This window comes from Exiguobacterium sp. s50, from assembly GCF_018618175.1.
GTDB classification, from domain to species: Bacteria; Bacillota; Bacilli; order Exiguobacteriales; family Exiguobacteriaceae; genus Exiguobacterium; species Exiguobacterium chiriqhucha.
The window spans coordinates 1-53584 of record NZ_JACSLP010000012.1; the positions used below are offsets into that span (position 1 = coordinate 1).

At 49.2% G+C, this 53584-nt stretch carries 67 protein-coding genes, 1 pseudogene and 2 other annotated features; all 68 genes and pseudogenes read left to right on the forward strand.

The window, feature by feature from the left end:
* The first annotated feature begins 197 nt into the window (after window positions 1–197).
* The 68 genes and pseudogenes from KNP68_RS13630 (at window position 198) to KNP68_RS13965 (ending at window position 53192) form a co-directional block, all read left to right on the forward strand.
* Complete coding sequence (locus KNP68_RS13630) at window positions 198–665, forward strand: CtsR family transcriptional regulator (RefSeq protein WP_021066575.1); 468 nt, start codon at window positions 198–200, stop codon at window positions 663–665.
* A 19-nt stretch (window positions 666–684) separates the two neighbouring features.
* Window positions 685–1119 carry a UvrB/UvrC motif-containing protein gene (locus KNP68_RS13635; protein WP_029594416.1) on the forward strand — a complete coding sequence of 145 codons (435 nt, stop codon included), beginning with the start codon at window positions 685–687 and terminating at the stop codon, window positions 1117–1119.
* Window positions 1119–2162: a protein arginine kinase gene (locus tag KNP68_RS13640; RefSeq protein ID WP_021066577.1), complete on the forward strand. Its 1044-nt coding sequence runs from the start codon at window positions 1119–1121 to the stop codon at window positions 2160–2162. The genes KNP68_RS13635 and KNP68_RS13640 overlap by 1 nt, the downstream gene beginning before the upstream one ends.
* A 24-nt stretch (window positions 2163–2186) precedes the next feature.
* Window positions 2187–4622 (forward strand): ATP-dependent protease ATP-binding subunit ClpC, encoded by a 2436-nt coding sequence (gene clpC, locus KNP68_RS13645; protein WP_029594418.1) that lies wholly within the window; start codon window positions 2187–2189, stop codon window positions 4620–4622.
* 54 nt (window positions 4623–4676) lie between these two features.
* Window positions 4677–6053 carry a DNA repair protein RadA gene (gene radA, locus KNP68_RS13650; protein WP_021066579.1) on the forward strand — a complete coding sequence of 459 codons (1377 nt, stop codon included), beginning with the start codon at window positions 4677–4679 and terminating at the stop codon, window positions 6051–6053.
* A 115-nt stretch (window positions 6054–6168) separates the two neighbouring features.
* Window positions 6169–7233: a PIN/TRAM domain-containing protein gene (locus KNP68_RS13655; RefSeq protein WP_021066580.1), complete on the forward strand. Its 1065-nt coding sequence runs from the start codon at window positions 6169–6171 to the stop codon at window positions 7231–7233.
* A 58-nt stretch (window positions 7234–7291) separates the two neighbouring features.
* Entirely contained in the window at window positions 7292–7972 is a 681-nt protein-coding gene (ispD, locus tag KNP68_RS13660) for a 2-C-methyl-D-erythritol 4-phosphate cytidylyltransferase (RefSeq protein ID WP_214756835.1), read from the forward strand.
* Window positions 7969–8442, forward strand: coding sequence for a 2-C-methyl-D-erythritol 2,4-cyclodiphosphate synthase (gene ispF, locus KNP68_RS13665; protein WP_021066582.1), 474 nt, complete (start codon window positions 7969–7971; stop codon window positions 8440–8442). The genes ispD and ispF overlap by 4 nt, the downstream gene beginning before the upstream one ends.
* A gap of 45 nt (window positions 8443–8487) precedes the next feature.
* Entirely contained in the window at window positions 8488–9945 is a 1458-nt protein-coding gene (gltX, locus tag KNP68_RS13670; protein ID WP_214799956.1) for a glutamate--tRNA ligase, read from the forward strand.
* Window positions 9942–10145: a binding site (T-box leader), on the forward strand. (Overlaps the previous gene by 4 nt.)
* A 49-nt stretch (window positions 10146–10194) precedes the next feature.
* Window positions 10195–10884 carry a serine O-acetyltransferase gene (gene cysE / locus KNP68_RS13675; protein ID WP_021066584.1) on the forward strand — a complete coding sequence of 230 codons (690 nt, stop codon included), beginning with the start codon at window positions 10195–10197 and terminating at the stop codon, window positions 10882–10884.
* Window positions 10853–12250 (forward strand): cysteine--tRNA ligase, encoded by a 1398-nt coding sequence (gene cysS, locus KNP68_RS13680; protein WP_214799952.1) that lies wholly within the window; start codon window positions 10853–10855, stop codon window positions 12248–12250. The genes cysE and cysS overlap by 32 nt, the downstream gene beginning before the upstream one ends.
* Window positions 12247–12654, forward strand: a complete 408-nt coding sequence (locus KNP68_RS13685; protein WP_021066586.1) for a Mini-ribonuclease 3 — start codon at window positions 12247–12249, stop codon at window positions 12652–12654. Before cysS ends, KNP68_RS13685 begins: the two co-directional genes overlap by 4 nt.
* 127 nt (window positions 12655–12781) lie before the next feature.
* Window positions 12782–13531 (forward strand): 23S rRNA (guanosine(2251)-2'-O)-methyltransferase RlmB, encoded by a 750-nt coding sequence (gene rlmB, locus KNP68_RS13690; protein WP_029594424.1) that lies wholly within the window; start codon window positions 12782–12784, stop codon window positions 13529–13531.
* On the forward strand, window positions 13528–14055 hold the full coding sequence (locus tag KNP68_RS13695) for an NYN domain-containing protein (protein WP_029594425.1): 528 nt from the start codon (window positions 13528–13530) through the stop codon (window positions 14053–14055). Before rlmB ends, KNP68_RS13695 begins: the two co-directional genes overlap by 4 nt.
* Before the next feature lie 220 nt (window positions 14056–14275).
* Window positions 14276–14917: an RNA polymerase sporulation sigma factor SigH gene (sigH, locus tag KNP68_RS13700; RefSeq protein ID WP_021066589.1), complete on the forward strand. Its 642-nt coding sequence runs from the start codon at window positions 14276–14278 to the stop codon at window positions 14915–14917.
* A 128-nt stretch (window positions 14918–15045) separates the two neighbouring features.
* Window positions 15046–15192 carry a 50S ribosomal protein L33 gene (gene rpmG, locus KNP68_RS13705; protein WP_021066590.1) on the forward strand — a complete coding sequence of 49 codons (147 nt, stop codon included), beginning with the start codon at window positions 15046–15048 and terminating at the stop codon, window positions 15190–15192.
* 34 nt (window positions 15193–15226) lie between these two features.
* Window positions 15227–15397, forward strand: a complete 171-nt coding sequence (gene secE, locus KNP68_RS13710; RefSeq protein ID WP_021066591.1) for a preprotein translocase subunit SecE — start codon at window positions 15227–15229, stop codon at window positions 15395–15397.
* 17 nt (window positions 15398–15414) lie between these two features.
* Window positions 15415–15966: a transcription termination/antitermination protein NusG gene (gene nusG, locus KNP68_RS13715; protein ID WP_021066592.1), complete on the forward strand. Its 552-nt coding sequence runs from the start codon at window positions 15415–15417 to the stop codon at window positions 15964–15966.
* 147 nt (window positions 15967–16113) lie between these two features.
* Complete coding sequence (rplK, locus tag KNP68_RS13720; RefSeq protein WP_021066593.1) at window positions 16114–16539, forward strand: 50S ribosomal protein L11; 426 nt, start codon at window positions 16114–16116, stop codon at window positions 16537–16539.
* Between the two features lie 98 nt (window positions 16540–16637).
* The gene (gene rplA / locus KNP68_RS13725; RefSeq protein ID WP_021066594.1) at window positions 16638–17324 is read left to right on the forward strand and encodes a 50S ribosomal protein L1; all 687 of its coding nucleotides are present in this window, start codon (window positions 16638–16640) and stop codon (window positions 17322–17324) included.
* Window positions 17325–17383: 59 nt separating this feature from the next.
* Window positions 17384–17537: a sequence feature (ribosomal protein L10 leader region), on the forward strand.
* 45 nt (window positions 17538–17582) lie between these two features.
* The gene (gene rplJ, locus KNP68_RS13730; protein WP_021066595.1) at window positions 17583–18089 is read left to right on the forward strand and encodes a 50S ribosomal protein L10; all 507 of its coding nucleotides are present in this window, start codon (window positions 17583–17585) and stop codon (window positions 18087–18089) included.
* Between the two features lie 59 nt (window positions 18090–18148).
* Complete coding sequence (rplL, locus tag KNP68_RS13735) at window positions 18149–18514, forward strand: 50S ribosomal protein L7/L12 (RefSeq protein ID WP_021066596.1); 366 nt, start codon at window positions 18149–18151, stop codon at window positions 18512–18514.
* Window positions 18515–18600: 86 nt separating this feature from the next.
* The gene (locus KNP68_RS13740; RefSeq protein ID WP_029594426.1) at window positions 18601–19197 is read left to right on the forward strand and encodes a class I SAM-dependent methyltransferase; all 597 of its coding nucleotides are present in this window, start codon (window positions 18601–18603) and stop codon (window positions 19195–19197) included.
* Window positions 19198–19390: 193 nt separating this feature from the next.
* Complete coding sequence (gene rpoB / locus KNP68_RS13745; RefSeq protein ID WP_029594427.1) at window positions 19391–22939, forward strand: DNA-directed RNA polymerase subunit beta; 3549 nt, start codon at window positions 19391–19393, stop codon at window positions 22937–22939.
* 22 nt (window positions 22940–22961) lie between these two features.
* Entirely contained in the window at window positions 22962–26561 is a 3600-nt protein-coding gene (rpoC, locus tag KNP68_RS13750) for a DNA-directed RNA polymerase subunit beta' (RefSeq protein ID WP_021066599.1), read from the forward strand.
* A 288-nt stretch (window positions 26562–26849) separates the two neighbouring features.
* On the forward strand, window positions 26850–27272 hold the full coding sequence (gene rpsL / locus KNP68_RS13755; RefSeq protein WP_012727683.1) for a 30S ribosomal protein S12: 423 nt from the start codon (window positions 26850–26852) through the stop codon (window positions 27270–27272).
* A gap of 48 nt (window positions 27273–27320) precedes the next feature.
* Window positions 27321–27788: a 30S ribosomal protein S7 gene (rpsG, locus tag KNP68_RS13760; RefSeq protein ID WP_021066600.1), complete on the forward strand. Its 468-nt coding sequence runs from the start codon at window positions 27321–27323 to the stop codon at window positions 27786–27788.
* Window positions 27789–27904: 116 nt separating this feature from the next.
* A complete protein-coding gene (fusA, locus tag KNP68_RS13765) occupies window positions 27905–29983 on the forward strand; it encodes an elongation factor G (protein ID WP_029594429.1) in 2079 nt (692 codons plus the stop codon).
* A gap of 115 nt (window positions 29984–30098) precedes the next feature.
* On the forward strand, window positions 30099–31286 hold the full coding sequence (tuf, locus tag KNP68_RS13770) for an elongation factor Tu (protein ID WP_021066602.1): 1188 nt from the start codon (window positions 30099–30101) through the stop codon (window positions 31284–31286).
* 109 nt (window positions 31287–31395) lie between these two features.
* A complete protein-coding gene (locus KNP68_RS13775; RefSeq protein ID WP_029594430.1) occupies window positions 31396–31905 on the forward strand; it encodes a hypothetical protein in 510 nt (169 codons plus the stop codon).
* Window positions 31906–32283: 378 nt separating this feature from the next.
* Complete coding sequence (gene rpsJ / locus KNP68_RS13780; RefSeq protein ID WP_021066604.1) at window positions 32284–32592, forward strand: 30S ribosomal protein S10; 309 nt, start codon at window positions 32284–32286, stop codon at window positions 32590–32592.
* Window positions 32593–32653: 61 nt separating this feature from the next.
* Entirely contained in the window at window positions 32654–33280 is a 627-nt protein-coding gene (gene rplC, locus KNP68_RS13785) for a 50S ribosomal protein L3 (RefSeq protein WP_021066605.1), read from the forward strand.
* Between the two features lie 28 nt (window positions 33281–33308).
* On the forward strand, window positions 33309–33932 hold the full coding sequence (rplD, locus tag KNP68_RS13790) for a 50S ribosomal protein L4 (protein ID WP_021066606.1): 624 nt from the start codon (window positions 33309–33311) through the stop codon (window positions 33930–33932).
* Window positions 33932–34213: a 50S ribosomal protein L23 gene (rplW, locus tag KNP68_RS13795; protein WP_021066607.1), complete on the forward strand. Its 282-nt coding sequence runs from the start codon at window positions 33932–33934 to the stop codon at window positions 34211–34213. Before rplD ends, rplW begins: the two co-directional genes overlap by 1 nt.
* Before the next feature lie 34 nt (window positions 34214–34247).
* Window positions 34248–35078, forward strand: coding sequence for a 50S ribosomal protein L2 (gene rplB / locus KNP68_RS13800; RefSeq protein ID WP_021066608.1), 831 nt, complete (start codon window positions 34248–34250; stop codon window positions 35076–35078).
* Window positions 35079–35144: 66 nt separating this feature from the next.
* Window positions 35145–35420, forward strand: a complete 276-nt coding sequence (gene rpsS / locus KNP68_RS13805) for a 30S ribosomal protein S19 (RefSeq protein ID WP_012727673.1) — start codon at window positions 35145–35147, stop codon at window positions 35418–35420.
* A gap of 20 nt (window positions 35421–35440) precedes the next feature.
* The gene (rplV, locus tag KNP68_RS13810; protein WP_021066609.1) at window positions 35441–35773 is read left to right on the forward strand and encodes a 50S ribosomal protein L22; all 333 of its coding nucleotides are present in this window, start codon (window positions 35441–35443) and stop codon (window positions 35771–35773) included.
* Between the two features lie 13 nt (window positions 35774–35786).
* Entirely contained in the window at window positions 35787–36446 is a 660-nt protein-coding gene (gene rpsC, locus KNP68_RS13815) for a 30S ribosomal protein S3 (RefSeq protein WP_021066610.1), read from the forward strand.
* A gap of 32 nt (window positions 36447–36478) precedes the next feature.
* Complete coding sequence (rplP, locus tag KNP68_RS13820; RefSeq protein ID WP_016508922.1) at window positions 36479–36916, forward strand: 50S ribosomal protein L16; 438 nt, start codon at window positions 36479–36481, stop codon at window positions 36914–36916.
* On the forward strand, window positions 36903–37106 hold the full coding sequence (gene rpmC, locus KNP68_RS13825; RefSeq protein ID WP_012727669.1) for a 50S ribosomal protein L29: 204 nt from the start codon (window positions 36903–36905) through the stop codon (window positions 37104–37106). The genes rplP and rpmC overlap by 14 nt, the downstream gene beginning before the upstream one ends.
* A 33-nt stretch (window positions 37107–37139) precedes the next feature.
* Window positions 37140–37400 carry a 30S ribosomal protein S17 gene (gene rpsQ, locus KNP68_RS13830; protein WP_021066611.1) on the forward strand — a complete coding sequence of 87 codons (261 nt, stop codon included), beginning with the start codon at window positions 37140–37142 and terminating at the stop codon, window positions 37398–37400.
* 43 nt (window positions 37401–37443) lie between these two features.
* Window positions 37444–37812, forward strand: coding sequence for a 50S ribosomal protein L14 (gene rplN, locus KNP68_RS13835; RefSeq protein ID WP_012727667.1), 369 nt, complete (start codon window positions 37444–37446; stop codon window positions 37810–37812).
* A gap of 37 nt (window positions 37813–37849) precedes the next feature.
* Window positions 37850–38158 (forward strand): 50S ribosomal protein L24, encoded by a 309-nt coding sequence (gene rplX / locus KNP68_RS13840; RefSeq protein ID WP_021066612.1) that lies wholly within the window; start codon window positions 37850–37852, stop codon window positions 38156–38158.
* A gap of 32 nt (window positions 38159–38190) precedes the next feature.
* Entirely contained in the window at window positions 38191–38730 is a 540-nt protein-coding gene (gene rplE / locus KNP68_RS13845) for a 50S ribosomal protein L5 (protein WP_016508927.1), read from the forward strand.
* Between the two features lie 20 nt (window positions 38731–38750).
* Window positions 38751–39020: a 30S ribosomal protein S14 gene (rpsN, locus tag KNP68_RS13850; protein ID WP_021066613.1), complete on the forward strand. Its 270-nt coding sequence runs from the start codon at window positions 38751–38753 to the stop codon at window positions 39018–39020.
* Window positions 39021–39051: 31 nt separating this feature from the next.
* Entirely contained in the window at window positions 39052–39450 is a 399-nt protein-coding gene (gene rpsH, locus KNP68_RS13855) for a 30S ribosomal protein S8 (protein ID WP_021066614.1), read from the forward strand.
* A gap of 33 nt (window positions 39451–39483) precedes the next feature.
* A complete protein-coding gene (gene rplF / locus KNP68_RS13860) occupies window positions 39484–40023 on the forward strand; it encodes a 50S ribosomal protein L6 (RefSeq protein WP_021066615.1) in 540 nt (179 codons plus the stop codon).
* Window positions 40024–40057: 34 nt separating this feature from the next.
* Window positions 40058–40420 (forward strand): 50S ribosomal protein L18, encoded by a 363-nt coding sequence (gene rplR / locus KNP68_RS13865; RefSeq protein WP_012727661.1) that lies wholly within the window; start codon window positions 40058–40060, stop codon window positions 40418–40420.
* Window positions 40421–40440: 20 nt separating this feature from the next.
* Window positions 40441–40941, forward strand: a complete 501-nt coding sequence (gene rpsE / locus KNP68_RS13870) for a 30S ribosomal protein S5 (protein ID WP_021066616.1) — start codon at window positions 40441–40443, stop codon at window positions 40939–40941.
* 15 nt (window positions 40942–40956) lie between these two features.
* Complete coding sequence (rpmD, locus tag KNP68_RS13875) at window positions 40957–41142, forward strand: 50S ribosomal protein L30 (protein WP_021066617.1); 186 nt, start codon at window positions 40957–40959, stop codon at window positions 41140–41142.
* A 31-nt stretch (window positions 41143–41173) separates the two neighbouring features.
* Complete coding sequence (gene rplO / locus KNP68_RS13880) at window positions 41174–41614, forward strand: 50S ribosomal protein L15 (RefSeq protein WP_021066618.1); 441 nt, start codon at window positions 41174–41176, stop codon at window positions 41612–41614.
* Window positions 41614–42903: a preprotein translocase subunit SecY gene (gene secY / locus KNP68_RS13885; RefSeq protein ID WP_021066619.1), complete on the forward strand. Its 1290-nt coding sequence runs from the start codon at window positions 41614–41616 to the stop codon at window positions 42901–42903. The genes rplO and secY overlap by 1 nt, the downstream gene beginning before the upstream one ends.
* Window positions 42904–42981: 78 nt before the next feature.
* Window positions 42982–43632 (forward strand): adenylate kinase, encoded by a 651-nt coding sequence (locus KNP68_RS13890; RefSeq protein ID WP_029594431.1) that lies wholly within the window; start codon window positions 42982–42984, stop codon window positions 43630–43632.
* A complete protein-coding gene (gene map / locus KNP68_RS13895; RefSeq protein ID WP_021066621.1) occupies window positions 43629–44387 on the forward strand; it encodes a type I methionyl aminopeptidase in 759 nt (252 codons plus the stop codon). The genes KNP68_RS13890 and map overlap by 4 nt, the downstream gene beginning before the upstream one ends.
* Window positions 44388–44492: 105 nt before the next feature.
* Window positions 44493–44711, forward strand: a complete 219-nt coding sequence (gene infA / locus KNP68_RS13900) for a translation initiation factor IF-1 (protein ID WP_021066622.1) — start codon at window positions 44493–44495, stop codon at window positions 44709–44711.
* A 30-nt stretch (window positions 44712–44741) separates the two neighbouring features.
* Window positions 44742–44855, forward strand: coding sequence for a 50S ribosomal protein L36 (gene rpmJ, locus KNP68_RS13905; protein WP_003156543.1), 114 nt, complete (start codon window positions 44742–44744; stop codon window positions 44853–44855).
* A gap of 19 nt (window positions 44856–44874) precedes the next feature.
* A complete protein-coding gene (gene rpsM / locus KNP68_RS13910; RefSeq protein ID WP_021066623.1) occupies window positions 44875–45240 on the forward strand; it encodes a 30S ribosomal protein S13 in 366 nt (121 codons plus the stop codon).
* A 16-nt stretch (window positions 45241–45256) separates the two neighbouring features.
* Window positions 45257–45652, forward strand: coding sequence for a 30S ribosomal protein S11 (rpsK, locus tag KNP68_RS13915; RefSeq protein WP_021066624.1), 396 nt, complete (start codon window positions 45257–45259; stop codon window positions 45650–45652).
* Window positions 45653–45744: 92 nt separating this feature from the next.
* On the forward strand, window positions 45745–46689 hold the full coding sequence (locus KNP68_RS13920; protein ID WP_021066625.1) for a DNA-directed RNA polymerase subunit alpha: 945 nt from the start codon (window positions 45745–45747) through the stop codon (window positions 46687–46689).
* Between the two features lie 24 nt (window positions 46690–46713).
* Window positions 46714–47067, forward strand: coding sequence for a 50S ribosomal protein L17 (rplQ, locus tag KNP68_RS13925; RefSeq protein WP_012727650.1), 354 nt, complete (start codon window positions 46714–46716; stop codon window positions 47065–47067).
* Between the two features lie 69 nt (window positions 47068–47136).
* A complete protein-coding gene (locus KNP68_RS13930) occupies window positions 47137–47973 on the forward strand; it encodes an energy-coupling factor transporter ATPase (RefSeq protein WP_021066626.1) in 837 nt (278 codons plus the stop codon).
* Window positions 47949–48818: pseudogene (locus KNP68_RS13935) on the forward strand (energy-coupling factor transporter ATPase); the annotation flags it as partial. The gene KNP68_RS13930 and the pseudogene KNP68_RS13935, both read left to right, overlap by 25 nt.
* A 6-nt stretch (window positions 48819–48824) precedes the next feature.
* Complete coding sequence (locus tag KNP68_RS13940) at window positions 48825–49616, forward strand: energy-coupling factor transporter transmembrane component T family protein (RefSeq protein WP_021066628.1); 792 nt, start codon at window positions 48825–48827, stop codon at window positions 49614–49616.
* Window positions 49613–50353 (forward strand): tRNA pseudouridine(38-40) synthase TruA, encoded by a 741-nt coding sequence (gene truA, locus KNP68_RS13945; protein WP_214799954.1) that lies wholly within the window; start codon window positions 49613–49615, stop codon window positions 50351–50353. The genes KNP68_RS13940 and truA overlap by 4 nt, the downstream gene beginning before the upstream one ends.
* A 154-nt stretch (window positions 50354–50507) precedes the next feature.
* On the forward strand, window positions 50508–50945 hold the full coding sequence (rplM, locus tag KNP68_RS13950; RefSeq protein WP_021066630.1) for a 50S ribosomal protein L13: 438 nt from the start codon (window positions 50508–50510) through the stop codon (window positions 50943–50945).
* A gap of 25 nt (window positions 50946–50970) precedes the next feature.
* Window positions 50971–51363, forward strand: a complete 393-nt coding sequence (rpsI, locus tag KNP68_RS13955) for a 30S ribosomal protein S9 (RefSeq protein ID WP_021066631.1) — start codon at window positions 50971–50973, stop codon at window positions 51361–51363.
* Window positions 51364–51505: 142 nt separating this feature from the next.
* Window positions 51506–52537 carry an Mrp/NBP35 family ATP-binding protein gene (locus KNP68_RS13960; protein WP_021066632.1) on the forward strand — a complete coding sequence of 344 codons (1032 nt, stop codon included), beginning with the start codon at window positions 51506–51508 and terminating at the stop codon, window positions 52535–52537.
* 34 nt (window positions 52538–52571) lie between these two features.
* Complete coding sequence (locus KNP68_RS13965) at window positions 52572–53192, forward strand: KinB-signaling pathway activation protein (RefSeq protein WP_251130882.1); 621 nt, start codon at window positions 52572–52574, stop codon at window positions 53190–53192.
* Window positions 53193–53584: the final 392 nt, after the last annotated feature.

The following is a 53584-nucleotide window of genomic DNA, read 5'->3' on the forward strand; positions in this document are numbered from 1 at the left end:
GCCGAAAGTAGTTGGGGGTCTCCCCCTGTGAGGATAGGACGTTGCCAGGCCAACGCGAAAGACGATCGAGCATCCGCTCGGTCGTCTTTTTTCTGTTTAAAGCGGTGTCGCAGTTGCGACATCGCTTTTCGTTTGCCTTTTTTTGAATCAATGATAGAATATAGTCAAAAGTCAAAGATGGTCAGAGGGTGGTGGAGATGAGAAACATATCGGATGTAATCGAACAGTATTTAAAACAAGTGCTGAAGGAGAGCCAGGCCGAAGCAATCGAGATTAAACGGCAAGATATTGCCAAGCGTTTCGAATGTGTTCCGTCTCAAATCAACTACGTCATCAATACGCGCTTTACGGTCGAGAAGGGCTATCTTGTCGAAAGTAAGCGTGGAGGCGGGGGATATATTCGCATTCGCCGCGTGATTTTACATGAAAAGCAAGACGTGTTGGTCAGCTTGATGGATATTTTACAAGACCATCCTCGTCTTTCCGAACAGCTTGTCGAGAACATCTTGATTCGCTTATTTGAAGAAGGGATGTTGAGTGAGCGGGAAGTGCGCTTGTTGTATCATTTATTGTCTGATGAAGCGCTTGGGTTACACGCTGACGATCGTCACTTGATTCGAAGACAACAGTTACTCGCATTAATGAAGTTACTTAGTTACCATTGACCGACGGAGGCATAAAGAGATGTTATGCGAACGATGCAAACGGCGACCTGCCATCAATGAGATCCAAGTAGTCGAGAACGGGATACCGGTGACGAGACGACTATGTCGTCAATGTACAGTTGAACTGATGGCAGGTTACGTACCAGCTGTGAAACGGTGCCCGGGCTGTCAATTGACACAAACTGAATTAGCTCATCTTCGAAAAGCGGGCTGTACCACTTGTTATACCGTCTTTCGCGAAGAATTGATTAAAATCACACGTCAGTATCAACAAGGCCATGATGAACATGTAGGTTCGATGCCAGATGCGTTACGGACTCCCGACGAGCGAATCGAAGAGCGACTTGCAAAGTTAGCAGGGGAGTTGGAACGAGCCGTCGAACAAGAAGATTATGAACGCGCAGCCAGGCTGAAAAAAGAAATCAATCAATTGAAAGGGCGAGGTGAGGCGTGATGGAGTCTTATCTTAAACATCCACTTGGTCCTAAAATGAGAGAGCGAGCCAAGTTAGATGATTTGGTCATCTCGACTCGCATTCGTCTAGCGCGCAATTTAAAAGACACCGTCTTTTCTCCTGTATTATCGGAGGAAGGACAGCAACAACTTTGTGAACGGATTGAAGCGTCACTTGGAGGATTGCAAGGTTTTGAGTATTTGCATATGGGTGCTTATGATCAGGTGACCCGACAAGCGCTCGTTGAAAAGCATTTGATTAGCCCTACGATTGCCGCGAAAGAACAAAGTGCCGTCTTTTTAAGTGATGATGAGACGATCAGCGTACTCATCAATGAAGAAGACCATTTACGAATTCAAACTCTACTCCCAGGTTATCAAGTAGAAGAGGCTTTCGAACTGGCAAGACGTGTCGATGCTCTCTGTGGGGAGTCCCTTCCTTACGCATTTGATGAACAGCTAGGTTATTTGACAACATGTCCGAGTAATATCGGGACGGGTTTACGAGCCTCGGTGATGCTTCATCTGCCAGGATTGACGTTGACCGGACGGATAACTCCTATTCTAAAAGAACTTCGGAAGCTCGGATATACGATTCGGGGACGTTACGGGGAAGGCAGTGATGCGGCGGGGCGACTGTTCCAATTATCGAACCAACGCACGTTAGGGAGCCATGAAACCCAACTGTTAACCGACTTCATGGAGATTACGGAACAAGTCATTCAGGCAGAGCGACAAGCCCGCGAAGAGTTATTGGCTCGCAACCAGGACGAGTTAGAAGATCAGTTTTATCGCTCGTATGGGATTTTACGCTATGCAAAACTGCTATCGTCAACAGAAGCTGTCGAACGCCTATCCGATCTTCACTTGGCGAGTGACCTGGGTATTTTATCGGATTGGAGTCCACCTCAGTTTCACGAATTGATTGTAAAGCTTCAATCAGGTTTCCTACAAAAGCATTTCGGGAAAACATTATCTACGAAAGAACGAGATCGCGAACGTGCGACGCTCGTTCGTCGAACGTTAGATCATGGGTTAGTTTGATCCAACTTTAAGGAGGTTTTGTCAATGATGTTTGGTCGATTTACAGAACGAGCTCAGCGCGTATTAGCTTTAGCACAAGAGGAAGCAGTACGGCTTGGCCATCATAATATCGGTACGGAGCACATTTTACTCGGACTTGTTCGCGAGGGAGAAGGGATTGCCGCTAAGGCACTGTTCGCTCTCGGACTTACGTCTGAAAAGATTCAGCAAGAAGTGGAGGCACTCATCGGACGAGGTTCAGAAAACGGATCGACGATTCACTATACGCCACGTGCGAAAAAAGTGATTGAGCTATCGATGGATGAAGCACGGAAACTTGGTCACTCTTATGTCGGGACTGAACACATTCTCCTCGGCGTCATTCGCGAAGGAGAAGGGGTAGCAGCTCGAGTCTTGAACAACCTTGGGATCAGCTTGACGAAGGCGCGTCAGCAAGTGCTCCAGCTCTTAGGAAACACTGAGTCGTCAGCTAATGCATCACAACCAGGTACAAGTGCTGCTACACCGACGCTTGACGGCTTAGCTCGTGACTTGACACAGCAAGCGCGAGAATCCCGTCTTGATCCGGTCATCGGTCGCTCAGGCGAAATTCAACGTGTCATCGAAGTGTTATCACGCCGGACGAAAAACAACCCGGTCCTCATCGGGGAACCAGGAGTCGGGAAGACGGCAGTCGTCGAAGGGCTCGCCCAACAGATCATCAACAATGAAGTACCGGAAACACTTCGGAATAAACGCGTCATGGTGCTCGATATGGGTACACTCGTCGCTGGAACGAAGTACCGCGGTGAATTTGAAGATCGTTTGAAAAAAGTGATGGATGAGATTCGCCAAGCTGGGAACGTCATTCTTTTCATTGACGAGTTGCATACGTTAATTGGTGCTGGGGGTGCAGAAGGCGCCATCGATGCATCGAATATCTTGAAACCGTCACTCGCACGTGGCGAACTTCAATGTATCGGTGCGACGACACTCGATGAGTATCGTAAATATATCGAGAAGGATGCCGCGCTCGAACGTCGCTTCCAACCAATTCAAGTCAATGAACCGACGACGGATGAGGCAGAACAAATTCTCTTCGGGTTACGTGACCGTTACGAAGCGCACCATCGCGTCACAATCACAGATGAAGCGATTCATGAGGCCGTTGTTCTCTCGGACCGCTACATCTCGGACCGCTTCCTTCCAGATAAAGCGATCGACCTCGTCGATGAGGCTGCTTCGAAAGTAAGACTTCGCTCATTCACGGCACCGCCGAACTTGAAAGAACTCGAGGCTCGTCTTGAGTCGATTCGCAAAGAAAAAGATTCGGCTGTACAGAGTCAAGAGTTCGAGAAGGCTGCCTCACTACGCGATACCGAACAGAAACTTCGAGATGAACTCGAACAGCTCAAATCGGAATGGCAGAATAAGCAAGGGAACGAAAAACTAGAAGTAACGAAAGAAGACATCGCGCAAGTCGTCGCCAACTGGACAGGAGTACCTGTGACGAAGATTGCTGAAGAAGAGACAGACCGTCTCCTCAAACTCGAATCAATTCTCCACGGCCGAGTCATCGGTCAAGATGAAGCCGTTAAATCGATTTCGCGGGCGATTCGCCGAGCACGTGCTGGATTGAAAGATCCGAAACGTCCGATTGGTTCGTTCGTCTTCCTCGGACCAACTGGTGTCGGGAAAACCGAGCTGGCTCGTGCTGTAGCTGAAGCGTTGTTCGGTGACGAAGACGCCATCATCCGAATCGACATGTCGGAGTACATGGAGAAACACGCGACGAGTCGTCTCGTTGGATCGCCTCCAGGTTACGTCGGTTATGAAGAGGGCGGTCAATTGACAGAGAAAGTTCGCCGCAAGCCATATTCGGTCATCTTGCTTGATGAGATTGAAAAGGCTCACCCTGAAGTGTTCAACATCTTGCTCCAAGTGCTCGATGACGGTCGCTTGACCGACTCGAAAGGGCGTACGGTCGACTTCCGGAACACGGTCATCATCATGACGTCAAACGTCGGTGCGGCAGCGCTCAAACGGAACAAGTACGTCGGGTTCACGGTTGAAGATGACGTGAAGCGTGAATATACGGAAATGAAAGATAAAGTTATGGAAGAGTTGAAGAAGGCGTTTCGTCCTGAGTTCTTGAACCGGATTGACGAAATCACCGTCTTCCACTCGCTCCAAAAAGAACACATCCAAGAAATCGTCAAACTTATGGCCGAGACACTTACAAAACGTCTCGGAGAACAAGGGATTGATTTCAGCTTGACGGAATCGGCGCTCGAGAAAATCGCCGAAGTCGGGTACGATCCGGAATACGGGGCTCGTCCACTCCGCCGTGCGCTCCAGCGTGAGGTTGAGGACCGACTCTCAGAAGCGATGCTCAGTGGCAGCATCACAAAAGGCAGCAAAGTGGCGCTCGATGTACAAGATGGCGAATTCGTCGTCCGTAATGAAGGTGTCGTTCAGTAACTACAAGGCTCCCTCTCTCGTGTGAGGGGGCTTTTTTAGACGGAAAGGAACATCATGGCAAAAATTAAAACGAAGTATGTATGTCAGTCATGCGGATACGAATCCGCAAAATGGATGGGACGTTGCCCAGGTTGTAACGAGTGGAATACGCTCGTCGAAGAATTTGTCGAAGAGAAAAAGGCGAAGCGGGGAGCCGCATTCGTCCATAGCTCCTCGAGACAGTTGAAGCCAGAACGTCTGTCGGACGTCGTGTCGCAAGAAGAGACGCGCGTCCATACGAACAGTCAAGAGTTTGACCGGGTGCTCGGTGGCGGTATTGTCCCAGGCTCGCTCGTCCTCGTCGGTGGGGACCCGGGAATCGGGAAGTCGACGATTCTCCTCCAAGTGAGTGCCCATTTGGCTCATAGTGGACGGAAAGTGCTCTATATTTCCGGGGAAGAATCGCTCAAACAGACGAAACTCCGAGCCGAACGGCTCGGTCTGCCGACTGAAGACTTATATGTCCTCGCAGAGACGGACATGTTGATGATTGAACGAGTCATCGATGAAGAAGAACCGGGGTTCGTCATCATCGACTCGATTCAAACCGTTTATATGGATGAAATCCAATCGGCGCCAGGTAGTGTCGCCCAAGTCCGGGAATGTACGGCAGCGCTCATGAAAATCGCTAAAACGCGAGGAGTGGCCGTCTTTATCGTCGGTCACGTGACGAAACAAGGTTCGATTGCCGGTCCTCGTCTGCTCGAGCACATGGTGGATGCGGTCCTTTACTTCGAAGGGGAGCGTCACCATACATTCCGAATTTTACGGGCCGTCAAAAATCGGTTCGGTTCGACGAACGAGATTGGCATCTTTGAAATGAAAGAAGGCGGGCTCGAAGAAGTGCTCAATCCGTCTGAAATCTTCCTGGAAGAACGAACTGCTGGCGTCTCGGGCTCCACCGTCGTCGCATCGATGGAAGGGACGCGGACCGTGCTCGTCGAGTTACAGGCGCTCATCTCGCCGACCTCGTTCGGGAACCCGCGCCGGATGGCGACCGGGATTGACCAGAACCGGGTCGCCCTTCTCATGGCTGTGCTCGAGAAGCGTTCGGGTCTCTTGCTCCAAACGCAAGACGCTTATTTGAAGGCGGCCGGGGGCGTTAAATTGGACGAACCGGCCATCGACTTGGCCATTTGTATTTCGATCGCATCAAGCTTCCGGGACCGTCCGACCCGTCCGACGGATGTATGTATCGGCGAAGTCGGATTGACCGGTGAGGTACGGCGGGTGTCACGGATTGAGCAACGTGTCGCTGAAGCGGCCAAGCTTGGATTCACCCGGGCCATCATTCCGAAAAACAACCTCGGGGGCTGGACAGCCCCGCCTGGTATCGATGTCGTCGGTGTCAGTACTGTCGATGAAGCGCTCCAACTCGCTATCCCGTTCTGACGGGGCGCTTCCGGCAGTTTTTAACGCTTTGTAACGAACGCTTTCAAAAGAACCGTGTTACAATGAAAGTGTTAATTTCTTGAAATTTTAATTCATAATGAAGGAGGTGGAATGAGTGAAGATTGCTGTACGAATCGGATTTATATTGATCGGACTCGTCGTCGGTTGGTTTGGAATTATCGAAGCGATGTTGCTATTAGGCGACCTTGGTGTGAGTGTACCGGCTTGGTTGACGATTCCTTACGTTGCTAGTTTGATTGGTGGACTTATCTTCTTCATTCTTAGTTTGTTCTTGACCGATGGGGTCGTTAAATTTATCCGTTTTATCGAAGAACGGCTTGTCCGTTTGCCGGTCGGCGATATTTTGTTTGGCTCAATCGGATTGATTATTGGTTTGTTGATCGCCTTTTTGATCAGCGTCTCGTTAGAAGTGACGAATATCTTCTTGCTCAGCAAGATTGTACCGATTTTTGTGACCGCTCTGTTCGGTTACTTCGGCTTTGCCGTCGGTTACCGGAAGCGGAATGAATGGATTAAACTGTTCGTCAAAAGTGAACGAGAGAAGCCGGCCGCGGAACCATTGCGCCGCTCTAACGATAAAATTTTGGATACGAGCGTCATCATCGATGGTCGAATCGCTGATATCTCGAAGACCGGTTTCATCGAAGGGACACTCATCGTGCCGCAGTTCGTCATCGGTGAGCTTCAATATATTGCGGACTCGTCGGATACGCTGAAGCGTAACCGGGGCCGTCGCGGTCTTGATATTTTAAAAGAGTTACAAGACAACGACCGGATCGAAGTGGAAATCTACGATGGGGACTTTGAAGACGTCGCCGAAGTAGATATCAAATTGATCAAGTTGGCCGAATTGAAAAAAGGCATCGTCGTCACGAACGACTACAACTTGAACAAAGTGTGTGAAGTTCGGAACGTCCCAGTATTGAACATTAACGATTTGGCCAACTCGGTCAAACAGATCGTCATTCCAGGAGAAGAGATGGTCGTGACGGTCATTAAAGAAGGAAAAGAACAAAATCAAGGTGTCGCCTATCTCGAAGATGGCACGATGGTCGTCGTTGAAGGTGGGCGCAAGCTGATCTCGAAGACGTTACCTGTTGTCGTCACGAGCGTGCTTCAGACGTCGGCTGGCCGCATGATTTTTGCTCGTCCTGAATAAATAAGTGGAAAAAGAGACGCATCGGCGCTCTCTTTTTTCGCGAAAAGGGGTGAATGGAATGGTACGCTATACGGTTGTCATTCCGGCCGCAGGAAAAGGAAAGCGGATGGGAGCCGATGAGAATAAGTTGATGCTGACGCTGCAAGGAAAACCGATTATCGTGTGGACCGTGGCAGCGTTCGCGAGAGATGCATGGTGCTCGCGCATCGTGCTCGCGGTGCGTCCTGAGGAGCAAGCGTGGTTCGAGCAGCAGTTGCGTCATGTCCAAACCCCGATTACATATGTGACGGGTGGGGAAGAACGACAACAGAGCGTTCGAGCCGGATTGCAAGTCGTCAATCCCGAAGATGTCGTCTTGATTCATGACGGGGCACGGCCATTTGTGCGCCTTGACCAACTTCATGCCATCGCCGAAGCGGCCAAGACGGCAGGGGCGATTCTCGCTGTTCCGGTCAAAGATACGGTGAAACAAGTGATGGACGGACACATCACGCAGACGGTGCCGCGTGAGGCACTATGGTTGGCGCAGACGCCCCAAGCGTTTCCGGCAGGCGCCATTCAAGCCGCCCATGAGCGGGCAGAAGCTGCTCGTTTTATCGGGACGGATGATGCCAGTCTATTCGAATGGACCGGGCAACGGGTGATGATTATCCCGGGGGATTACCACAACATTAAAATGACGACCCCGGAAGATTTATTATTTGGTGAAGCGATTTTAACGAAGGAGGACTATCGATGAGAATCGGACAAGGATTTGATGTACATGCGTTCGCCGAAGGGCGTCCGCTCATTTTAGGGGGAATCGAGATTCCACACGACCGCGGCCTGCTTGGCCACTCGGATGCGGACGTCTTGTTGCATACGATTGCCGATGCAGCGCTCGGAGCGATTGCGGCGGGGGATATCGGCAAGCATTTCCCGGATACGGACCCGGAATTTAAGGACGCGGACTCGAAAGTGTTGTTGCAGCACGTCTGGCAACTCGTCAAAGCGGAAGGCTATGTGCTCGGCAACGTCGATGCGACAGTGATGGCGGAGCGGCCAAAGCTTCGCACGTACATCGACGATATGCGAGCGGTCATCGCCGAGTTGCTCGAGGCAGACATCAGCCAAGTGAACGTCAAAGCGACGACGACTGAAAAGCTAGGCTTCACCGGACGTGAAGAAGGAATTGCCGCCCAGGCGGTCATCCTGCTCAACCGCGCTTGACAAAAGTGGTATACTATTTGGGCAGAAGAGAAGAAAGGTGGAAATATTATGAGTGAAGTGCGCGTACGCTATGCGCCGAGTCCGACGGGTCACCTTCATATTGGGAACGCCCGGACCGCGCTATTTAACTATTTGTATGCTCGCCATGCCGGCGGGAAGATGATTCTCCGAATCGAGGACACGGACCAAAAGCGGAACGTGGAAAACGGTGTCGAGAGTCAGATGAAGTATTTGGAATGGCTCGGAATCGATTGGGATGAAGGTCCAGGTCGCGGCGGCGATCATGGTCCTTACTTCCAAATGGAACGACTCGACCTTTACAATAAATATGTGAACGAGTTGATGGACAACGGACTCGCCTATAAATGCTATATGACGTCTGAAGAACTCGAGGCGGAGCGTGAGGCTCAAATCGCACGCGGCGAGGCACCGCGGTATTCGGGTGCACATCGTAACTTGAGCGACGAAGAGCAAGCTGCGTTCGAAGCCGAAGGACGTAAACCGTCGATTCGGATTCGTGTACCAGAGTCGGTCACATACAAGTGGACCGATGTCGTCAAAGGCGACGTCTCGTTCGAGTCGAAAGACTTCGGCGACTGGGTCATCGTCAAACAGGACGGCATCCCGACGTACAACTTCGCTGTCGTCGTCGACGATCACTTGATGAAAATCAGCCACGTCTTGCGCGGGGATGATCATATCGCCAACACACCGAAACAGATGATGATCTATGACGCACTCGGTTGGGACTATCCGGCGTTTGGTCATATGACATTGATTTATAACGAGAACCATAAGAAGTTATCGAAGCGTGATGAGTCGATCATTCAGTTTATCGAACAATACGCTGATCTCGGATACCTTCCAGGGGCACTCTTTAACTTCATCTCGCTCCTCGGTTGGTCGCCGGTCGGAGAAGAGGAGATCTTCACGAAAGAAGCGTTCATCGAGATGTTTGATGCGAGTCGTTTGTCGAAGAGCCCGGCCGTCTTTGACCAACAGAAGCTTGCTTGGATCAACAGCGTCTATATGAAACAGGCTTCGCTTGACGAAGTGGTGGCACTCAGTTTACCATTCTTACAAGAAGCAGGACGTTTACCGAACGCCTTGTCGATGGAACAAGCCGATTGGGCGACAGCGTTGATCGCCCTCTATAAAGAACAAATGACACACGGTGCTGAAATCGTGACGTTGACGGACCTGTTCTTTAAAGACGAGGTCGAATACGACGAAGAGGCCAATGCGGTCCTCGCTGGAGAAACGGTACCGGCTGTCCTCGCCGAATTCAAGGCTCAACTTGAAGCAATCGAAGACTTCACACCGGAAGCCGTCAAAGCAGCGACGAAAACGACACAAAAGGCGACTGGCCAAAAAGGAAAGAACTTGTTCATGCCGATCCGGGTCGCGACGACCGGGCAGACGCACGGACCAGAGCTTCCGAACGCCATTTCACTAATTGGCAAAGAGCGTGTCTTGGCACGTCTCACAACATTATTAGCTTAAAGGCAACGATGAGGAAAGTAAGCGGTATGACACTTAACAGAGACTAGAACCTAGGCTGGAAGTTCTAGAAGCGTCCCCCGTCGAAGTGCACCTCGGAGCCGTTCCGGCGATACGTAGTCGGGACCGCGACTCGGCGTTAACGAGACATGAGAGGGGAACTTTCCCAAACAGAGTGGAACCGCGCTTACGGCGTCTCTGTGCCTTGGCACAGGGGCGTCTTTGTTTTTGATATGGAAAAGGAGAACAATTATGGGATTTTGGAAAAGTGTGAGCGCCGATATACGAAACGTGCTCGAACTCGACCCGGCCGCAAGATCAAAAATAGAGGTCGTCTTGACCTATCCAGGGTTACACGCCCTGTGGGCACATCGAATCGCGCACGGTCTATGGACGCGCAAAGTCAAGTTAATGGCGAAGTTAATCGCGCAGACGAGCCGTTGGTTGACGGGAATTGAGATTCATCCCGGTGCGGTCATCGGTGAACGTCTCTTTATCGATCACGGGTTTGGCATCGTCATTGGTGAGACGGCGATTATCGGTAACAATGTAACGATTTATCAGGGCGTGACGCTCGGCGGAACGGGAAAAGAGAAAGGGAAACGTCACCCGACGATCGGGAATGATGTCCTCATCTCTGCCGGGGCGAAAGTGCTCGGCAATATCACGATTGGCGATTGCGTCAAAATCGGGGCGAGTTCTGTCGTTTTAAAAGACGTCCCATCCGACTCGACGGTCGTCGGGATTCCAGGCCGGGTCGTCATCCGGAACGGCGAACGGGTTAAGCAGCATGATCTCGATCACCGCTTCCCCGACCCGGACCGCGAGTGCCAAGAGCGGCTGGAACGTGCCGTCGCTCAGCTAGAAGACAAACTTGCTTCATTAGAGAAACGGATGGAGGAGAATACACATGATTCAGTTTTACAACAGCCTCACGAATAAAAAAGAGCCGTTTGTACCAATCGTACCTGGGAAAGTGTCGATGTATGTATGTGGACCGACCGTTTACAATTACATTCACGTCGGCAATGCTCGTCCAGCGATTGCCTTTGATACGGTCCGCCGCTACTTGACGTATCGAGGCTATGACGTCAAATACGTCCTCAACTTTACAGATGTCGACGATAAAATCATTCGGACCGCCAATGAGCTCGGAGAAGACGTCGGTACGTTGACGAATCGGTATATCGACGCGTATTTGGCAGACACGGGTGCCTTGAACGTATTGCCGGCGGACGTCCATCCACGTGTCACGGACACGATGGAAGAGATTATCACATTCATCCGCGAACTCGAGACGCAGGACTTTGCGTATGAAGCAGGCGGGGACGTCTATTTCCGGACGCGTAAGTTTGAGACGTATGGCAAATTGAGCCAGCAGTCGATTGAAGACTTACGCGCGGGATCACGTGTCGACGTCGGGGAAAAGAAAGAAGACCCGCTCGATTTCGTCTTGTGGAAAGCCGCGAAACCAGGTGAGCCGGCATGGGAGAGTCCATGGGGACAAGGTCGTCCAGGCTGGCACATCGAGTGTTCAGCGATGGCGAAAAAACACCTTGGCACGACGATCGACATTCACGCCGGGGGCCATGACTTGAAGTTCCCGCACCACGAGAACGAGATTGCCCAATCGGAGGCGTGCAACCATACGAAGTTCGCCAACTATTGGCTGCATAACGGATTCATCAATATCGAGAACGAGAAGATGTCCAAATCGCTCGGCAACTTCCTACTCGTCCATGAGGCGTTGAAAGAAGTCGATGCGATGGTGCTCCGCTTCTTCATGTTGTCGGTCCATTATCGCCATCCGATCAACTACAGTCGTGAGTTGATTGAACAAGCGGCGAACGGATGGGATCGCATCAAGGAAGCATACCAAAACGTCGCGTACCGCCTGTCGGTCACAGCTGGTCTTGAAGAACCGTGTGAAGCGATGGAACGCAAGCTCGCGACAATTAAAACCACGTTCATCGAAGCGATGGATGATGATATCAATACGGCGAACGCGGTGACGGTCTTATTCGACTTGGCGCGTGAAGCCAATATCTACGCAAAGGCGGACCACGTCTCGAAAACGACGTTGGAACACGTGATCGCCCTGTTCGAAGAGTTGACGGGCGTGCTCGGTTTAACGATTGCGAACGAAGTGGAACTGCTTGACGCGGAAATCGATCAATTGATTCAAGAGCGGAACACGGCCCGGGCGGAGCGAAACTTCGCGCGTGCCGATGAGATTCGTGACCTCCTGAAAGACCAGAACATTCAACTCGAAGATACGGCCCAAGGGGTGCGGTGGAAGCGGTTATGAAGCAACAGGCTCCTCAACTGAACGCTCTCGCCCTCGCCTATATGGGGGACGCCGTCTATGAGATGGCGGTACGCAAACGACTGCTCGGACAAGGGATGACGAAGCCGAACGATCTCCACCGCGGCGCCATTCGCTACGTAAATGCGGCCGCCCAGGCTGGGGTCGTGACCCACTGGCTCGAGACAGGCATCTTGAGCGAAGATGAAACGGCCGTTGTCCGCCGCGGGAAGAACGCGAAATCTGGTTCAATCCCAAAGCGGACAGATGTTCATACGTATCGCTACTCGACCGCATTCGAAGCATTGATTGGTTACACATATCTAATGGAAAGAAGGGATCGTCTTGAAGAACTCATCGAACAAGCGTTCGCATGGCTCGAAACCGAGTCATTCGAAACGACATGACGGAGCAAGGGAGCAACGCTCATTCGATCGTCCACGCGGCGAACGGAATGACCGCCCACGTGGTGAACGGAACGACCGTCCGCAACGTCAGAAACTAGAACGTCCGGACTACCAAGAAGTCGATGTGATGGAAGAAGGAATCGATTTTTTATACGGGCGCAACCCGGTCATGGAAGCACTCCGGAGCGGACGTGACATGAACAAGGTCTTCATCATGGAAGGCCAACAGAAAGGGCCACTCGCCCAAATCATCGGGATGGCTAACGAGGCGTCGGTCCAAATCTCATTCGTCCCGAAGACGAAACTCGAGAAGATGGCCGGCAGTGAACATCACCAAGGCGTTGTCGCCGCGGTCGCCGCTTACGAATATAAGTCGGTTGAAGACATGTTCGCACTCGCTGAGTCGAAAGGGGAAACGCCGCTCTTCATCTTGCTCGATGAGCTCGAAGACCCGCACAACCTCGGTTCGATTCTTCGGACGGCGGATGCGGTCGGAGCCCACGGAATCATCATTCCGAAGCGCCGCTCGGTTGGATTGACGCAGACGGTGGCGAAAGCCTCGACGGGTGCGATTGAGTATATCCCGGTCGCACGCGTCACGAACTTGACGCGGACGCTTGAAGAGTTGAAAGAGAAAGGACTATGGGTCGTCGGGACGGACGCGAGCGAGAGCCAAGATTATCGCCGCCTCGATGGGAACATGCCGCTCGTCGTTGTCATCGGTAGTGAGGGCAAAGGGATGAGCCGCCTCGTGCGGGAGTCGTGTGACTTCCTCGTCCATATGCCGATGGTTGGTCATGTCACATCGCTGAACGCCTCGGTCGCGGCCGCGCTTCTATTGTATGAAGTGCACCGCTCACGTAACCCATTGTCATGAGTATCAAGAAACGGGAACTGCTCCTCGTGGATGGGTATAACATCATTGGCGCTTGGCCACACCTTCGCAAACTGCGCGACATCGATTTTGAGAAGGCACGTACCGACTTGATTGAAGCGATGGCCGAGTATCAGGCGGTCACAGGTCGTGAAGTGACGATTGTCTTCGATGCGCATATGCGTTATGGACGAGAGTCGAAAGCGAAACAGAGTCGGATCGCGGTCATCTACACGAAAGAGAACGAGACCGCGGACGAATGGATTGAGCGGCGGGCCCATGAACTCGTCGATGATCGTCTCGTCACGTTATTCGTCGCGACGAACGATTTCACCGAGCAATGGGTCATCTTCGGTCAAGGCGCCCTCCGCGTGCCCGCGGCCGAACTGCTCAAAGATTGGAAACAAGCGCAGCAGTTAATCGCCCAAGAGCGGTCGGCGCTTGAGCAGGACCGATCCAACCGAAAAACAATCGACCTCACGCCAGATGTGCGGGCCCGATTGGAAGAAATTCGTCGTCGTAAATGAAGCGGTGACGAAACTCACGGACGAGTTCATGAAATGAACTCGTCTTTGTTTTTAATTTGACATTTTTTTGGAAAGAAATGTTGTATACTATTACATGTATGAGTTACACGAATTGTAATTGACGGAATTTTTAGAATTTTATTTGACGGTCGTTTTAAACGGCGCCTATAATGAGAGCACAAACTTACATAAGTTCATCAATCGCCGGGGGGTAGGAAACATGAACGGATGGCCATACGAGCAGTTTGAAAACATGTCCGACGAAGAGCTCGTCTTTCTTGCGCGTAACGAAGGGGATAGCGACGCTCTTGAGTTTTTGATTGAACGTTACCGATATTTCGTTCGGGCGAAGGCACGGTCTTATTTTTTAATCGGTGCCGACCACGAGGATATCGTCCAAGAAGGGATGATCGGTCTGTATAAAGGGGTTCGGGACTATCGGGACGAACGGCTCGCTTCGTTCAAAAGTTTTGCTGAGATGTGCATCACGCGTCAAATGATCACCGCCATTAAAACGGCGACGCGTCAAAAACATATTCCGCTCAACTCTTACGTCTCGCTCGATAAGCCGATTTTTGACGACGAGTCGGACCGGACGCTTCTTGATGTGATTTTGCCGCCGCATCCGACAGACCCGCAAGATTTGCTCGTCACGCGTGAAGAGCAACTGTTCATGGAAGAAAAGATGGAAGAGCTCCTGAGTGACTTGGAACGAAAAGTGTTACGTCTTTATTTGGACGGCCGTTCGTATCAAGAAATCTCAGACGACCTCGACCGTCACGTGAAGTCGATTGATAACGCGTTACAGCGCGTGAAGAAAAAGTTTGAGCGGCATGTCGACGTCAAAACGCTGACGAGCTAACCGATATTGACCGCAAGCCTCCTATGTGATACTTTTAAGGCAGCGCCTTGTCCGTAGACGCCATTTACAGGAGGCGTTTTTTTTTCGCTCTTTTTTAGTGGGAGAGCTGTCGAAAGGGGCGCTTATGAATGGCAAAGAAAGTAAGTCTCGCGTGTTCGGATTGCGGGTCGAACGGTTATTCGACCGTTAAGCAAGACGACGTGACGACGCGGCTCGAACTGAAAAAGTTCTGTCGTCGTTGCAATGCACATACGACACATCGAGAATCAAAGTAACGTAGATTGGCATTCAACGTAGGAGGAAGCTATCATGAACTTTTTGCGCGATGTATGGAAAGAGTTAAAGAAAACGAGTTGGCCGACTCGTAAAGAGCTCACAAAATATACCATCACGGTCATCGCGACGGTCGTCGTGGTCGGCCTGTTCGTGTTCGGCGTAGATACTGGTGTCAGTTATCTCGTCAACCTATTGATTAACTAAGGAAAGAGGTGAAAGCCGTGGAGAAACAATGGTTTGTTGTCCAGACGTATTCTGGATTTGAAAACAACGTCAAAGAAAACCTAGAACGTCGAATCGGTTCGATGAACATGGAAGATAAAATTTTCCGCGTCCTCGTTCCGACTGAAACAACGCAAGAAGAAGTCACTCTCAAGAGTGGCGAGAAGAAGATTAAAGAAAAAGAAGTGAAAAGCTTCCCAGGTTACGTCTTCGTCGAAATGATCATGACGGATGATTCATGGTATGTCGTTCGGAACACACCGAACGTCACCGGCTTCCTCGGTTCGACGGGCGGCGGCGCTAAGCCGATTCCGCTTCAACCGGACGAAGTGACGAACGTATTGTCACAGATGGGTCTCATCGAGAAGAAAGATCGTTACAACTACGAACTCGGCGACCTCGTCCGTGTCAAAGAAGGCGCATTTGAGAACTTTGAAGGTACGATTGATGAAATCGAAACCGAGAAAGAGAAGCTCAAAGTTGTCGTTGACATGTTCGGCCGTGAAACAAAAATTGAACTTGATTTCGAACAAGTTCAGAAAATTAACTAAACCCACTTGCCATTCTCGGGAACGGATGGTACAATCGGAAATGTTTGATGTTGTGCTTTATTTCGGTACAAACTCGACCTAATAGATTGAGTGGGAGGGCGCACAACGTCCAAGAAACCACATTTTAGACTTAAGGAGGTGTGTCTCGTGGCGAAAAAAGTTACTAAACTCGTTAAACTTCAAATCCCAGCTGGTAAAGCTAACCCAGCACCACCAGTAGGACCAGCACTTGGTCAAGCAGGTGTTAACATCATGGGATTCTGTAAAGAGTTCAACGCTCGTACACAAGACCAAGCCGGATTGATTATTCCTGTAGTCATTACGGTATACGAAGATCGTTCGTTTACATTCATTACGAAAACTCCACCAGCTGCAGTTCTTTTGAAGAAAGCTGCTGGTATCGAGAGCGGTTCTGGTGAACCAAACCGTAAGAAGGTAGCAACGGTTAAGCGTGATAAAGTTCGCGAAATCGCTGAACTTAAAATGCCTGACCTTAACGCGTCGTCTGTTGAAACAGCGATGCTTATGGTTGAAGGTACTGCGCGTAGTATGGGTATTGTAATCGAAGACTAATTTATTAGTCTCTGGGATTGTCGGTGAATATTATGCTCACCTTCAATCCCTTCATTATGTGGGAGGAAATTCCGCTAACCACAAGGAGGAAAAGAATCATGGGTAAAAAACACCAAGAAGCAGCTAAGCTTGTTGATCGCATGAAGTCATACGAACTCACTGAGGCCGTTGAACTCGTTCAAAAAACAGCTACTGCTAAATTCGATGAAACAATCGAAGTTGCTGTCCGTCTCGGCGTAGATCCGAAGAAAGCGGACCAACAAATCCGCGGTGCCGTCGTACTTCCACACGGTACTGGTAAAACACAAAAAGTTCTCGTCTTCGCAAAAGGCGAAAAAGTTAAAGAAGCTGAAGCGGCTGGCGCTGACTATGTCGGTGACTCTGAGTTCATCACTAAAATCCAACAAGGATGGTTCGACTTCGATGTTATCGTTGCGACACCTGACATGATGGGCGAAGTTGGTAAACTTGGTCGCGTTCTCGGACCAAAAGGCCTCATGCCTAACCCGAAAACAGGCACAGTGACGTTCGACGTGACGAAAGCAATCGCGGACATCAAAGCTGGTAAAGTAGAGTACCGCGTTGACAAAGCCGGTAACATCCACGTACCAGTTGGTAAGAAATCGTTTGAAGCAACTAAACTTACTGAGAACATCGAGACAATCATCGAGACGCTCATGAAAGTGAAGCCTGCTACTGCAAAAGGAACTTACCTTAAAAACATCGCGCTTTCTTCGACAATGGGTCCTGGGATCCGTGTCGCGACTGCCGACTTCATCAAGTAATCTACTTGAAATAAACTGTTGACAACGTGTGATACCGCTGTTAAAGTAATACACGTTCAACCGAATATGTTGGATTACCGTAGACAGAAGGTGGACATCGGTCCGTAAACCCTTCCGAGGTGTCTTTGCTCGAACTTGAGCCTGTTGTCACAGGTTTACTTTCAAACAATTACGCCCTCGTATGTCTTCATACGAGGGATTTCTTTTTGAAGAGCAGCCTCTCGTCCGGTATAAGAATTGACTAGGAGGTGCAAACACATGGCAAGCGAAAAAATCGTATCTCAGAAATCGGCACTCGTCGATGAAATCGCTGAGAAAATGCAAGCAAGCGTTGGGACAATCGTTGTTGACTACCGTGGACTTACAGTTGAAGAAGTGACTACACTCCGTAAATCACTCCGTGACGCTGGAATCGAGTTCAAAGTATACAAAAACGGTCTTCTTCGCCGCGCAGCAGTTCAGTCGAACTTCGAAGGTCTTGACGAAGTCTTCACTGGCCCTACAGCAATCGCGTTCTCGAACGAAGACGTTGTAGCTCCAGCGAAGATCTTGAACGACTTCTCGAAAGAGCACAAAGCGCTCGAATTGAAAGGCGGAATCATCGAAGGCAAAGTTTCTTCACTTGAAGAAGTTAAAGCCCTTGCAGAACTTCCATCACGCGAAGGTCTTCTCTCGATGCTTCTCAGCGTACTTCAAGCTCCAATCCGTGGGCTCGCAGTCGCAACAAACGCAATCGCAGAACAAAAAGAAGAGCAAACTGCTTAATTTTTGTCTCGTAGCGTAACAAAAACCAATCTTTACAACATCAAAGGAGGAAAACCATAATGGCTTTCAACAAAGAGCAATTCATCGAAGACCTCAAATCAATGACGGTTCTCGAACTTAACGAACTCGTAAAAACAATCGAAGAAGAATTCGGCGTATCAGCAGCAGCTCCAGTAGCAGTTGCAGGTGCAGGCGCAGCAGTAGCTGAAGAGCAAACTGAATTCGACGTAATCCTCACAAACGCTGGCGCTGGTAAAATCAACGTCATCAAAGCGGTACGTGAACTTACAGGCCTCGGTCTTAAAGAAGCGAAAGCACTCGTTGACGGAACTCCAGCTCCAGTCAAAGAAGGCGTTTCTAAAGAAGATGCAGACGCAGTCAAAGCTAAGCTTGAAGAAGCTGGCGCAACTGTCGAAGTTAAGTAATCTAACTTTTACTTCTACAACCTATAGAAGCTCGCTATGGCGAGCTTCTTTTATTTCCTTGAAGAGTGGGTTAGGAGGTTCAATGCATGGGAGATCATTACTATACGAACGACCCTAGTTCGAAAAGTGCCCCTGAGACATGGACGTTTGAGTTGCGAGGGAAGACATATCGCTTCACCTCGGACCGCGGCGTGTTCTCGAAAGGATCGGTCGATTTTGGGTCACGTCTCTTAATCGAATCATTTGAAGTGCCTGATGTTGAAGGACGCATTTTAGATGTGGGCTGCGGCTACGGTCCGATGGGGATCTCGCTTGCCGACGCCTCTGGGCGTGAAGCACTCCTCGTCGACGTGAACGAGCGAGCGCTTGCCTTGTCAGAGCAAAACGCCGCCCAAAATGGGGTGACGATTGAGACGCGACTCAGCCACGCTTATGACGGAGTCGGTGATGAACAGTTCGCCGCAATCGTGACCAATCCGCCGATTCGGGCCGGGAAGCAAGTGGTCCACACGATTTTGCGCGATGCGTATACACACCTTGTCGTAGGTGGAGCGCTCTACGTCGTTATTCAAAAGAAACAAGGAGCGCCTTCTGCCAAGAAGTTGCTTGAAGATGTGTTCGGTCAAGTCGAGACGGTTGCGAAAGAAAAGGGCTATTTCATTTTCCGGGCAATTCGCTCTTGACAAACGGTGAAGTCTTGTTGACTCGCTATAACGTATATGCTAACATTATAAAATGCCATTGGAATGGAATTCGCTTTGAACTGCCGCGTTTGCCGCTTTTTAGACGCGGAAAAGAGGCGACATTCAATGACAATGTTCGATTATTACGCCCGAAAAATTCGATAGAGAATTGGGGGTCTGAGAGGTGAATCAGTTGACTGGTCAACTTGTTCAGTACGGTCGTCACCGTCAGAGAAGAAGCTTTGCCCGTATCAGTGAGGTATTAGAGCTTCCGAATTTGATTGAAATTCAAACTGCTTCTTACGAGTGGTTCTTGCGTGAAGGATTGAAAGAGATGTTTACGGACATTTCGCCAATCTCCGACTTCACCGGAAACCTCGTGCTCGAGTTCATCGACTATTCGCTCAGTGAGCCGAAGTATTCGATCGATGAGTCGAAGGAGCGAGACGTAACTTACTCTGCGCCATTGCGCGTAAAAGTACGTTTGCAAAACAAAGAGACAGGTGAGCTCAAAGAACAAGAAGTGTTCATGGGGGATTTCCCGCTCATGACAGAATCGGGAACGTTTATCATTAACGGTGCAGAACGCGTTATCGTTTCCCAACTCGTTCGTTCACCAAGCGTTTATTACAACGCGAAACTCGATAAAAACGGTAAGCGCGGCTTCGGAGCGACTGTTATTCCGAACCGTGGTGCATGGCTCGAACTTGAGACAGATGCCAAAGATATCGTTTACGTTCGTATTGACCGTACCCGCAAAATCCCGGTAACGGTGTTGTTGCGTGCCCTCGGTTTCGGTACGGACCAAGAGATTATCGACCTTCTCGGGGATGACGAGTATCTTCGTAACACCCTTGAAAAAGATAATACAGAATCAACAGAAAAAGCGTTAATCGAAATTTACGAGCGTCTCCGCCCTGGTGAACCACCAACGGTTGAGAACGCGAAGTCACTTCTCGTTTCTCGTTTCTTCGACCCAAAACGTTACGACCTTGCAAACGTCGGTCGCTATAAGATGAACAAAAAACTTCATCTTAAAAACCGTCTCTTCGGCCAAAAATTGGCCGAGACGCTCGTTGACCCAGAAACAGGTGAAGTCATCGCCGAAGCTGGAACTGTCCTCGATCGTCGCAACCTTGACCGCGTTCTTCCACACTTGGAGAACGGCCTCGGTTATATGGATGCTGAGCCGACAGGCGGCGTCGCTGAAGGTGAACCGTTCGGTCTTCAATCGATCAAAGTAATCTCACCAGATGACCCAGATGGAGAGCGTATCTTGAACATTATCGGTAACGGCAATATCGACCGTAGCGTGAAACACATCACACCGGCTGATATCATCGCATCGATCAACTACTTCTTTAACTTATTACACGAAGTCGGAACAACAGATGACATTGACCACTTAGGAAACCGTCGTCTTCGTTCAGTCGGAGAACTTCTCCAAAACCAATTCCGGATCGGGCTTTCTCGTATGGAACGTGTCGTTAAAGAACGGATGTCGATTCAAGATCAAAACGCGATCACACCACAGGCGTTAATCAACATTCGCCCAGTTATCGCGTCGCTAAAAGAGTTCTTCGGTAGTTCGCAGTTGTCACAGTTCATGGACCAAACAAACCCGCTCGCAGAGCTCACGCACAAGCGTCGTCTCTCTGCACTTGGACCGGGTGGTTTGACACGTGAGCGTGCCGGTTTCGAAGTTCGAGACGTTCACTATTCGCACTACGGTCGGATGTGTCCAATCGAAACGCCGGAGGGACCAAACATCGGTCTCATCAACTCGCTTTCGTCTTATGCGAAAGTAAACGAGTACGGCTTCATTGAAGCTCCGTACCGTCGAGTCGACCCTGAAACAGGTCTCGTCACGAGCGAGATTCAATATATGACGGCGGATGAAGAAGATCTCTACGTCGTCGCTCAGGCGAACATGCCGCTCACAGAAGAAGGCGGATTCGCCAACGAACAAGTCCTTTGCCGTTTCCGCGGACAAAACTTGTCAGTTGAGCCGAACCGAGTCGATTACATGGACGTCTCGCCGAAACAGGTTGTTTCTGCCGCAACGGCATGTATCCCGTTCCTTGAGAACGATGACTCGAACCGTGCCCTCATGGGAGCGAACATGCAGCGTCAAGCTGTACCACTTCTTCAACCAGATTCACCGATTATCGGTACTGGGATGGAGTACGTGTCAGCGAAAGACTCTGGGGCCGCGATTATCGCGAAATTCCCAGGTGTCGTCGAGCGTGTCACAGCACGCGAAATCTTAGTCCGCCGCACGTCTGACGTGAACGGTTCTGAGGTATCAGGTGACCTTGACCGCTACAAACTTCAAAAGTATGTCCGTTCGAACCAAGGGACATGCTACAACCAGAAGCCGATCATCGCTGCTGGTGACCGTGTCGAAAAAGGAGAAATCCTTGCTGACGGACCGTCGATGGATATGGGTGAGCTCGCGCTCGGTCGTAACGTCGTGGTCGCCTTCATGACATGGGACGGTTACAACTATGAGGATGCGATCATCATGAGTGAACGCCTCGTGAAAGATGATGTGTACACGTCGATTCATATCGAAGAGTACGAATCAGAGTCACGCGACACGAAACTCGGACCTGAGGAAATCACACGTGATATTCCAAACGTCGGTGATGACGCACTTCGCAACTTGGACGACCGTGGGATTATCCGCATCGGTGCGGAAGTCAAGGATGGCGATATCCTCGTCGGTAAAGTTACGCCTAAAGGTGTGACTGAATTGACGGCGGAAGAGCGTCTCTTGCACGCAATCTTCGGTGAGAAGGCACGTGAAGTCCGTGATACGTCACTCCGTGTACCAAACGGCGGCGACGGCATCATCTTGGACGTCAAAGTGTTCGATCGTGAAAACGGTGACGAACTCTCACCAGGCGTGAACCAAATGGTTCGTGTCTACATCGTTCAAAAACGTAAGATTCACGAAGGGGATAAGATGGCGGGACGTCACGGTAACAAAGGTGTTATCTCGCGCATTCTCCCTGAAGAAGACATGCCATACATGCCGGACGGCACACCGATTGACATCATGCTTAACCCACTAGGTGTACCATCACGGATGAACATCGGTCAGGTACTCGAACTCCACCTTGGAATGGCGGCTAAAAAGCTCGGCATCAAAGTGGCGACACCTGTATTCGATGGTGCGCGTGAGGAAGACGTATGGGCAACGATTGAAGAAGCTGGAATGGACAAAGATGCCAAGACTCGTCTCTATGACGGTCGTACTGGTGAAGCGTTCGATAACCGCGTCTCGGTCGGTGTCATGTATATGATCAAACTCGCGCACATGGTTGATGATAAACTTCACGCTCGTTCGACAGGACCATACTCGCTCGTCACGCAACAACCGCTCGGTGGTAAAGCACAGTTCGGTGGACAGCGTTTCGGTGAGATGGAAGTATGGGCACTTGAAGCGTACGGCGCAGCCTACACGCTCCAAGAAATCCTTACAATCAAGTCGGATGACACGGTTGGTCGTGTGAAAGCATACGAGGCCATCGTGAAAGGTGAGAGCGTTCCGAAAGCGGGCGTTCCTGAGTCGTTCCGCGTCTTGATCAAAGAGCTCCAAGCGCTCGGTATGGAAGTCAAGATGATGTCTGCGGACGATGAAGAAGTTGAAATGAAAGATGAAGATGACGACAACATCCCGAACGCAACATCGGCGTTAGAACAAGTCGTTCAACCGACTGTTACGGAAGAGGAATAAGGCGAAAAGGGAGGTCGGCCCCTTGGTAGATGTTAATCGATTTGAATATATGAAAATCGGCTTGGCTTCACCCGAGAAGATCCGTTCGTGGTCTTACGGGGAAGTCAAAAAGCCGGAAACGATCAACTATCGTACACTTAAACCAGAGAAGGACGGATTGTTCTGTGAACGAATCTTCGGTCCTACGAAAGACTGGGAATGTTACTGCGGGAAATACAAACGAATCCGTTATAAAGGAGTCATTTGTGACCGTTGTGGCGTTGAAGTGACGAAAGCGAAAGTGCGTCGCGAGCGTATGGGCCATATCGAGCTCGCGGCACCAGTTTCGCACATCTGGTACTTCAAAGGGATTCCAAGCCGAATGGGGCTTGTTCTCGATATGTCACCACGTGCGCTCGAAGAAGTAATCTACTTCGCGTCGTACGTTGTGACGGAGCCAGGTGATACTCCGCTTGAGAAGAAACAACTTCTCTCGGAAAAAGAATACCGTCTCTACCGTGAAAAATACGGCAGTGACTTCAGAGCAGACATGGGTGCAGAAGCCATCCGCACACTCCTTCAAGACGTTCAACTCGAGAAGGAAGTCGGAGAACTCCGCGAAGAATTGAAGACGGTTCAAGGCCAACGTCGTACACGTGCGATTAAACGTCTTGAAGTGCTCGATGCGTTCTTCACGTCAGGTAATGATCCAGATTGGATGATTCTTGAAGTACTTCCTGTCATTCCGCCAGAGCTTCGCCCGATGGTGCAGCTCGACGGTGGACGCTTTGCGACATCTGACTTGAACGATTTGTATCGTCGAGTCATCAACCGAAACAACCGTCTCAAACGTTTGCTCGATCTCGGCGCGCCGAACATCATCGTGCAAAACGAGAAGCGTATGCTTCAAGAAGCGGTTGACGCCCTCATCGACAACGGTCGTCGTGGTCGTCCGGTCACAGGACCAGGTAACCGTCCCCTTAAATCACTTTCACACATGTTGAAAGGGAAACAAGGTCGTTTCCGTCAAAACCTTCTTGGTAAACGGGTCGACTATTCAGGACGTTCGGTTATCGTAGTTGGTCCAAACTTGAAGATGTACCAATGTGGTCTCCCGAAAGAGATGGCCCTTGAACTCTTCAAACCGTTCGTGATGAAAGAACTTGTCGGTCGCGGCATCGCGTCGAACATCAAGAACGCCAAACGTAAGATTGAGAAGATGCAACCAGAAATCTGGGGCGTCCTTGAAGAAGTCATTCGTGAGCATCCGGTTCTCTTGAACCGTGCCCCAACGCTTCACCGCCTAGGGATTCAAGCTTTCGAACCGATTCTCGTCGAAGGTCGCGCGATTCGCCTTCACCCGCTCGTATGTACGGCTTATAACGCCGACTTTGATGGTGACCAAATGGCGGTTCACGTACCACTTTCTGCTGAAGCGCAAGCTGAAGCTCGTCTTCTCATGCTCGCAGCGCAAAACATCTTGAACCCGAAAGACGGAAAACCAGTTGTTACACCATCGCAGGATATGGTCCTCGGTAACTACTACATCTCGCTTGAACGCGACGATGCCGTCGGACAAGGGAAAATTTTGTCGAACGTGAACGAAGCGCTCATCGCGTATCAAAATGGCTATGTCCACTTGCATACACGTGTCGCTCTTCCAGCACGTACGCTCAACAACCCGACGTTCACAGATGAGCAAAACGAGAAAATGTTGATCACAACGGTCGGTAAGATGATCTTTAACGAGATCTTGCCGAACACGTTCCCATACTTGAACGAGCCGACGATGGAAAACTTACAGGAAGCAACGCCTGACAAGTACTTCATCGACAAAGGTGCCAACGTGGCAGAAGAAATCGCCTCACGTCCTTTGGTCGAGCCGTTCAAAAAAGGATTCCTTGGAAAAGTCATCGCGGAAGTGTTCCAGAAGTTCGAAACGACTGAAACAAGCCGCATGCTTGACCGGATGAAAGATCTCGGCTTCAAACACTCGACGAAAGCCGGTGTGACGGTCGGAATCGCTGATATCATCGTTCTTCCGGACAAACAAGAAATCCTTGATGAAGCGCAAACTCAAGTCGATCAAATCATGAAGTCATTCCGTCGCGGTCTCATCACTGAAGATGAGCGTTACGAGCGCGTTGTACGCTCTTGGAACGAAGCGAAGGATGAGATTCAATCACGATTGATGAAATCCCTCAATCGCTTGAACCCAATCTTCATGATGTCTGACTCAGGTGCCCGTGGTAACGCGTCCAACTTCACGCAGCTCGCAGGGATGCGTGGTTTGATGGCCGCTCCATCTGGCCGCATCATCGAACTTCCGATCAAATCTTCATTCCGTGAAGGTCTGACGGTACAAGAGTACTTCATCTCGACGCACGGTGCGCGTAAAGGTCTTGCCGATACAGCCCTTAAGACGGCTGACTCAGGTTACTTGACGCGTCGTCTTGTTGACGTAGCCCAAGATGTCATCATCCGTGAAGAAGATTGTGGAACGGACCGCGGAATCCGCGTTGCCGCTCTCCGCGAAGGCACGGAAGAAATCGAAAACTTGTATGACCGCCTCGTCGGCCGTACAGCGTTCGAGACAGTGGCACATCCGGAAACGGGTGAAGTCATGGTCGAGAAGAACCAATTGATTACCGAAGATCTCGCTCGCGACATCGTCGACGCTGGAATCGAACGAGTTGAAATCCGTACAGCCTTTACATGTAACACGTCACACGGCGTATGTAAGAAATGTTACGGCCGCAACTTGGCGACTGGCTCGAACGTTGAAGTCGGCGAAGCTGTCGGAATCATCGCCGCGCAATCAATCGGTGAGCCAGGAACGCAGCTTACAATGCGTACCTTCCACACAGGTGGGGTAGCCGGAGATGATATCACACAAGGTCTTCCACGTATCCAAGAGGTATTCGAGGCTCGTAACCCGAAAGGGCAAGCGGTCATCTCGGAAATCCCTGGTACGGTCATCGACTTTACAGAATCGCGTGACAAGCGTGAACTCACCGTCGAAGGACTCAGTGAGACACGTACGTACACGATTCCGTTCGGAGCACGTCTTCGTGTTCAAATCGGAGATACAGTAGAAGCCGGAGAAGTCTTCACGGAAGGTTCGATCGATCCGAAAGAATTGCTCGCCGTCCGTGGTGTATCTGGTGTTCAAAACTACTTGCTCCAAGAAGTACAAAAAGTTTACCGCATGCAAGGGGTAGAAATCGGCGACAAACACGTCGAAGTCATGGTTCGCCAAATGCTTCGCCGCGTCAAAGTCATCGAGTCTGGTGACACGCCACTTCTCCCTGGTTCGCTCGTCGATATCAGCGTCTTCAAAGAAGCGTGTAAAGATACGCTTCGCGAAGGCAAGAGCCCGGCAACAGCGAAACCGGTCCTTCTCGGAATCACAAAAGCGTCGCTTGAGACAGATTCGTTCCTCTCGGCCGCTTCGTTCCAAGAAACGACTCGTGTATTGACAGACGCTGCCATCAAAGGCAAGCGCGACTATCTCCTCGGACTCAAAGAGAACGTCATCATCGGGAAACTCGTTCCAGCTGGTACTGGGATGCCGGTTTACCGTGATGTTAAACTCAAAGAAGAAGAGACGAAAGCCGTTCTCGAAGACACGACGGTAGAATAAAAACGTCTTGACAGCATGGGTTGGCGGTGCTACTATGATTTAGTGCCGCCAATCGGTTGTTGTCGATGACAACGGTGTCCAGCAGTCGGCAAGCTACTTGGACGTCACCCGATCTTTCTCCGGAAAGGTTTGGCTGCTATTATTGCCACTTTCAAGGTATAACTCACGTTTTTGCGAGGTCATGGAATGCCTACGCCTCGTAAAAGCGTTTCGTTATGACCTTAAATGAACCACCCGGGTCGGTGGGTCTAGAAAATAGCATAATTCAGGAAGGGAGGATCTTCAAAGATGCCTACTATCAACCAGTTAGTCCGTAAAGGACGTAAATCGAAAGTCGTTAAATCTGACTCTCCAGCACTTAACAAAGGTTACAACAGTTTCATCAAGTCACAAACTAACGTGAGCTCGCCACAGAAACGTGGTGTTTGTACACGTGTTGGTACAATGACTCCGAAGAAACCGAACTCGGCATTACGTAAGTATGCTCGTGTTCGTTTGACTAACCAAATCGAAGTGACTGCGTACATTCCAGGTATTGGCCACAACCTTCAAGAGCACAGCGTTGTTCTTATCCGTGGAGGACGTGTAAAAGACTTACCAGGGGTACGTTACCACATCGTTCGTGGTGCGCTTGACACTGCAGGTGTTGACGGACGTATGCAAGGCCGTTCTAAATACGGTACGAAACGTCCGAAAGCTGCGAAGAAGTAATTCTCGCAAAACTAAAAACTACTGAAATTTTGAAAGGAGGGTACTCGGATGCGTAAAAACCGTGCAGAACGTCGTGACGTTATCGCAGATCCGATCTACAACTCGAAATTGGTAACTCGCCTCATTAACCGTGTCATGTTAGACGGTAAAAAAGGTACAGCTCAAACTATCATTTACAACGCATTTGGCCTCATCGCTGAACGCTCAGGCAAAGAGCCTATGGAAGTGTTCGAAGAAGCAATGAACAACATCATGCCTGTACTTGAAGTTAAAGCTCGCCGTGTTGGTGGAGCAAACTACCAAGTTCCTGTTGAAGTTCGTCCAGAGCGCCGTACGACACTTGGTCTTCGTTACCTCGTGAACTACGCTCGTCTCCGCAACGAGAAAACGATGGAGCAACGTATCGCGAATGAAATCATGGATGCAGCCAATAACACTGGTGCGTCTGTTAAGAAACGCGAAGACATGCATAAGATGGCAGAAGCGAACAAAGCGTTTGCTCACTATCGTTGGTAAGTTAAACGTAAAGACCACTCCACGTCACCAAGCGGTGGCTTAATGGAGTGGCTTTCGGGTATAATCATATCGTGTGCCAGCACACGAAAAACACATGCGGAAGGAGAATACCCAGTATGGCAAGAGAATTCTCCCTAAAGAATACTCGTAACATCGGGATCATGGCTCACATCGATGCCGGTAAGACGACAACAACTGAACGTATTCTTTATTACACAGGTCGTATCCACAAGATTGGTGAAACTCATGAAGGAGCTTCACAAATGGACTGGATGGAGCAGGAGCAAGAGCGTGGAATCACGATCACTTCTGCAGCGACAACTGCACAGTGGAATGGCCACCGTGTAAACATCATCGATACACCTGGACACGTAGACTTCACAGTTGAAGTTGAACGTTCACTCCGTGTACTTGATGGCGCTGTTGCGGTACTTGACGCTCAGTCAGGTGTTGAACCACAAACAGAAACTGTATGGCGTCAAGCGACGACTTACGGTGTTCCACGTGTCGTATTCGTCAACAAGATGGATAAGATCGGTGCGGACTTCTTGTACTCGGTGAAAACACTTCACGAACGTTTACACGCAAACGCACATCCAATCCAACTTCCAATCGGTGCGGAAGATGAATTCAAAGGAATCATCGACCTCGTTGAGAAGAAGACATACATGTACACGAACGACCTCGGTACTGACATCGAAGTAACGGATGGCTACCCAGCTGACATGGCTGACGAAGCTGAAGAACTTCGCGGTCAATTGATCGAAGCGGTTGCTGACTACAACGAAGAGTTGATGATGAAATACCTCGAAGGCGAAGAGATCTCAATCGAAGAACTCAAAGCTGGTATCCGTCAAGCAACACTCAGCGTAGAATTCTACCCTGTACTCGTTGGTTCTGCCTTCAAAAACAAAGGTGTTCAATTGATGTTGGACGCTGTTGTTGATTACCTCCCATCACCAGTTGATGTTGAGTCAATCAAAGGTGTTAACCTCGACACAGAAGAAGAAATCACGCGTGAGCCTTCTGACGAAGCTCCGTTCTCGGCACTTGCGTTCAAAGTCATGACGGATCCTTACGTCGGTAAATTGACGTTCTTCCGCGTGTACTCTGGTACAGCACAAGCTGGTTCGTATGTGAAGAACTCGACTAAAGGTAAGCGTGAGCGCCTCGGTCGTATCCTTCAAATGCACGCGAACAGCCGTGAAGAAATCCCAATGGTATTCGCTGGTGACATCGCCGCAGCCGTTGGTCTTAAAGATACTACGACTGGTGATACGCTTTGCTCAGAGAAAGACAACGTCGTTCTCGAGTCAATGACATTCCCAGAACCGGTTATCTCGGTCGCTATCGAGCCTAAATCGAAAGCTGACCAAGACAAGATGGGTCAAGCCCTCGCGAAACTCGCAGAAGAGGATCCAACTTTCCGCACTGAAACAAACCAAGAGACTGGTCAAACGATCATCTCTGGTATGGGTGAGCTTCACCTTGATATCCTCGTTGACCGTATGCGTCGCGAATTCAAAGTAGAAGCTAACGTTGGTGCACCACAAGTTGCTTACCGTGAGACAATCCGTGGCGCTGCGAAGATCGATTCGAAATTCGTACGTCAATCAGGTGGACGCGGTCAGTACGGTCACGTTGTCGTAGAATTCGAGCCGAACGAAGAAGGCGCTGGATTCGCATTCGAGAACAAGATCGTCGGTGGTGTTGTACCACGTGAATACGTCCCAGCTGTTCAGAACGGGATTGAAGAAGCTCTCGAAAACGGTATCCTCGCTGGTTACCCAGTAGTGGACGTTAAAGCTGCCCTCGTCTTCGGATCGTACCACGATGTCGACTCGAACGAGATGGCGTTTAAAGTTGCTGCTTCGATGGCGGTTAAACAACTTAAGGAACAAGCGAAAGCTGTAATCCTTGAGCCAATGATGCGTGTCGAAGTTGTTATCCCAGAAGAATACTTGGGAGACATCATGGGTGACGTCACGTCACGCCGTGGACGCGTAGAAGGTATGGAAGCACGCGGTAACGCTCAAGTCGTTAAAGCAATGGTTCCACTTTCAGAAATGTTTGGATATGCGACATCGCTTCGTTCACGTACGCAAGGACGCGGAACGTACTCGATGCACTTCGATCACTACGAAGAAGTACCGAAGTCAATCGCAGAAGAAATCATCAAAAAAGCGAACGGCTAATAACGGTTGTAACGCTTAATTGATTGTTGTAAGCTAAGGAGGACGTATGTTAAAAGTAGCCTACGTCTTCCTAGTTAAATAAAAAACTAATTGTCTAATAGAGGAGGAATCTAGAATGGGTAAAGAAAAATTCGACCGTTCTAAACCGCACGTTAACGTTGGTACAATCGGCCACGTCGACCACGGTAAAACAACTTTGACTGCAGCGATCTCAGCTGTACTTTCAAAAGCACAAGGTAAAACAGCTACAAAGTTTGACGCAATCGATGGTGCTCCTGAAGAGCGTGAGCGCGGTATCACAATCGCAACAGCTCACATCGAGTACGAAACTGACAAACGCCACTATGCACACGTTGACTGCCCAGGTCACGCTGACTATGTTAAAAACATGATCACTGGTGCTGCACAAATGGACGGCGCGATCCTCGTTGTTTCGGCAACTGATGGCCCAATGCCACAAACACGTGAGCACATCCTTCTTTCACGTCAAGTAGGTGTTCCTTTCATCGTCGTATTCATGAACAAAGTTGACATGGTTGACGACGAAGAACTCCTTGAGCTCGTTGAAATGGAAATCCGTGAACTTCTTTCTGAGTACGACTTCCCAGGCGACGACCTCCCTGTAATCAAAGGTTCTGCACTTGGCGCGCTTAACGGCGAACCACAGTGGGAAGAAAAAATCATGGAACTCATGAACGCAGTTGATGAGTACATCCCTGAGCCAGTTCGTGACACGGACAAAGAATTCATGATGCCAGTTGAGGACGTATTCTCAATCACTGGTCGCGGTACTGTAGCGACTGGTCGTGTTGAGCGTGGTGTTCTCCGCGTCAACGACGAAGTTGAAATCGTTGGTCTTACAGAAGAAACTAAGAAAACTGTATGTACTGGTGTAGAGATGTTCCGTAAGCTTCTCGACTACGCTGAAGCTGGCGACAACATCGGTGCTCTTCTCCGTGGTGTATCACGTGAAGACATCGAGCGTGGACAAGTACTTGCTAAGCCAGGTTCAATCACGCCGCACTCAAAGTTCAAAGCTTCAATCTACGTTCTTTCTAAAGAAGAGGGTGGCCGTCACACGCCATTCTTCGCGAACTACCGTCCGCAGTTCTACTTCCGTACAACTGACGTAACAGGTATCGTTCACCTTCCAGAAGGTACTGAAATGGTAATGCCAGGAGACAACATCGAGTTGACGATCGAATTGATTTCTACAATCGCGATCGAAGACGGAACACGTTTCTCAATCCGTGAGGGTGGCCGTACAGTAGGCGCTGGTTCAGTAACTGAAATCATCGAGTAATCGATTGATACACTGACCTTTCAAGCAGTCCGCATTTTGCGGGCTGCTTTTTTGTTTTATGGCTAGACGTGGTAAGATGGGACATATGTTGCAGGAAGGGGTGACGAGGATGGAAAAACAAGTCGAGACGTTATGCCGCTTAAATGGGATTGCGTGTCGGTTCGGTGGGTCGACGTTATTGAAGCATCATGGACTCATCGAAACGACGAATGACTTGGATGTATTCGTGGAGCCGGATCAATTCGAACGATTGGATCAAGTGTTGAGCCGAGTCGGCGAGAAAGTCGAAACGAAACCGCATGCCGACTACATGACGACATACTTTAGTGAATATGTGTTTGAAGGGGGCGACATCGATGTGATGGCCAGTTTCCGGATGAAGTGTACCGATGGGATTTATACGCATCCTTACATTGAACCGGTCGGCAGCTGGATGCGGCTCGAAGAGTGGGTCGTGCTGTATACGGTCATCGGTCGGGAAGATCGGCTTAATCGACTGGCGGATTATTTTGAGACGCATGAGCTCAATGAAGGGATCGTCCAAGCATGTCTCAAACGAGCCCCCGCCTCGGTCATTGAAGCCGTCACCGAACGCTTCGGAACCTATATGAAACGCTAGGTCGAGTTGGCACGGCGGTTCTCGAAAGAAATAGTTCAACAAAAGAAGGAAAATAGCTTGCAAATGGGTTCGAATCTTGTTACATTAGTGAACGTTGAACAACTCATCAGACATCCGGCACAATTAAAAAATCAAATCTTGCATTTCATATGTAGATTCGATATAATGATTAAGTGTTTGTGCGAGTGGTGAGAGACTTTACAGCAGAAATCGGGTCCAATCGTTGATTTGCAATGATCGGATACCTCTGCTGACACAAGCACGCTGCGATGAAGCGGGAGGTTATGACACGCCAGGCAGCTTTGCCATGGCCGGTGTGGAAATTTCCGCGGAGAACTGTCTATTTTTAAAAATAGGCGACAAAGGAGGGAAACTTACATGGCAAATGAAAAAATCCGTATTCGTTTAAAAGCATACGACCATCGCGTACTCGATCAATCAGCTGAGAAAATCGTTGATACTGCGAAGCGTTCAGGTGCAAAGGTTTCGGGACCAATCCCGCTTCCAACTGACAAATCGATCTACACGATCCTTCGTGCCGTTCACAAGTACAAAGATGCTCGTGAACAGTTCGAAATGCGTACACACAAACGCTTGATCGACATCGTTAACCCAACACCAAAAACGGTTGATGCGCTTATGCGTCTCGAATTACCATCAGGTGTTGACATCGAAATCAAACTTTAATTCTTCATATAGTAGATACTAGCCAGAAGAGACAATAATTATTAAACAGGAGGTGTATCTCATGGCTAAAGGAATCTTAGGAACAAAACTCGGTATGACTCAAATCTTCAACGAAGCAGGCGAAGTCGTACCAGTAACAGTAGTTGCTGTCGAAGGAAACGTCGTTCTTCAACTTAAAACAGTTGAAACAGACGGTTACGAGGCACTTCAACTCGGTTTCGGAGACATCAAAGAATCACGTCAAAACAAACCAGCAAAAGGTCACGCTGCGAAAGCAAGTGCGACACCTAAGCGCTTCATCAAAGAGATTCGTACTTCAGTAGAAGGATACGAAATCGGTCAAGAGATCAAGGCGGACATTTTCGCTGCAGGTGAATTAGTAGACGTAACAGGTACATCGAAAGGTAAAGGATTCCAAGGTGCGATCAAGCGTCACGGACAATCACGTGGACCAATGGCTCACGGTTCGCGCTACCACCGTCGTCCTGGTTCGATGGGTCCTGTAGCTCCTAACCGCGTATTTAAAGGGAAGCTTCTTCCTGGTCAAATGGGTGGCGAGCGTAAAACGATTCAAAACCTTGAAGTTGTCAAAGTTGACGTGGAACGCGGCCTTGTACTCGTTAAAGGCGCAATCCCAGGCGCTCGCAAGTCGAACGTCATCATCAAAACAGCGGTAAAGGGTAACTAATTAACTGCACGGAAAGGAGGAATTACGAATGCCTAAAGTAGCTTTGCTTAACCAAACAGGTTCACAAGTTGGCGAAATCGAATTGGCAGAAGCCATCTTCGGTATCGAGCCAAATGACTCAGTACTTTATGACGCGATCGTTATGCAACAAGCATCACGCCGTCAAGGTACTCACGATACGAAAGGTCGCTCGGAAGTACGCGGTGGCGGCCGTAAACCATGGAAACAAAAGGGAACTGGTCGTGCGCGCCAAGGTTCTATCCGCTCACCACAATGGGTTGGTGGTGGTACAGTCTTCGGTCCAACACCACGTTCATACTCTTACAAGCTTCCTAAAAAAGTTCGTCGTCTTGCACTTCTCTCGGCTTTGTCGTCAAAAGTGAAAAACAACGAAATGATCGTCCTCGAAGGCCTTGCTTTCGATGCACCAAAAACAAAAGATATGGTCGCTGTACTTCTTGGCCTATCAGTAGAACGTAAGGCTCTCGTAGTCACAGCGGACTACAATGAGACTATCGCTCTCGCAGCTCGTAACATCCCAGGAGTGACTGTGATCGAAGCAGCCGGCGTTAACGTTCTTGACCTCGTTGCTAACGACAAAGTCATCTTCACTAAAGATGCGGTTGCGAAGGTAGAGGAGGTGCTTGCATAATGGCTCAAGCATACGATATCATCAAACGTCCTATCATCACTGAGCGTTCTGTTAGCCTCATGGAAGCTAACAAATACGTTTTCGAGATCGACGTTAAAGCGACTAAATCACAAGTGAAGCACGCTATCGAAACAATCTTCAACGTGAAAGTTGCTTCGGTAAACACAATGAACATGAAACCGAAAGCGAAACGTGTCGGTCGTCACTCTGGTTACACATCGCGTCGTAAAAAAGCGATCGTAACTCTTGCTGAAGGCAACACAATCGACTTCCTCGGTTAATTTACTACCTTAGAAGAAAAGGAGGGAATCCTCGATGGCAATTAAAAAGTTTAAGCCGACCACTAACGGTCGCCGTAACATGACATCTCTCGACTTTGCAGAGATCACAACGAATCGCCCTGAAAAATCGTTAACTGAAAAGCTTTCGAAAAAAGGCGGTCGTAACAACCAAGGTCGTTTGACAGTACGTCACCAAGGTGGCGGACACAAACGTAAATACCGTATCATCGATTTCAAACGTAACAAAGATGGCATCGTCGGACGCGTTGCTACGATCGAATACGATCCAAACCGTTCAGCAAACATCGCCCTCATCAACTATGCAGATGGTGAGAAACGTTACATCCTCGCTCCTAAGGGCATCAAAGTAGGCATGGAAATCATGGCTGGCCCAGAAGCGGATATCAAAGTGGGGAACGCTCTTCCACTTATGAACATCCCTGTCGGTACTACTATCCACAACATCGAGCTTAAGCCTGGTAAGGGCGGTCAGCTTGTTCGTGCGGCTGGTGCATCGGCACAAATCCAAGGACGTGACGGCAAGTACGTTATCGTTCGTCTTCAATCAGGTGAATCACGCTTGTTCCTCGGCACTTGCCGCGCGACAGTCGGTTCAGTTGGTAACGAAGAACACGAACTCGTAAACATCGGTAAAGCAGGACGTTCACGTTGGTTAGGCAAACGCCCAACAGTACGTGGTTCTGTAATGAACCCGGTTGATCACCCACACGGTGGTGGTGAAGGTCGTGCGCCAATCGGTCGTTCGGGCCCACTTACTCCTTGGGGTAAACCAGCTCTTGGTCTTAAAACACGTAAGAAAAACAAATCGAGCGACATGTACATCCTTCGTCGCCGTAAGAAATAATTACTACATGATTCTCGGGCGGTTCGAAAGGGCCGTTCCCGAATCATTCCAAAGGGAGGTTCTATCATGGGTCGCAGCTTGAAAAAAGGTCCATTCGCAGATCACCATTTGCTCGCTAAAGTTGACAAACTTAACGAATCTGGTGAGAAGCAAGTCATCAAAACTTGGTCACGTCGCTCGACAATCTTCCCAGAATTCATGGGTCACACGTTCGGTGTACACGATGGTCGTAAACACGTACCAGTATTCGTGACAGAAGACATGGTCGGTCACAAACTTGGTGAATTCGCTCCAACACGTACGTACAAAGGTCACGGATCAGACAAGAAAACGAAACGGTAATTTGAGGGGAGGTCAAATCCATGCAAGCTAAAGCATCAGCTAATATGGTCCGTCTTGCTCCTCGCAAAGCACGTCTCGTTGTAGACTTAATTCGCGGGAAACAAGTCGGCGAAGCGCTCTCTGTCCTTGCTCACACGAACAAGGCAGCGTCGCCAATCGTTGAAAAAGTATTGAAGTCAGCGATTGCAAACGCAGAGCACAACTACGATATGAATATTGAGAACCTTGTAGTGTCGGAAATCTTCGTCAACGAAGGTCCAACACTCAAACGCTTCCGCCCACGTGCAATGGGTCGCGCAAGCCGCATTAACAAACGCACAAGCCACATCCACATCGTGGTAACTGAGAAATAAGGAGGGATATGTAGTGGGTCAAAAGGTAAATCCGCACGGTCTTCGCGTTGGTATTATCAAAGACTGGGATTCGCGTTGGTACGCTGAGAAAGACTACGCAGATCTCCTTCATGAAGACTTCGTTATTCGTGAATACATCGAAAACAAAATGAAGGATGCTAGTGTTTCTAAAGTAGAAATCGAACGCGCTGCAAATCGCGTAAACATTTCACTTCACACTGCGAAACCAGGTATGGTTATCGGTAAAGGTGGTTCGGAAATCGAATCACTCCGTAAAAACATCATCAAGCTTGCTGAAGGCAAACGTGTTCACATCAACGTTGTTGAAGTGAAAAACGCGGACGCTGTCGCTAAACTTGTTGCTGAAAACATCGCTCGTCAATTGGAAGGCCGTGTGTCATTCCGTCGTGCAATGAAACAATCAATCCAACGTTCGATGCGCACTGGCATCAAAGGGATCAAAACAGAAGTTTCTGGTCGTCTTGGTGGCGCTGATATCGCTCGTTCAGAGAAGTACTCGGAAGGAACAGTTCCACTTCACACACTCCGTGCCGACATCGACTACGGAACAGCTGAAGCTGACACAACTTATGGTAAAATCGGAATTAAAGTCTGGTTGTACCATGGTGAAGTTCTTCCAACAAAAAACAACACAGCTAAAAACGCTGAATAATAAACACTCTTTCAGGAAGGAGGCAACACACTATGTTGTTACCTAAACGCGTGAAATATCGTCGTGTACACCGTGGTAAAATGCGCGGAAATGCAAAACGCGGCACAACAGTTCATTTCGGTGAATTCGGTCTCCAATCGCTCGAAGCGAGCTGGATCACAAACCGTCAAATCGAATCAGCACGTATCGCAATGACACGTTATATGAAACGTGGTGGTAAAGTGTGGATCAAGATCTTCCCACACAAGCCATACACGAAAAAGCCTCTCGAAGTCCGAATGGGTTCGGGTAAAGGTGCTCCAGAAGGCTGGGTAGCTGTAGTTAAGCCTGGCAAAGTTATGTTTGAAATCGCGGGTGTATCTGAGGAAGTAGCACGTGAGGCGCTTCGTCTTGCTGCACACAAACTTCCAGTTAAATGTAAGTTCGTGAAACGTGAAGAAAATGGTGGTGATACGAATGAAAGCAACTGATCTCCGTCAATCAACAACTGAAGAGCTCAACGGTAAAGTAGGCGAGTGGAAAGAAGAACTCTTTAACCTTCGTTTCCAATTGGCTACAGGTCAGCTTGAGAATCCTGCTCGTATCCGTGAAGTACGCAAGTCGATTGCGCGTGCTAAAACGATTCTTCGTGAACGCGAACTCGGCATCAACAACGGCTAATCTAATCGGATTCTTTAAGAGGAGGTAACACTCATGGAACGCAATAAGCGTAAAGTACTCACTGGACGCGTCGTGTCTGACAAAATGGACAAAACGATCGTCGTTGCAGTTGAAACAAAAGTACGTCATAAGCTTTATGGCAAACGTGTAAACTACACGAAGAAATTTAAAGCACACGATGAGAACAATGTCGCTAAAATCGGCGATGTGGTACGCATCGCGGAAACACGTCCGCTTTCTAAAGACAAACGTTTCCGTCTCGTAACAGTAGTAGAAGAGTCAGTAATCATCTAATAACAGTTCGGATCTATAAACATCCGGAGGGAGGTACACTCGCATGATTCAACAAGAATCTCGCTTGAAAGTAGCAGACAACTCTGGCGCGCGTGAACTGTTGACAATTAAAGTCCTCGGTGGTTCAGGTCGTAAGACTGCCAACATCGGTGACATTATCGTCGCAACGGTAAAACAAGCAACACCAGGTGGCGTTGTTAAAAAAGGTGACGTTGTCAGAGCAGTTGTCGTTCGTACAAAACGCGGCGCTCGTCGTAAAGATGGTTCGTACATCCGTTTCGATGAGAACGCAGCAGTCATCATCAAAGATGACAAGAGCCCACGCGGCACTCGGATCTTCGGGCCAGTTGCACGTGAACTTCGTGAAAAAGAATTCATGAAGATCGTTTCGTTGGCACCGGAAGTACTTTAATTTCCAATTTCAATCCTATAAGGAGGTGCGCAAAACGATGCATGTTAAAAAAGGCGATACAGTCCAGGTAATGTCTGGTAAAGATAAAGGCAAGCAAGGGGTTATCCTCAAAGCTATGCCAAGCAAGAACCGCGTAGTCGTAGAAGGTATCAACGTGATTAAAAAACACTCGAAACCATCACAAGCGAATCCACAAGGCGGTATCCTTGAAATCGAAGCACCAATTCACGTCTCGAACGTCATGCCACTCGACCCTAAAACGGGCAAACCAACTCGCGTTGGTTTCAAAGTAGTCGATGGTAAAAAAGTTCGTGTCGCGAAATCGGGCGAAGTACTCGATAAATAAGAAGAACGTGACGAAAGGAGGTCCATTCGACTATGAACCGTTTGCAAGAGAAGTATAAAAGCGACATCGTGAAAGCGATGATGGATAAATTCAACTATGACTCAGTTATGCAAGTCCCACAGGTCGACAAGATCGTCATCAACATGGGTGTAGGTGACGCTGTTTCGAACTCGAAGGCTCTTGACATGGCAGTGGAAGAATTATCAATTCTTTCTGGTCAAAAACCACTCGTAACGAAGGCTAAGAAATCAATCGCTGGTTTCAAACTTCGTGAAGGCATGCCAATCGGTGCGAAGGTTACTCTTCGTGGCGAGCGTATGTACGATTTCCTCGACAAATTGGTAACTGTTTCACTTCCACGTGTACGCGACTTCCGCGGTGTATCGAAGAAAGCATTCGACGGACGCGGTAACTACACGCTTGGTGTGAAAGAGCAACTTATTTTCCCTGAGATCGATTACGATAAAGTAACAAAAGTACGCGGTATGGATATCGTTGTTGTTACAACAGCGAACACAGACGAAGAAGCTCGTGAATTGCTCACACTTCTCGGAATGCCATTCCAAAAATAATCTAAAGGGAGGTCGACAACATGGCTAAAAAGTCAATGGTGAATCGCGAACAAAAACGCGAGAAACTCGTTGCCCAGTACGCTGAGAAACGTGCACAATTGAAAGCTGAAGGCGACTACATCGGACTCAGCAAATTGCCACGTAACTCTTCACCTGTGCGTCTTCATAACCGTTGCCGCATCACAGGTCGTCCACATGGTTACATGGGTAAATTCGGGATCAGCCGTATCAAGTTCCGTGATCTTGCATACAAAGGTCAAATCCCTGGTGTTAAAAAAGCAAGTTGGTAATCCACTAACAGTGTGAAAGGAGGTACATCGCATGGTAATGACAGACCCAATTGCAGATATGCTTACACGTATCCGTAACGCTAACATGGTTCGCCATGAAAAATTAGAGCTTCCAGCTTCTAATATCAAACGTGAGGTTGCAGAGATCCTCAAGCGTGAAGGTTTCATTCGCGATGTTGAATATATCGAGGACGCTAAGCAAGGTACACTTCGTTTGTTCCTTAAGTACGGAGCAAGCAACGAACGTGTTATCACTGGTCTCAAACGCATTTCGAAACCAGGTCTTCGTGTATACGCAAAAGCAGATGAAGTACCAAAAGTACTCGGAGGACTCGGTATCGCAGTTCTTTCGACATCAAAAGGTCTTATGACTGATAAAGAAGCTCGCCAACAACAAGTCGGCGGCGAAGTGCTCGCCTACATCTGGTAAGTCACTTTTCTAACAAGAACGGAGGTGTAATCAATGTCACGTATTGGTAAAAAACCAGTTACGATTCCAGCTGGCGTTACTGTATCGGTTGCAGAAGACAACACGGTCACAGTAAAAGGTGCTAAAGGTGAACTTTCGCTTTCAGCTAACCCAGCCTTGGAAATCAAAGTTGAAGAAAACGAATTGACTGTTGTTCGTCCGGATGACTCGAAAGAGAACCGTACGATCCACGGTACGACACGTGCCCTTATCGCCAACATGGTGGAAGGTGTGTCTAACGGATTCCAGAAAACACTTGAGATCTCAGGGGTTGGTTACCGTGCAGCTAAGCAAGGTAACAAACTCGTCCTCAGCCTCGGTTACTCGCACCCAATCGAGTACGTTGCTGAAGAAGGTATCGAGATTGAAGTTCCTTCAAACACGCAAATCATCGTTAAAGGGATTAACAAAGAGCGCGTCGGTCACGTTGCAGCTCAAATCCGCTCGTACCGTGCTCCAGAACCTTACAAAGGTAAAGGTGTTCGTTACTCTGATGAACGTATTCGCCGTAAAGAAGGTAAGACTGGTAAGTAATTCGTCACGAAATGAACGGAAAGGAGTGGCATAAATGATCACAAAAGCAGACAAAAATGCAGTTCGTAAGAAACGTCATGCTCGTGTACGTCGTACGATCACGGGGACAGCAGCTCGTCCACGTTTGAACGTATTCCGCTCGAGCAAGCACATCTACGTTCAACTCATCGATGATGCAGCACAAACAACGCTTGTGTCAGCATCTTCGAAAGATAAAGCTCTCGATCTTACAAACGGCGGCAACGTTGAAGCAGCGAAAGCTGTTGGTAAACTTGCAGCTGAACGTGCACTCGAGAAAGGTATCGACACTGTTGTGTTCGACCGTGGTGGATACCTCTATCATGGCCGCGTCAAAGCTGTTGCTGAAGCAGCTCGTGAAGCAGGTCTTAAATTCTAACAAAAAGGAGGGGACACTCGATGCGCCAGTTAGACGTTAACATGGAACAACTTGAAGAACGCGTTGTTACCGTAAACCGCGTCGCGAAAGTCGTGAAAGGTGGCCGTCGCTTCCGTTTCGCCGCTCTCGTCGTCGTAGGTGACAAGAATGGTCACGTCGGTTTCGGTACAGGTAAGGCACAAGAGGTGCCAGAAGCGATCCGCAAGGCTATTGAAGCCGCTAAGAAAAACATGGTTCAAGTACCGATGGTTGGTACAACAATTCCACACGAAATCACAGGAGTATTCGGAGCAGGTCGTGTATTCATGAAACCAGCTTCTGAAGGTACTGGGGTTATCGCAGGTGGACCGGTTCGTGCAGTGCTCGAACTTGCAGGTGTAGGTGACATCCTTTCGAAATCGCTTGGATCTAACACACCAATCAACATCGTCCGTGCGACGGTTAAAGGCTTGACAGAGCTTAAAAAAGCAGAGGAAGTTGCTAAACTACGCGGTAAAAGCGTAGAAGAACTTCTTAAATAAGGGAGGGAATTAGACATGGCGAAACTCGCAATCACCCTCACACGCAGCACTATTGGTCGTCCTGAGGATCAGCGTGTAACAGTACGTACACTCGGTCTTCGTAAAATGCATCAGACTGTCGTTGTCCCTGACAACGTAGCGATGCGTGGTATGATCAAAAAGGTGTCGCACCTTGTGACTGTAAACGAAATCAACGAATAATAAAGATCTTACTAAATAAGGAGGTGCCACTATGAAACTCCATGAATTGAAGCCAACTCCAGGTTCGCGTCACGAACGCAACCGTGTCGGTCGCGGTATGGCGACTGGTAACGGTAAAACTTCTGGCCGTGGACATAAAGGTCAAAAAGCTCGTTCGGGCGGTGGCGTTCGTCCAGGATTTGAAGGTGGGCAAAACCCACTTTACCGTCGTCTTCCAAAACGCGGTTTCAACAACCCTACTCGTAAAGAGTATGCAGTTGTTTCCCTAGACACGCTTAACCGTTTCGAAGCAGGTACTGAAGTTACTCCAGAACTCTTAATCGAGACTGGTGTTGTCAGCTCTGCTAAAGACGGAATCAAAGTACTTGCTAACGGCAAGCTTGAAACAAAATTGACTGTAAAAGCCAACAAATTCTCGGGTGCAGCGAAAGAAGCGATCGAAGCAGCTGGCGGTTCAGTTGAGGTGATCTGATGTTTCAGACGATCTCCAATATGTGGCGCGTGAAAGATATTCGACAGCGTATTCTCTTCACACTCGCAATCATCATCATTTTCCGCATCGGGGCCCATATCCCGGTGCCGATGGTGAATACGGATGTGTTGCGTTTTGACTCAGGAGGTCTACTCGACTTCTTGAACTTGTTTGGAGGAAATGCTTTACAGAACTTCTCCCTGTTCGCAATGGGGATCATGCCGTATATTACGGCATCGATCGTTGTGCAGCTCTTACAAATGGACGTCGTTCCGAAGTTTGCCGAATGGGCAAAACAAGGCGAGTCTGGACGTAAAAAGCTAGCGACGGTCACGCGCTATGGGACGATCATCTTAGGGTTTATTCAAGCGACTTCATTGTCGTTTGGATTTAACCGCCTCTATCCAGGTCTCGTCAATGAGACGTGGGGCACGGCAACCTATTTCGTGATCGCGATCGTACTGACTGCCGGTACGGCGTTCTTGATGTTCCTTGGTGAGATGACGACGGAGAAAGGTGTTGGGAATGGTATTTCCATCATTATCTTCGCCGGTATCGTCGCTGGGTTCCCAAGAATCTTCACGCAGATTTATGAGACGAAGCTCCAAAATGCTGGAGATGCGTTATTCATTAACATCGTTTACTTGGTTGTACTATTGCTCGTTATCCTTGCGGTGACCATGGGGATCATTTATGTTCAACAGGCCGCTCGCAAAATTCCGATTCAATACGCAAAACGCACGGCGAACCGTACCCCTGTGGGCGGACAGTCGACGCACTTGCCAATCAAACTAAACGCTGCCGGTGTCATCCCGGTTATCTTCGCGATTTCCTTCATGGTGACACCACCAACTGTTGCAAGCTTCATTGCTTCTCCGGAAACGACGCAGAAGTTGCAGACCTACTTCGATACGACAGCTCCAATCGGAATGTCAATCTACGTAGCGCTCATCATCGCGTTCGCTTACTTCTATACATTCATTCAGGTCAATCCTGAACAGATGGCAGAAAACCTGCAGAAGCAAGGTGGCTATATTCCTGGGATTCGTCCTGGGGCGCAAACAGAACAGTACATCACGAAGTTGCTCTATCGTTTGACATTCTTCGGAGCGATTTTCCTATCGCTCGTTGCGATCATGCCGACAATCTTCATTAAGCTTGCCGGTCTCCCAACTTCGGTGCAAATCGGAGGTACGAGCTTGTTGATCGTGATCGGGGTAGCCCTCGAAACGATGAAACAAATCGAAAGTCAACTTGTAAAACGACACTACAAAGGCTTTATCCGTTAAAGCGGAAGGAAGGGTACACCCTTCCTTCCTGTCGTGTTTACGACGTGTTGTGAAAATCAAAACTGGAGGCTAACTGAGATGAATCTAGTACTCATGGGCTTACCGGGTGCAGGGAAAGGGACTCAAGCGGCTAAAATCGTCGAAGAGTACCAAATCCCACACATTTCGACAGGCGACATGTTTCGTGCGGCAATCAAAGGCGGAACGCCACTCGGCAAAGAAGCAAAATCGTTCATGGATAAAGGCGAACTCGTACCGGATGAGGTAACAATCGGAATCGTACGTGAGCGCTTGAGTCAAGATGATACGAAAAACGGCTTCCTACTCGATGGATTCCCGCGTACTGTTGCTCAAGCAGAGGCACTCGAAAGTTTGCTTAAAGATTTGGGAAAACAGATTGACCATGTCGTGAATATCGATGTGGATGCGGAAATTCTCGTCCCGCGTTTGACAGGTCGTTGGATCTGCCCGACGTGCGGTGCGACATATCATGTGATCTTCAACCCACCTAAAGTGGAAGGCATCTGTGATGTGGATGGGTCGGCTCTCATGCAACGTGAAGACGATAAAGAGGAAACGGTCCGCCGTCGCCTTGACGTCAACATCGAGCAATCGAAACCACTCATTGACTTTTACGCTGAAAAAGGGTATCTTCGTACATTGGATGGAGATCGTCCAATCGATGTCGTATACGCCGATGTCAAAGCGTTACTCGGTGGTACTGAATGATCATCACGAAGACGCCTCGTGAAATAGCGATTATGCGTGAGGCTGGGCAAATTGTTGCTCGAACACACCAGGTGCTCAAAGAGCACATCAAACCAGGTATTACGACGCTTGAGCTCGACCGGATCGCGGAAGAATACATTCGCAGCCAAGGTGCGACACCGTCGTTCAAAGGCTACAACGGGTTTACCGGTAGCGTTTGTGCTTCAGTGAACGAAGAGCTTGTTCATGGGATTCCCGGAAAGCGGGTATTGAACGATGGAGATATTATCTCAATCGACATCGGTGCCTACTATAACGGATACCATGGAGATTCCGCTTGGACGTATCCAGTGGGAACAATCTCAGCAGAGACGCAGCAGTTACTTGACGTAACTGAAGAAAGTCTGTATAAAGGATTGGAGCACGCTAAGGCTGGGCAGCGTCTGACAGACATTTCGCATGCGATTCAAGCGTATGTGGAATCTCATGATTTCTCTGTCGTCCGCGAATACGTCGGTCATGGTGTCGGACAAAATTTGCATGAAGAACCGCAAATTCCGCACTATGGTCCACCGGGGAAAGGGCCGCGCCTGAAGACTGGAATGACGTTAGCCATTGAACCAATGGTCAATGCTGGTCAACGCTATGTTCGAACACTGGCTGACAACTGGACAGTTGTGACAGTGGACGGTAGCATGTGCGCCCACTTTGAGCACACCATCGCCATCACAGACGATGGATACGAGATTTTAACGAAACTCGATTCCGGTGAATGAGGCTCTATTGCTTCGTGCTGATCCGTAACGGATCCTTCTCTCACAGTACAATGCGATAGATCGTCTGTGCTCCTAAATATCTTCATATAGAAAGGGGAATAAATGATGGCGAAACAAGATGTCATTGAAGTGGAAGGCACTGTTGTCGAACCACTTCCAAACGCAATGTTTAAAGTGGAGTTAGAAAACGGCCACACGGTGCTCGCGCACGTCTCAGGGAAAATTCGGATGCACTATATTCGAATCCTTCCAGGTGACCGCGTAACTGTCGAGTTGTCTCCGTACGACTTGACTCGCGGGCGGATTACGTACCGTTACAAGTAACTCCGATTTTTCCAGGAGGAGGGTATAATCATGAAAGTAAGACCGTCGGTAAAACCGATCTGCGAAAAATGTAAAGTTATTCGTCGTAAGGGTAAAGTAATGGTAATTTGCGAAAACCCGAAACACAAACAAAAACAAGGTTAATCTAAGAGGAGGTGCACACATGGCACGTATTGCTGGTGTAGATATTCCACGCGAAAAACGTATCGTTATTTCGCTCACATACATCTTTGGTATTGGTAAAACAAGAGCACAAGAAATTTTGAAGACTGCAAACGTATCTGAAGATTCACGCACACGTGATTTGACAGAAGACGAAATCAACCGTATCCGTGAAGCAATTGACGGAATCAAAGTTGAAGGTGACCTTCGTCGTGAAGTTTCACTCAACATTAAACGTTTGATCGAGATCGGCGCTTATCGCGGTGTTCGTCACCGTCGTAGTCTCCCTGTTCGCGGACAAAACACGAAGAACAACTCGCGTACTCGTAAAGGCCCACGCCGTACAGTAGCGAACAAGAAGAAGTAAAGGAGGGAATTGAACAATGGCGAAACGTAAGCAAAATGTACGTTCAAAACGTAAAGTCAAAAAACATGTTGAAGTCGGTGTGGTACACATCCGTTCTACTTTCAACAACACAATCATTACAATCACTGACACGCAAGGTAACGCGATCTCATGGGCTACTTCTGGTAACCTTGGATTTAAAGGATCACGTAAATCGACTCCGTTCGCAGCACAATTGGCTGCTGAAACTGCAGCGAAAGTTGCAATGGACAACGGTATGCGTACAGTAGAAGTTAACGTTAAAGGTCCTGGTGCTGGACGTGAAGCGGCTATCCGTGCCCTCCAAGCTACTGGTCTTGAAGTAACTGCAATCCGTGACGTAACACCAGTTCCGCACAACGGTTGCCGCCCTCCAAAACGTCGCCGCGTATAATCGCTTGTGCGTGTGAAGGGCTTACCTAGCACAAACAGCATATACAATGCAGCTCGCGCTGCATGGCAGGATACACTCAAGGAGGGGTTCAGATGATCGAGATTGAAAAACCAAAGATCGAAACGGTCGAAATCAGCGAGGATGCTACGTTTGGTAAATTCGTGGTGGAACCGCTTGAACGTGGATATGGCACTACTCTCGGCAACTCACTACGTCGAATTCTTTTGTCATCGCTCCCTGGTGCAGCGGTAACAGCGGTTCAAATCGATGGCGTACTTCATGAGTTCTCTACGATTGACGGAGTCGTCGAAGACGTCACGCAAATCGTACTTAACCTCAAGAAGTTAGCACTCAAAGTGTACTCGGACGAAGAGAAAACGCTTGAGATTAACGTTTCAAGTGCCGGTGCTGTCACTGCGGCAGACATTACCCATGATAGCGACGTTGAAATCTTGAATCCTGAGCTCCACATCGCGACTCTCGCTGACAACGCGACGCTTCGCATGCGTTTGACTGCTCGCCGTGGTCGTGGTTACGTCCAGGCAGAAGATAACAAACGTGATGATATGCCGATTGGCGTAATTCCAATCGATTCGATCTACACACCGATTCAACGCGTGAACTACGAAGTAGATAAAACACGTGTCGGTCAAGATGCTAGCTTCGATAAGCTTCTATTAGACGTGTGGACAGATGGTTCAATCCGTCCGGAAGAAGCGGTATCGCTCGGGGCGAAAATTTTGACAGAACACTTGAACATCTTTGTTGGCTTGACTGACGAAGCTCTCAATGCAGAAATTATGGTCGAGAAAGAAGAAGACCAAAAAGAAAAAGTACTCGAAATGACGATTGAAGAACTCGATCTCTCAGTTCGTTCGTACAACTGCTTGAAGCGCGCTGGCATCAACACGGTTCAAGAACTCGCAAACAAATCAGAGGAAGAGATGATGAAAGTTCGTAACCTCGGACGTAAATCACTCGAAGAAGTTCAACTCAAGTTGGACGAACTCGGTTTGGGCTTGCGTAAAGAAGACTAAGTTCAAAAGAAGGAGGGAAATGTAATGGCTTATTCGAAACTCGGCCGTACAAGCTCGCAACGTAAGGCACTTTTACGTGATCTTGCAACTGACCTTATTATCAACGAGCGCATTCAAACAACTGAACAAAAAGCGAAAGAACTTCGCCCAGTCGTTGAAAAATTGATCACTCTTGGGAAACGTGGCGATCTTCATGCCCGTCGTCAAGTAGCTTCATTCGTTCGCAAAGAGAACGCTGGAGAAAAAGACGCAATCCAAAAATTGTTCGAAGACGTGGCACCACGCTACGCTGAACGTCAAGGTGGATACACACGCATCATGAAAGTCGGCCCACGCCGCGGTGACGGTGCGGAAGTCGTAATCATCGAACTCGTCTAATTCATTAGGCAGTCAACAGGGCATGCGGTGACGTATTGCCCTGTTTCCACATCGGAAAGGAGTCGGCAGATGGAATCTCAAATTATGGTACGCGATATCGTGTTTCGTTACCCGGGACAGACCGAGCCAGCCCTCAATGGGTTGTCACTCGACGTATACAAAGGGGAATGGCTCGCAATCGTTGGCCATAACGGTTCTGGCAAGTCGACTTTGACGAAGTTGTGGAATGGGCTTTTGCTTCCTCAAGAAGGAGAAGTCCGGGTTGAGACACTCGATCCAACGGACGCCACAGACGTGTGGGACGTTCGGAAACGGATTGGTGTCGTCTTCCAAAATCCTGACAACCAGTTTGTCGGGGCGACCGTGCGCGATGATGTGGCATTCTCTCTCGAAAACATGGGACTTCCACGTCAAGAAATGGTTCGTCGAATTGATGACAGTCTAGCGCGCGTTGGATTATCGGAACTAGCGGACCGTGAACCGCATCAGTTATCCGGTGGACAAAAGCAGCGTGTTGCGATTGCTTCGGCTCTCGCAATGCGCCCGCATGTCCTCGTGCTCGATGAAGCTACCTCGATGCTCGACCCGATTGGGCGCAAAGAGGTGATTGAAACGGTGCAACAGCTCGTCTCAGAAGGGATGACCGTTGTCGCCATTACCCACGAGCTCGACGAAGTGTTGTTTGCCGACCGTATCATTGCGTTGTCGAAAGGCAAGATTGCGATGACCGGCACACCCGAAGACGTGTTTCAAAATCCGGAGGCGTTACGAGCCATTCAGCTCGACGTACCGTTTATTGTCCGGATGCAACTCGAACTGAAGGAACGGGGCATACCACTCGATCGTCTGATGCTACAACATTCGGAGTTGGTGAACCATCTATGCCGATTAGCATTGAAGAAGTGACTTACCAATATCAATTGAATACTCCGTTTGAACGAACCGCGCTGCGCGATGTGAATGTGATGATTCCGTCGGGGGCGCTTGTTGCGTTTCTTGGCCATACCGGCTCTGGAAAATCAACGCTCGTTCAACATATGAACGGCCTGTTGCGGCCGACAAAAGGTCGTGTCGTCGTCGATGACATCGAAGTCCGTGCAATCACGAAGCGTCGCGATAAAAAGCAAAGCTTACTCCCGCTTCGGCGCCGCGTTGGGCTCGTCTTTCAATATCCGGAACATCAATTATTTGAAGAGACGGTCGAACGCGACGTCATGTTCGGTCCACGTAACTTCGGGGCGTCTGAAGACGAAGCGAAAGAACGGGCTCATGTCGCCTTACGCCTTGTCGGGCTCGATGAAGCGCTTTGGAGCCGTTCGCCGTTCGATCTCTCCGGCGGACAGATGCGCCGTGTCGCCATCGCCGGAGTACTCGCGAGCCGTCCGGACGTTCTCGTCGTGGATGAACCGACGGCAGGGCTCGATCCGCTCGGCCGTCGCGAGATGCTGGCGTTATTCAAACGATTAAAACAAGAACTTGATTTGACACTCATCCTCGTCTCACACGATATGGATGATGTGTTGGCCTATGCGGAACGTGTCGTCGTCATGGAACGCGGACAGGTCGCCTTTGACGGAGATCCGTTCGACTTATTCAAAGACGAGGCGCTCGTCGAGTCACTCCAGCTCGAGATTCCACACGTGCTCCGTTTCGCCAATGAACTCGCCCCTGTGTTTGGGGTCGCCACACCGTCTCTCCGAACAGAGACCGAATTGGCGGACTGGATTGCGCTCGAGCTAGGAAGGGGGGGGAGCGACTTGATTATCGGACAGTACATTCCCGGACACTCGTGGCTCCACACACTCGACGCGCGAGCCAAGACGTTGTTTATCCTCGCCTTCATTCCCATCGTCTTTTTGGCGGATAACTTGTGGACGAACGTATTCTTGCTGGCCTTCACGTTGTTCGCCGTGCGATTGTCTCAACTGTCGTGGCGGTATTTATGGAACGGACTGAAGATGATTCTATTCCTGATCCTATTTACGCTGTTGTTGCAGTTGTTCTTTAATCGCGAGGGAACCGAGTTGATTTCATTCGGACCGTTCGCCATTTATTCGGAAGGTGTCCGCATGGGCTTAATCGTCTCGCTCCGTTTCTTCTATCTCGTCATGTTGACGACGCTCGTGACGCTGACGACGACGCCGATGGAACTGACCGACTCGATTGAGGCCGGGCTCCGTCCGTTAGAGCGGTTCCGGGTACCGGCCCATGAGATCGCCCTCATGTTGTCCATCTCGCTCCGTTTCTTGCCGACGTTGGCCGACGAGACGGATCGGATCATGAAGGCCCAACAGGCGCGAGGGGTCGATTTGAAGAGCGGTCCAATCATGGATCGCCTCAAGGCGGTCGTCCCGCTCATGATCCCTTTATTCGTATCTGCGTTTAAACGTGCTGAGGACCTCGCTACGGCGATGGAAGCTCGAGGGTACCGTGGGGGTGAAGGGCGGACACGGTTGCGTGAGATGACGTGGCATCGCCGTGATACGGCGTTACTCCTCATCTTCGTCATCGTGACACTCATTCTAATCGGATTGCGAGGGATTGGATGAAGCGAATCAAACTGACGGTAGCGTATGACGGGACGAACTATGCAGGCTATCAGGTACAACCGAATGGAAACACGATTCAAGCCGAAGTGGAGGCCGTCTTGGCGCGGATGCATAGCCGAGCCGTGAAAGTCGTGGCCTCAGGGCGTACGGATGCTCGGGTCCACGCGAGAGGGCAAGTCTTGCACTTCGATACGCACCTCTCGATGCCGGTCGACCGGTTCGTTAAAGCGTTGAATGCGATGTTACCGGATGATATCCTCGTCCAAGCGGCTGAAGAAGTCGATGCTTCGTTTCACGCACGCTACGGGGCGAAACGGAAAGAGTATCGCTATTTCTTCCGAGGCGACGCCGATCCGTTCCGACGCCACCATGCCGTGACGGTCACGTATACGCTCGATCATGAGCGGATGCGCCAGGCGCTTCGTCTATTAGTCGGGACCCACGACTTCACGTCCTTCTCGGTGACGAAGGCGGAAGTGGAGGACCGCGTCAGAACAATTTATGAAGCGGAGTTCGTTGAAGCAGGCGATGAGATGTACTTCCGATTCGTCGGCTCGGGCTTTCTCTATAACCAAGTTCGGATTATGGTTGGTACGTTGCTTGAGGTCGGGCGAGGGAAATATGAACCGGCAGATGTGAGTCGAATGCTCGCTTCTAAAGACCGGCGTAGCGCTGGGATTACAGCCCCACCGCACGGTCTATATTTGTGGAATGTGAATTATGAAAAAGTAGATTGACATTCCCCCTATAAAATCGTATTATATTCATTGGCATTTCATTTTCACATTGAGAGATGAACCACAATCTTAGCCCCGTAAACTAGGATTATGATAAAGCATCAAACAAGCACTAAAAAAATTAAGTAAACAGACATTTTAGGAGGTATTCCACATGCGCACGACATTCATGGCAAAAGCATCTGAAGTAGAACGCAAATGGCTCCTTATCGACGCAGAAGGCAAAACACTTGGTCGTTTGACTAGTGAAGTAGCATCACTTCTTCGCGGTAAGCACAAGCCGACTTTCACACCACACGTTGATTGCGGAGATCACGTCATCATCATCAACGCTGAGAAAATCCACTTGACTGGTAACAAATTGAACGACAAGATTTACTACCGTCATTCAGGTCATCCAGGCGGTTTGAAATCACAAACTGCAAAAGAGCTTCTCGCAAAACGTCCAGAGCGTATGCTTGAACTCGCAATCAAAGGGATGCTTCCAAAAGGATCACTTGGTCGTCAATCATTCAACAAACTCCACGTTTACGCTGGAGCTGAGCACAACCACGCAGCACAAAAACCAGAAGTTTACGAACTTCGCGGTTAATCGGGACACAGGGAGGAACTAAACGATGGCAGATGTACGTTACTACGGAACAGGCCGCCGCAAACACTCGGTGGCTCGCGTTCACCTCGTTGCAGGTGACGGCAAAGTTGTTGTAAATGGCCGTGATATTTCAGAATACTTCGGTCATGAGACTTTGATCATGATGGCAAAATCACCACTCGTATTGACTGAAACAGAAGGTAAATACGATGTAATCGTTAACGTTAACGGTGGTGGATTCACAGGACAAGCTGGAGCGATTCGCCACGGCGTATCACGTGCGCTTCTTCAAGCGGACCCAGAATTCCGTCCAAGCCTCAAAGAAAAAGGCTTCTTGACTCGTGACGCTCGCATGAAAGAACGTAAAAAATACGGTCTTAAAGCTGCACGTCGCGCACCACAATTCTCGAAGCGTTAATCTTCGAACAATTTGGTTCAAACTCTCTGTCCATTGGGGCGGAGAGTTTTTTTGTTGCTCATGAAATTGTTGCATTCCGTTCCCTCAAGAAAACGCTTTTTTTGATATACTGTTAGCGAGACAGAAATTAGGGGGAAACCACATGCTTACAGTAGAACAAGTTCGTGAAGAATTGGCGGGGTTGATCGATCCAACAATCAACCGTACGCTTGGAGATACAGCTGGCGTGAAGGATATTCGCATTAAAGAAGATTATGTCAGTGTTAAAGTCGCGCTCGGTCAAACCGGGAGCGGGGAACAGCTCCAACTTCAACAAGAGATTGTCACGTTGCTCAAAGGAAAAGGTTTCAAGACGGTCGGCCTCCGCTTCGAGGCGCTCAATGACGAGAGCTTGAAAGAAGCGACAAAGCCGGCGATCCTTCGTGAGAACGCCGGCACGACGTTCATCGCAATCGCATCAGGGAAAGGCGGCGTCGGGAAATCGACGGTCTCCGTCAACTTAGCCGTCGCGCTCGCGCGTGCCGGGAAAAAAGTCGGATTGATTGATGCGGACATTTATGGCTTTAGTGTGCCGGATATGCTCGGGATCGAAGAACGACCAGTCGTACGTGGAGAAAAAATCATCCCGGTCGAGCGGTTCGGTGTGAAAGTCATTTCAATGGGCTTCTTTGTCGAAGATAACGCGCCGGTCATCTGGCGTGGACCGATGCTCGGGAAGATGCTCAATAATTTCTTTAACGACGTCGAATGGGGCGACCTAGATTACTTGCTCCTCGATTTACCGCCAGGGACGGGTGATGTCGCGCTCGATATTCATTCGATGCTCCCGGCATGCCAAGAGTTGATTGTCACGACACCGCATGCGACCGCTGCGTTCGTCGCTGCACGGGCTGGGGCGATGGCGATTAAGACGAACCACAAAGTGCTCGGCATCATCGAGAACATGGCGTACTTCGAAAGCAAAGTGACTGGAGAGAAAGAGTATGTCTTCGGTTACGGTGGAGGCGAAAAGTTGTCCGAGGCATTGAAGAGCAAGTTGCTCGCTCAAATTCCGCTCGGTCAGCCATACGAAAACGAAGAAGACTTTGCCCCATCGGTTTATCGGGACGGGCATCCGTTTGAGAAAACATACGATGGATTGGCACAAGCGGTCATTCAACAGATAGAAGGGTAATGGTTCACAAATGAAGGTACAAGGATTTTTAAGGTTGTTTTGGACGACGCTCGTCTTCGGGACGTTGTTTGGGTTTGTGATGAACTTACTGGCCAATCCAGGTTATTTAGTGAGTCAATCTTGGGAAGCGATCGTCACGGCGCTTAGCTACTCGAGCACGTGGACGGGAATTAGCATGATGGGATTCTTTGCTTATTTGATTGTCCACCGGGTTGGGTTGGACTTGTTCCGAGGACCAAGGTTATGGAATCGCGTGCAAGTGCTATTGATCGCCTTTGCGTTATTTGATGCGGTATATCTTCGCATGCTCGCGTTCGGCAACGATCATATGTGGCGCTATATCGGTGAAATGGTCGTGTTGGTGATGGTATCATGGATTATCGCGACGAGTAAGGCGAAGCAGACGAACGCGAGTGCGTTCATCCCGACGCTCTTCTTGATGATCGTCATCACGTTGATCGAATGGATTCCAGCCCTACAGGCGACGGATGAAATCGCCATCTTGTGGCCGGCGTTAGCGACGCTCGTGTTTGCCAATGCGTATCAAGTCTTGATGCTGCATCGCTTCCAAGCACCTGCTCAGGAAGAGAGCGTCAAACCGTCGACAGCGGGAAAGGCCAAAACGAAGAAACGTGTGTCATCAAAATCATCGTGACAGCGTACTAGTACAAGCTCAGACATTCGTCTGGGCTTGTTTGTTTGAAACGTTCTTTCGTTCAGTTACAGAGCGTAAAACAAAAAATAAAGTTTTTTTAGAAAAACAGTTGACGAAAATAGGGGGCGCTGATATATTAATAAACGTCGCTGCTGTTCACACACGGACAACAGAATGCGAATTAAAAAAATAATAAAAAACGGTTGACTTTAAAAGGTCAAATCGCTATTATTAAAAAGTCGCTAACACGACAACATTTGGTCTTTGAAAACTGAACGATGAGGCAAAAAAAGTTTTACAATGTTTGAATGAAGCGCAAGCTTCGTCATTTTTAAAGAGCTATATCAAATTCTTTGGAGAGTTTGATCCTGGCTCAGGACGAACGCTGGCGG

What these genes read in the sequence shown, in the direction of transcription:
- rpsH (WP_021066614.1), top strand. Translation starts at nt 39,052, where the DNA reads ATGGTAATGACAGACCCAATTGCAGATATGCTTACACGTATCCGTAAC.
- ispD (WP_214756835.1), top strand. Translation starts at nt 7,292, where the DNA reads ATGGTACGCTATACGGTTGTCATTCCGGCCGCAGGAAAAGGAAAGCGG.
- secY (WP_021066619.1), top strand. Translation starts at nt 41,614, where the DNA reads ATGTTTCAGACGATCTCCAATATGTGGCGCGTGAAAGATATTCGACAG.
- rplD (WP_021066606.1), top strand. Translation starts at nt 33,309, where the DNA reads ATGCCTAAAGTAGCTTTGCTTAACCAAACAGGTTCACAAGTTGGCGAA.
- KNP68_RS13695 (WP_029594425.1), top strand. Translation starts at nt 13,528, where the DNA reads ATGAGTATCAAGAAACGGGAACTGCTCCTCGTGGATGGGTATAACATC.
- rpsJ (WP_021066604.1), top strand. Translation starts at nt 32,284, where the DNA reads ATGGCAAATGAAAAAATCCGTATTCGTTTAAAAGCATACGACCATCGC.
- rpsK (WP_021066624.1), top strand. Translation starts at nt 45,257, where the DNA reads ATGGCGAAACGTAAGCAAAATGTACGTTCAAAACGTAAAGTCAAAAAA.
- rpsM (WP_021066623.1), top strand. Translation starts at nt 44,875, where the DNA reads ATGGCACGTATTGCTGGTGTAGATATTCCACGCGAAAAACGTATCGTT.
- truA (WP_214799954.1), top strand. Translation starts at nt 49,613, where the DNA reads ATGAAGCGAATCAAACTGACGGTAGCGTATGACGGGACGAACTATGCA.
- KNP68_RS13630 (WP_021066575.1), top strand. Translation starts at nt 198, where the DNA reads ATGAGAAACATATCGGATGTAATCGAACAGTATTTAAAACAAGTGCTG.
- rpsS (WP_012727673.1), top strand. Translation starts at nt 35,145, where the DNA reads ATGGGTCGCAGCTTGAAAAAAGGTCCATTCGCAGATCACCATTTGCTC.
- rplM (WP_021066630.1), top strand. Translation starts at nt 50,508, where the DNA reads ATGCGCACGACATTCATGGCAAAAGCATCTGAAGTAGAACGCAAATGG.
- infA (WP_021066622.1), top strand. Translation starts at nt 44,493, where the DNA reads ATGGCGAAACAAGATGTCATTGAAGTGGAAGGCACTGTTGTCGAACCA.
- rpmD (WP_021066617.1), top strand. Translation starts at nt 40,957, where the DNA reads ATGGCGAAACTCGCAATCACCCTCACACGCAGCACTATTGGTCGTCCT.
- KNP68_RS13930 (WP_021066626.1), top strand. Translation starts at nt 47,137, where the DNA reads ATGGAATCTCAAATTATGGTACGCGATATCGTGTTTCGTTACCCGGGA.
- rpmJ (WP_003156543.1), top strand. Translation starts at nt 44,742, where the DNA reads ATGAAAGTAAGACCGTCGGTAAAACCGATCTGCGAAAAATGTAAAGTT.
- rplA (WP_021066594.1), top strand. Translation starts at nt 16,638, where the DNA reads ATGGGTAAAAAACACCAAGAAGCAGCTAAGCTTGTTGATCGCATGAAG.
- cysE (WP_021066584.1), top strand. Translation starts at nt 10,195, where the DNA reads ATGGGATTTTGGAAAAGTGTGAGCGCCGATATACGAAACGTGCTCGAA.
- rplJ (WP_021066595.1), top strand. Translation starts at nt 17,583, where the DNA reads ATGGCAAGCGAAAAAATCGTATCTCAGAAATCGGCACTCGTCGATGAA.
- rplR (WP_012727661.1), top strand. Translation starts at nt 40,058, where the DNA reads ATGATCACAAAAGCAGACAAAAATGCAGTTCGTAAGAAACGTCATGCT.
- rplN (WP_012727667.1), top strand. Translation starts at nt 37,444, where the DNA reads ATGATTCAACAAGAATCTCGCTTGAAAGTAGCAGACAACTCTGGCGCG.
- KNP68_RS13775 (WP_029594430.1), top strand. Translation starts at nt 31,396, where the DNA reads ATGGAAAAACAAGTCGAGACGTTATGCCGCTTAAATGGGATTGCGTGT.
- KNP68_RS13740 (WP_029594426.1), top strand. Translation starts at nt 18,601, where the DNA reads ATGGGAGATCATTACTATACGAACGACCCTAGTTCGAAAAGTGCCCCT.
- rpsQ (WP_021066611.1), top strand. Translation starts at nt 37,140, where the DNA reads ATGGAACGCAATAAGCGTAAAGTACTCACTGGACGCGTCGTGTCTGAC.
- sigH (WP_021066589.1), top strand. Translation starts at nt 14,276, where the DNA reads ATGAACGGATGGCCATACGAGCAGTTTGAAAACATGTCCGACGAAGAG.
- KNP68_RS13960 (WP_021066632.1), top strand. Translation starts at nt 51,506, where the DNA reads ATGCTTACAGTAGAACAAGTTCGTGAAGAATTGGCGGGGTTGATCGAT.
- radA (WP_021066579.1), top strand. Translation starts at nt 4,677, where the DNA reads ATGGCAAAAATTAAAACGAAGTATGTATGTCAGTCATGCGGATACGAA.
- ispF (WP_021066582.1), top strand. Translation starts at nt 7,969, where the DNA reads ATGAGAATCGGACAAGGATTTGATGTACATGCGTTCGCCGAAGGGCGT.
- KNP68_RS13920 (WP_021066625.1), top strand. Translation starts at nt 45,745, where the DNA reads ATGATCGAGATTGAAAAACCAAAGATCGAAACGGTCGAAATCAGCGAG.
- rpsL (WP_012727683.1), top strand. Translation starts at nt 26,850, where the DNA reads ATGCCTACTATCAACCAGTTAGTCCGTAAAGGACGTAAATCGAAAGTC.
- KNP68_RS13640 (WP_021066577.1), top strand. Translation starts at nt 1,119, where the DNA reads ATGGAGTCTTATCTTAAACATCCACTTGGTCCTAAAATGAGAGAGCGA.
- rpmG (WP_021066590.1), top strand. Translation starts at nt 15,046, where the DNA reads ATGGCAAAGAAAGTAAGTCTCGCGTGTTCGGATTGCGGGTCGAACGGT.
- rplC (WP_021066605.1), top strand. Translation starts at nt 32,654, where the DNA reads ATGGCTAAAGGAATCTTAGGAACAAAACTCGGTATGACTCAAATCTTC.
- clpC (WP_029594418.1), top strand. Translation starts at nt 2,187, where the DNA reads ATGATGTTTGGTCGATTTACAGAACGAGCTCAGCGCGTATTAGCTTTA.
- rplX (WP_021066612.1), top strand. Translation starts at nt 37,850, where the DNA reads ATGCATGTTAAAAAAGGCGATACAGTCCAGGTAATGTCTGGTAAAGAT.
- tuf (WP_021066602.1), top strand. Translation starts at nt 30,099, where the DNA reads ATGGGTAAAGAAAAATTCGACCGTTCTAAACCGCACGTTAACGTTGGT.
- rplF (WP_021066615.1), top strand. Translation starts at nt 39,484, where the DNA reads ATGTCACGTATTGGTAAAAAACCAGTTACGATTCCAGCTGGCGTTACT.
- rplO (WP_021066618.1), top strand. Translation starts at nt 41,174, where the DNA reads ATGAAACTCCATGAATTGAAGCCAACTCCAGGTTCGCGTCACGAACGC.
- rpsI (WP_021066631.1), top strand. Translation starts at nt 50,971, where the DNA reads ATGGCAGATGTACGTTACTACGGAACAGGCCGCCGCAAACACTCGGTG.
- rlmB (WP_029594424.1), top strand. Translation starts at nt 12,782, where the DNA reads ATGGAAGAAGGAATCGATTTTTTATACGGGCGCAACCCGGTCATGGAA.
- KNP68_RS13685 (WP_021066586.1), top strand. Translation starts at nt 12,247, where the DNA reads ATGAAGCAACAGGCTCCTCAACTGAACGCTCTCGCCCTCGCCTATATG.
- rplW (WP_021066607.1), top strand. Translation starts at nt 33,932, where the DNA reads ATGGCTCAAGCATACGATATCATCAAACGTCCTATCATCACTGAGCGT.
- rpsG (WP_021066600.1), top strand. Translation starts at nt 27,321, where the DNA reads ATGCGTAAAAACCGTGCAGAACGTCGTGACGTTATCGCAGATCCGATC.
- rplV (WP_021066609.1), top strand. Translation starts at nt 35,441, where the DNA reads ATGCAAGCTAAAGCATCAGCTAATATGGTCCGTCTTGCTCCTCGCAAA.
- rplL (WP_021066596.1), top strand. Translation starts at nt 18,149, where the DNA reads ATGGCTTTCAACAAAGAGCAATTCATCGAAGACCTCAAATCAATGACG.
- fusA (WP_029594429.1), top strand. Translation starts at nt 27,905, where the DNA reads ATGGCAAGAGAATTCTCCCTAAAGAATACTCGTAACATCGGGATCATG.
- rpsN (WP_021066613.1), top strand. Translation starts at nt 38,751, where the DNA reads ATGGCTAAAAAGTCAATGGTGAATCGCGAACAAAAACGCGAGAAACTC.
- secE (WP_021066591.1), top strand. Translation starts at nt 15,227, where the DNA reads ATGAACTTTTTGCGCGATGTATGGAAAGAGTTAAAGAAAACGAGTTGG.
- rpsE (WP_021066616.1), top strand. Translation starts at nt 40,441, where the DNA reads ATGCGCCAGTTAGACGTTAACATGGAACAACTTGAAGAACGCGTTGTT.
- rplE (WP_016508927.1), top strand. Translation starts at nt 38,191, where the DNA reads ATGAACCGTTTGCAAGAGAAGTATAAAAGCGACATCGTGAAAGCGATG.
- rplB (WP_021066608.1), top strand. Translation starts at nt 34,248, where the DNA reads ATGGCAATTAAAAAGTTTAAGCCGACCACTAACGGTCGCCGTAACATG.
- rplP (WP_016508922.1), top strand. Translation starts at nt 36,479, where the DNA reads ATGTTGTTACCTAAACGCGTGAAATATCGTCGTGTACACCGTGGTAAA.
- KNP68_RS13635 (WP_029594416.1), top strand. Translation starts at nt 685, where the DNA reads ATGTTATGCGAACGATGCAAACGGCGACCTGCCATCAATGAGATCCAA.
- KNP68_RS13890 (WP_029594431.1), top strand. Translation starts at nt 42,982, where the DNA reads ATGAATCTAGTACTCATGGGCTTACCGGGTGCAGGGAAAGGGACTCAA.
- map (WP_021066621.1), top strand. Translation starts at nt 43,629, where the DNA reads ATGATCATCACGAAGACGCCTCGTGAAATAGCGATTATGCGTGAGGCT.
- rplQ (WP_012727650.1), top strand. Translation starts at nt 46,714, where the DNA reads ATGGCTTATTCGAAACTCGGCCGTACAAGCTCGCAACGTAAGGCACTT.
- rpmC (WP_012727669.1), top strand. Translation starts at nt 36,903, where the DNA reads ATGAAAGCAACTGATCTCCGTCAATCAACAACTGAAGAGCTCAACGGT.
- cysS (WP_214799952.1), top strand. Translation starts at nt 10,853, where the DNA reads ATGATTCAGTTTTACAACAGCCTCACGAATAAAAAAGAGCCGTTTGTA.